Annotated in this window: 51 protein-coding genes (2 of these 51 cut by a window edge); 41 read left to right on the plus strand and 10 right to left on the minus strand. The window is 62.6% G+C overall.

Annotation, left to right across the window (positions count from 1 at the left end; translation table 11 throughout):
* The 4 genes from KW830_RS20395 to KW830_RS20410 form a co-directional block, all read left to right on the plus strand.
* A protein-coding gene (locus KW830_RS20395; protein WP_066540951.1) for a polysaccharide biosynthesis protein crosses the window boundary here: on the plus strand, window positions 1-780 show its 3' portion. It extends 228 nt beyond the left edge of the window; the window shows 780 of its 1008 coding nt (coding positions 229-1008); the start codon falls outside the window, past its left edge; the stop codon is at window positions 778-780.
* A 14-nt stretch (window positions 781-794) separates the two neighbouring features.
* On the plus strand, window positions 795-1943 hold the full coding sequence (locus tag KW830_RS20400; RefSeq protein ID WP_218334212.1) for a glycosyltransferase family 2 protein: 1149 nt from the start codon (window positions 795-797) through the stop codon (window positions 1941-1943).
* 113 nt (window positions 1944-2056) lie between these two features.
* Window positions 2057-3202, plus strand: a complete 1146-nt coding sequence (locus KW830_RS20405; RefSeq protein WP_218334213.1) for a hypothetical protein — start codon at window positions 2057-2059, stop codon at window positions 3200-3202.
* The gene (locus KW830_RS20410; RefSeq protein ID WP_218334214.1) at window positions 3192-4274 is read left to right on the plus strand and encodes a glycosyltransferase; all 1083 of its coding nucleotides are present in this window, start codon (window positions 3192-3194) and stop codon (window positions 4272-4274) included. Before KW830_RS20405 ends, KW830_RS20410 begins: the two co-directional genes overlap by 11 nt.
* Before the next feature lie 969 nt (window positions 4275-5243).
* Here the strand turns inward: KW830_RS20410 and KW830_RS20415 are convergent.
* Both KW830_RS20415 and KW830_RS20420 read right to left on the minus strand, forming a co-directional pair.
* Window positions 5244-6143, minus strand: a complete 900-nt coding sequence (locus KW830_RS20415) for a glycosyltransferase (RefSeq protein ID WP_218334215.1) — start codon at window positions 6141-6143, stop codon at window positions 5244-5246.
* Complete coding sequence (locus tag KW830_RS20420) at window positions 6133-7257, minus strand: glycosyltransferase (RefSeq protein WP_066540946.1); 1125 nt, start codon at window positions 7255-7257, stop codon at window positions 6133-6135. Before KW830_RS20420 ends, KW830_RS20415 begins: the two co-directional genes overlap by 11 nt.
* A 151-nt stretch (window positions 7258-7408) precedes the next feature.
* Between KW830_RS20420 and argB the strand changes: the two genes are divergently transcribed.
* From argB to KW830_RS20490, 14 genes are all read left to right on the plus strand, one after another.
* Window positions 7409-8302, plus strand: coding sequence for an acetylglutamate kinase (argB, locus tag KW830_RS20425; RefSeq protein WP_066540944.1), 894 nt, complete (start codon window positions 7409-7411; stop codon window positions 8300-8302).
* Window positions 8303-8639: 337 nt separating this feature from the next.
* Window positions 8640-9362 carry a response regulator transcription factor gene (locus KW830_RS20430; RefSeq protein ID WP_066541524.1) on the plus strand — a complete coding sequence of 241 codons (723 nt, stop codon included), beginning with the start codon at window positions 8640-8642 and terminating at the stop codon, window positions 9360-9362.
* Between the two features lie 361 nt (window positions 9363-9723).
* Window positions 9724-11157 (plus strand): sensor histidine kinase, encoded by a 1434-nt coding sequence (locus KW830_RS20435; protein ID WP_218334270.1) that lies wholly within the window; start codon window positions 9724-9726, stop codon window positions 11155-11157.
* A 393-nt stretch (window positions 11158-11550) separates the two neighbouring features.
* A complete protein-coding gene (slmA, locus tag KW830_RS20440; RefSeq protein WP_066540943.1) occupies window positions 11551-12231 on the plus strand; it encodes a nucleoid occlusion factor SlmA in 681 nt (226 codons plus the stop codon).
* A gap of 233 nt (window positions 12232-12464) precedes the next feature.
* Window positions 12465-13157, plus strand: coding sequence for a TetR/AcrR family transcriptional regulator (locus tag KW830_RS20445; RefSeq protein WP_218334216.1), 693 nt, complete (start codon window positions 12465-12467; stop codon window positions 13155-13157).
* A 49-nt stretch (window positions 13158-13206) separates the two neighbouring features.
* Window positions 13207-15003, plus strand: coding sequence for an acyl-CoA dehydrogenase C-terminal domain-containing protein (locus tag KW830_RS20450; RefSeq protein ID WP_218334217.1), 1797 nt, complete (start codon window positions 13207-13209; stop codon window positions 15001-15003).
* Window positions 15004-15092: 89 nt separating this feature from the next.
* Complete coding sequence (locus KW830_RS20455) at window positions 15093-15539, plus strand: DUF2147 domain-containing protein (RefSeq protein ID WP_218334218.1); 447 nt, start codon at window positions 15093-15095, stop codon at window positions 15537-15539.
* A gap of 84 nt (window positions 15540-15623) precedes the next feature.
* A complete protein-coding gene (locus tag KW830_RS20460; protein ID WP_218334219.1) occupies window positions 15624-18026 on the plus strand; it encodes a 3-hydroxyacyl-CoA dehydrogenase/enoyl-CoA hydratase family protein in 2403 nt (800 codons plus the stop codon).
* Window positions 18027-18046: 20 nt separating this feature from the next.
* Window positions 18047-19240, plus strand: a complete 1194-nt coding sequence (locus tag KW830_RS20465) for an acetyl-CoA C-acyltransferase (RefSeq protein WP_218334220.1) — start codon at window positions 18047-18049, stop codon at window positions 19238-19240.
* Window positions 19241-19244: 4 nt separating this feature from the next.
* Complete coding sequence (locus tag KW830_RS20470) at window positions 19245-20309, plus strand: serine aminopeptidase domain-containing protein (protein ID WP_218334221.1); 1065 nt, start codon at window positions 19245-19247, stop codon at window positions 20307-20309.
* Window positions 20306-21145 carry a thioesterase family protein gene (locus tag KW830_RS20475; RefSeq protein WP_218334222.1) on the plus strand — a complete coding sequence of 280 codons (840 nt, stop codon included), beginning with the start codon at window positions 20306-20308 and terminating at the stop codon, window positions 21143-21145. Before KW830_RS20470 ends, KW830_RS20475 begins: the two co-directional genes overlap by 4 nt.
* A gap of 66 nt (window positions 21146-21211) precedes the next feature.
* Window positions 21212-21997 carry an enoyl-CoA hydratase gene (locus tag KW830_RS20480; protein ID WP_218334223.1) on the plus strand — a complete coding sequence of 262 codons (786 nt, stop codon included), beginning with the start codon at window positions 21212-21214 and terminating at the stop codon, window positions 21995-21997.
* Window positions 21998-22227: 230 nt separating this feature from the next.
* A complete protein-coding gene (locus KW830_RS20485) occupies window positions 22228-22710 on the plus strand; it encodes a thioesterase family protein (protein WP_066541517.1) in 483 nt (160 codons plus the stop codon).
* Between the two features lie 242 nt (window positions 22711-22952).
* Window positions 22953-23570, plus strand: coding sequence for a polymer-forming cytoskeletal protein (locus tag KW830_RS20490; RefSeq protein WP_218334224.1), 618 nt, complete (start codon window positions 22953-22955; stop codon window positions 23568-23570).
* Window positions 23571-23680: 110 nt separating this feature from the next.
* Here KW830_RS20490 and KW830_RS20495 read toward each other — a convergent pair whose 3' ends face one another.
* Window positions 23681-24103, minus strand: a complete 423-nt coding sequence (locus KW830_RS20495) for an acyl-CoA thioesterase (RefSeq protein ID WP_066540928.1) — start codon at window positions 24101-24103, stop codon at window positions 23681-23683.
* A 44-nt stretch (window positions 24104-24147) separates the two neighbouring features.
* Between KW830_RS20495 and KW830_RS20500 the strand changes: the two genes are divergently transcribed.
* Window positions 24148-26004 (plus strand): ABC transporter ATP-binding protein/permease, encoded by a 1857-nt coding sequence (locus tag KW830_RS20500; protein WP_218334225.1) that lies wholly within the window; start codon window positions 24148-24150, stop codon window positions 26002-26004.
* A 90-nt stretch (window positions 26005-26094) separates the two neighbouring features.
* Complete coding sequence (locus KW830_RS20505; protein ID WP_218334226.1) at window positions 26095-27075, plus strand: 2-hydroxyacid dehydrogenase; 981 nt, start codon at window positions 26095-26097, stop codon at window positions 27073-27075.
* A 71-nt stretch (window positions 27076-27146) separates the two neighbouring features.
* Here KW830_RS20505 and KW830_RS20510 read toward each other — a convergent pair whose 3' ends face one another.
* The gene (locus tag KW830_RS20510; protein WP_218334227.1) at window positions 27147-28259 is read right to left on the minus strand and encodes a malate/lactate/ureidoglycolate dehydrogenase; all 1113 of its coding nucleotides are present in this window, start codon (window positions 28257-28259) and stop codon (window positions 27147-27149) included.
* A 263-nt stretch (window positions 28260-28522) separates the two neighbouring features.
* On the opposite strand from KW830_RS20510, the gene KW830_RS20515 reads away from it, so the two are divergent.
* Window positions 28523-30364 carry a Na/Pi symporter gene (locus tag KW830_RS20515; protein ID WP_218334228.1) on the plus strand — a complete coding sequence of 614 codons (1842 nt, stop codon included), beginning with the start codon at window positions 28523-28525 and terminating at the stop codon, window positions 30362-30364.
* 127 nt (window positions 30365-30491) lie between these two features.
* Here KW830_RS20515 and KW830_RS20520 read toward each other — a convergent pair whose 3' ends face one another.
* From KW830_RS20520 to KW830_RS20535, 4 genes are all read right to left on the minus strand, one after another.
* Window positions 30492-31529 (minus strand): DctP family TRAP transporter solute-binding subunit, encoded by a 1038-nt coding sequence (locus KW830_RS20520; RefSeq protein ID WP_066540912.1) that lies wholly within the window; start codon window positions 31527-31529, stop codon window positions 30492-30494.
* A gap of 44 nt (window positions 31530-31573) precedes the next feature.
* Window positions 31574-32872, minus strand: coding sequence for a TRAP transporter large permease (locus KW830_RS20525; RefSeq protein ID WP_218334229.1), 1299 nt, complete (start codon window positions 32870-32872; stop codon window positions 31574-31576).
* Window positions 32869-33432: a TRAP transporter small permease gene (locus KW830_RS20530; RefSeq protein WP_218334230.1), complete on the minus strand. Its 564-nt coding sequence runs from the start codon at window positions 33430-33432 to the stop codon at window positions 32869-32871. Before KW830_RS20530 ends, KW830_RS20525 begins: the two co-directional genes overlap by 4 nt.
* A 412-nt stretch (window positions 33433-33844) precedes the next feature.
* A complete protein-coding gene (locus tag KW830_RS20535) occupies window positions 33845-34540 on the minus strand; it encodes a hypothetical protein (RefSeq protein WP_218334231.1) in 696 nt (231 codons plus the stop codon).
* Window positions 34541-34824: 284 nt separating this feature from the next.
* Here KW830_RS20535 and KW830_RS20540 point away from each other — a divergent pair, with 284 nt between their 5' ends.
* From KW830_RS20540 to KW830_RS20560, 5 genes are all read left to right on the plus strand, one after another.
* The gene (locus KW830_RS20540) at window positions 34825-35766 is read left to right on the plus strand and encodes a LysR substrate-binding domain-containing protein (RefSeq protein ID WP_172591766.1); all 942 of its coding nucleotides are present in this window, start codon (window positions 34825-34827) and stop codon (window positions 35764-35766) included.
* Between the two features lie 288 nt (window positions 35767-36054).
* Complete coding sequence (locus tag KW830_RS20545) at window positions 36055-36954, plus strand: amino acid ABC transporter substrate-binding protein (protein ID WP_192334791.1); 900 nt, start codon at window positions 36055-36057, stop codon at window positions 36952-36954.
* Between the two features lie 106 nt (window positions 36955-37060).
* Window positions 37061-37816 carry an amino acid ABC transporter permease gene (locus KW830_RS20550; protein ID WP_218334232.1) on the plus strand — a complete coding sequence of 252 codons (756 nt, stop codon included), beginning with the start codon at window positions 37061-37063 and terminating at the stop codon, window positions 37814-37816.
* Between the two features lies 1 nt (window position 37817).
* On the plus strand, window positions 37818-38489 hold the full coding sequence (locus KW830_RS20555) for an amino acid ABC transporter permease (RefSeq protein ID WP_218334233.1): 672 nt from the start codon (window positions 37818-37820) through the stop codon (window positions 38487-38489).
* Window positions 38490-38521: 32 nt separating this feature from the next.
* Window positions 38522-39259, plus strand: coding sequence for an amino acid ABC transporter ATP-binding protein (locus KW830_RS20560; protein ID WP_115594620.1), 738 nt, complete (start codon window positions 38522-38524; stop codon window positions 39257-39259).
* Between the two features lie 85 nt (window positions 39260-39344).
* Here the strand turns inward: KW830_RS20560 and KW830_RS20565 are convergent, their stop codons facing one another.
* Window positions 39345-40181: an IclR family transcriptional regulator C-terminal domain-containing protein gene (locus KW830_RS20565; RefSeq protein ID WP_218334234.1), complete on the minus strand. Its 837-nt coding sequence runs from the start codon at window positions 40179-40181 to the stop codon at window positions 39345-39347.
* Between the two features lie 152 nt (window positions 40182-40333).
* Between KW830_RS20565 and KW830_RS20570 the strand changes: the two genes are divergently transcribed.
* The 7 genes from KW830_RS20570 (at window position 40334) to KW830_RS20600 (ending at window position 46839) form a co-directional block, all read left to right on the plus strand.
* Window positions 40334-41332, plus strand: coding sequence for a tripartite tricarboxylate transporter substrate binding protein (locus KW830_RS20570; RefSeq protein ID WP_218334235.1), 999 nt, complete (start codon window positions 40334-40336; stop codon window positions 41330-41332).
* A gap of 97 nt (window positions 41333-41429) precedes the next feature.
* Window positions 41430-42482, plus strand: a complete 1053-nt coding sequence (gene pyrC / locus KW830_RS20575; protein ID WP_066540902.1) for a dihydroorotase — start codon at window positions 41430-41432, stop codon at window positions 42480-42482.
* Between the two features lie 235 nt (window positions 42483-42717).
* Complete coding sequence (locus KW830_RS20580) at window positions 42718-43722, plus strand: NYN domain-containing protein (protein ID WP_218334236.1); 1005 nt, start codon at window positions 42718-42720, stop codon at window positions 43720-43722.
* Between the two features lie 23 nt (window positions 43723-43745).
* Window positions 43746-44621: a DUF3025 domain-containing protein gene (locus KW830_RS20585; RefSeq protein ID WP_218334237.1), complete on the plus strand. Its 876-nt coding sequence runs from the start codon at window positions 43746-43748 to the stop codon at window positions 44619-44621.
* A 75-nt stretch (window positions 44622-44696) separates the two neighbouring features.
* Window positions 44697-45572, plus strand: coding sequence for a protease HtpX (htpX, locus tag KW830_RS20590; RefSeq protein WP_066540899.1), 876 nt, complete (start codon window positions 44697-44699; stop codon window positions 45570-45572).
* Window positions 45573-45724: 152 nt separating this feature from the next.
* The gene (locus KW830_RS20595) at window positions 45725-46471 is read left to right on the plus strand and encodes a YXWGXW repeat-containing protein (RefSeq protein ID WP_218334238.1); all 747 of its coding nucleotides are present in this window, start codon (window positions 45725-45727) and stop codon (window positions 46469-46471) included.
* A gap of 59 nt (window positions 46472-46530) precedes the next feature.
* Complete coding sequence (locus tag KW830_RS20600; protein ID WP_218334239.1) at window positions 46531-46839, plus strand: YXWGXW repeat-containing protein; 309 nt, start codon at window positions 46531-46533, stop codon at window positions 46837-46839.
* A 72-nt stretch (window positions 46840-46911) separates the two neighbouring features.
* Here the strand turns inward: KW830_RS20600 and KW830_RS20605 are convergent, their stop codons facing one another.
* Window positions 46912-47817, minus strand: coding sequence for a LysR family transcriptional regulator (locus tag KW830_RS20605; RefSeq protein WP_066541511.1), 906 nt, complete (start codon window positions 47815-47817; stop codon window positions 46912-46914).
* A 218-nt stretch (window positions 47818-48035) separates the two neighbouring features.
* Between KW830_RS20605 and KW830_RS20610 the strand changes: the two genes are divergently transcribed.
* The 8 genes from KW830_RS20610 to KW830_RS20645 all read left to right on the plus strand — a co-directional run.
* Window positions 48036-50153, plus strand: a complete 2118-nt coding sequence (locus KW830_RS20610) for a 3-hydroxyacyl-CoA dehydrogenase NAD-binding domain-containing protein (RefSeq protein WP_218334240.1) — start codon at window positions 48036-48038, stop codon at window positions 50151-50153.
* A gap of 257 nt (window positions 50154-50410) precedes the next feature.
* Entirely contained in the window at window positions 50411-51589 is a 1179-nt protein-coding gene (locus KW830_RS20615) for an acetyl-CoA C-acyltransferase (protein WP_066540896.1), read from the plus strand.
* Between the two features lie 23 nt (window positions 51590-51612).
* On the plus strand, window positions 51613-52809 hold the full coding sequence (locus tag KW830_RS20620; protein WP_218334241.1) for an acyl-CoA dehydrogenase family protein: 1197 nt from the start codon (window positions 51613-51615) through the stop codon (window positions 52807-52809).
* A gap of 34 nt (window positions 52810-52843) precedes the next feature.
* Entirely contained in the window at window positions 52844-53980 is a 1137-nt protein-coding gene (locus KW830_RS20625) for an acyl-CoA dehydrogenase family protein (protein ID WP_218334242.1), read from the plus strand.
* A 106-nt stretch (window positions 53981-54086) separates the two neighbouring features.
* Window positions 54087-54887 (plus strand): oxepin-CoA hydrolase, alternative type, encoded by an 801-nt coding sequence (locus KW830_RS20630; protein ID WP_066540887.1) that lies wholly within the window; start codon window positions 54087-54089, stop codon window positions 54885-54887.
* 28 nt (window positions 54888-54915) lie between these two features.
* The gene (locus KW830_RS20635) at window positions 54916-56160 is read left to right on the plus strand and encodes a CaiB/BaiF CoA transferase family protein (protein WP_370626163.1); all 1245 of its coding nucleotides are present in this window, start codon (window positions 54916-54918) and stop codon (window positions 56158-56160) included.
* 111 nt (window positions 56161-56271) lie between these two features.
* Entirely contained in the window at window positions 56272-57273 is a 1002-nt protein-coding gene (locus tag KW830_RS20640) for a tripartite tricarboxylate transporter substrate binding protein (protein ID WP_066540886.1), read from the plus strand.
* 179 nt (window positions 57274-57452) lie between these two features.
* A protein-coding gene (locus KW830_RS20645; protein ID WP_218334243.1) for an electron transfer flavoprotein subunit beta/FixA family protein crosses the window boundary here: on the plus strand, window positions 57453-57671 show its 5' portion. It continues 531 nt past the right edge of the window; the window shows 219 of its 750 coding nt (coding positions 1-219); the start codon lies at window positions 57453-57455; its stop codon lies off the right edge, out of view.

Consider the following 57671-nt stretch of genomic DNA (forward strand, 5'->3'; position numbering starts at 1 on the left):
GTGTTCCATGCCGCCGCATTGAAGCAAGTTCCATCTTGTGAATTTTTCCCCATGGAGGCTGTACATACCAATGTCACAGGAACCGAGAATGTTCTGAATGCAGCCATTGATCGGGGAGTTAAACGTGTTGTTGTGCTGAGCACTGACAAAGCGGTCTATCCTATCAACGCCATGGGGATTTCAAAAGCCATGGCTGAGAAACTTGTGATCGCAAAATCTCGTACGGTCCCGGATGGCGGAACTGTATTTTGTGCAACCCGCTACGGGAACGTTATGGCATCCAGGGGATCGGTCATACCGCTCTTTGTTGAGAAGCTGAAGGCAGGAATGCCGTTGACCATCACAGATCCTGAGATGACCCGCTTCCTGATGTCACTGGAGGACTCTGTGGATCTGGTGTTGCACGCATTTGAGCATGGACGGCAAGGCGACATCTTTGTGCAGAAGGCTCCTGCATCCACTATTGCTGACCTGGCGCAGGCGATTCAAGAGCTTTTTAATTCCTCCGTACCAATTAAAATTATTGGAACTCGCCATGGGGAAAAGCTCTATGAGACTTTGGTTTCCAGAGAGGAAATGGCAAAGTCTGAAGATATGGGGAAATATTACAGAGTCCCTGCGGATAATAGAGATCTGAATTATGACAAATTCATTTTGTTTGGCAAACCTGAAGCCAATGAAGTGGATGACTACACATCTCACAATACAGAGAGATTGACGGTTCATAAAATTAAAGAGCTATTGATGAAGCTTTCTTATATCAATGAAGAATTAAAATAATTGAAATGGCTGTCATGAATCCTTTGCTTTCAGTAATCATCCCGACCAGAAATAGACATGAATATTTGATTCCTGTCGTTAAGACGTTGGTGGAGCAGACTAATGCAGAAATTATTATTTGCGACAACAGCGATAATAAGCTGGCAGATGAGTCCGTAGATGAATTTATCCATGCTGGAAGGGTAATCTATCAGCATACGACAGAGAAGTTGAGTGTTGTCGGTAATTTCAAGATGGCTCTTGATATGTCGTCAGGGGATTATTTGATATTCATTGGGGACGACGATTGTGTTGGCCCTGGTATCGAGGACATTGTGCAATGGGCAAAGAACCACGATGTTGAGGCAGTAATTTCTTATAAACAGAGATTCATTGCCAATTATTTTTGGCCCAAGATAAAGTCGAAATATTTTGGTGATGGGTATGCGGGGAAGCTTTTTCTGCGAAGTTACTCCGGTGGCATCGAAAAAATCAATGGAAAATCTGCAATTGCTTCCGTGCTCAAAAAACCAGGAACCGGGCTCGGTAGCATGGTTCGCGCATACCATGGAGTGATCAGTCGATCCTTGGTACAACGGGTCATAGAAAAATATGGCCATCTGTTTGGTGGTGTAAGCCCGGATATTTTTAGTGCCACCCTGCTGTCTTATGAGGTAAAAAAAGCCTGTGCAGTGGATTATCCTTTTGTCATACCAGGCGCATCTCCCAAAAGCACGGCGGGGGAAGGAGCGGCCCGAGAGGATACGGATGCCTTGCACGAGCGTGACCATATCAAACGCTTCGGTCCCAGCTTGCGATGGGATGAGCGCATACCTGCATTTTATGCCCCGCATACTGTGTGGGCATACTCCCAACTCAAGGCGCTTGAAGAGATAAATGATCCGCTGTATACGTTCGATTTCCCCGGGCTTTATGTGCGCTGTGCCATTCATTATCCAGAGCATTGGGGGCAAATTAAGATTGCATTCCAGAAATGGAAATCTGCCGGTGGTAAAGGAGCGGTTGTCCGTATTTTGAATTCATTGCTTGACGAAATGTCCTCGCAAGTGAAGCGCATTTACTATAGATTTTTCTCTTCTCCACGTGAGCATGCAGATATCACTGATATTGGAGAGGCATATAAAGTACTCTTCAAGATATCTGGGGACTGGAAAAATAAATAAATCCAATGCTTTTAAAATGAGCGCGAAGTGGATTGATTATATAAAGTATATCTGTAGATAACATAATGATACTTCCATTATTTTTTTGTTTATTATTTTTTCCTTCGCTGCTCATGGTTTCGCTGGGGCAAAGCTCTCTGGCATCGGGATTGCTCCTGTCAATTTTGATTGTATATTTCCTTGGTTTTTTTTACATCTCTTCGAATATTTCCTCAAGAAAAAAGATAAATTTTAAAAAGATAATATTTTTCGTTTGTTTTTTTATTTTTTTACTGTTGCATTTCTCTTTGAACAATATTAGAGATGTGCCGCTTGACATCGGTCGATTTATTTGGAGTTATGTTGCGCTGATGTTTTTTGCGATCGGTTGTTTCATTTTTCATTCAGTTATTTCTGAACTGCAAGATGACAAACTGTCAAAAATTATCAGGGCAATCCTTTTCTTTATGCTCATGAATGCCATCTGTGGTGTTCTGGGTATAAAAATGTTCCCGCATATGTCACACAAGCCCGTGGGTGTTTTTTCCGAGCCATCCCACTTCGCTTTGGCATTGGCGCCATTTATTATTTATAGTTGTGTGATCAAGGACCGGTGGTACAAGTTCTTTTTGTTTGTTTTTTTTGTATTTGCAGTACTGGTTCAGAATCTGACCACCATGATAGTCATTATTCTCTCGTTGAGTCTCATCACACGAGTTAGGTTAAAGACATTCGTTCCAATATTTATTGCAATATGTATTGCAGTATTATTTTTCGCAAAAAGCCAGTATTTCACGGATAGATTTTCTATCTCCGCGGAGTCTGATAATATTTCAGTCGTTGTGTTACTGCGGGGTTGGGAGATGGCTCTGCTGGCTTTTCGTGAGTCTGGGTTGTGGGGCGGAGGATTTCAGCAATTTGGCATGCTGGGGTTGGGTGGTGAACTATCGGATAAATTGGCGGCGTTGAAATTAAGTGATCAAAACCTCTATGACGGAGGCAGCAGCGCGGCGAAAATCATAGGTGAGTTGGGTGTTTGGGGATTCGCTGGATTATTTTTTTATTTGCTGCTATGCATGCGGTGTATCGTATTTTTACGACATGGGGATAACCCGAGAAAAGCGATAGATATATTTTTCGCGGCATGCGTCTTGGCGTTGCTGATTGAACTTTTCGTCAGAGGTGTAGGGTACTTTTCAACAGGATTTTTTCTTGCAACAACCGCAGTTATCGGATTAGATTTCCGAAATGCAATCAAGTGCCAAAAAAATGAAGCGTAAACACCTCGTCATTTCTGCTGTCAATCTGGTTGAGGGCGGAACTCTTACGGTATTGAGAGATTGTCTGGCTTCTGCACGTCGAGATTTATCTGCAGACTGGGATATTACCGCTATTGTACATAAGTCAGATTTGATAGGTATTGAAGGTATCAATTATATTGAACGGCCTGAGATAAAAAAATCTTGGTTTCGAAGAATTTTATTTGAATACGTTGAATCAAAGAAAATAGCTGAAGATATAAATCCTGACTATTGGCTTGCCATGCATGACATGTCACCGCGTGTCGGTAATGTGCGGCAATCGGTATATTGCCATAATGCAATGTGCTTTTATTCAATGTCTTGGAAAGAGATGTTTTATGAGCCGAAGCTGATTTTATTTTCTTGGTTGTATGGATTGTTTTACAGAATAAATATTCATTCCAATGAGTGTGTGATTGTTCAGCAAGAATGGGTTCGAAATGAATTTTTTGCAAAATTCAATCTTAATAGAATCGTCGTTGCACATCCCCTGCATGAAAATAAAAGCAATGTACTGCTGAAAAAGAGTGGGGTTAGATTTTTCTATCCATCATTTCCCAGGGCGTTCAAGAATTTTGAGACACTGCTGAGTGCCTGGGAAATCATAGAGAAAACTGATGCTTCGGATTTACATTTGACCGTAACACTGAACGGAAATGAAAATAGATATTCGCGCCATTTGGTAAAAAAATTTCAGCATCTGCAATCAGTAGATTTTGTGGGAATAATTCCCAAGAGCGAGATGCAAGAGAAATATAAAAATGTGGACTGTGTGATATTTCCCTCTTTGCTGGAGACTTGGGGTTTGCCTCTGAGTGAAGCCAAAGAGCATGGCCTTGCCATCATTGCAGCTGATTTACCCTATGCACATGAAGCGATTGGTTCATATGACGCGGCTTCATTTTATTCGGCGAAAAATGCAAATGAACTGGCAGAAAAAATAATCGCATTTTCAAAAGGCGAATTGCATTTCGAAAAGATAATTTCAAAAGATGCCCAACAGCCTTTCAAAAATAATTGGAAAGATTTGCTTTCATATATCGTGAATTAATTTGGATGCGGTGTGCTTGGTAAATCAGCTTGAAGCCATGGTTTACCGAAGCCCAAGCGTGGCGATGCCATCACCGACAGTCTATGCGTCCTGCGCTTGCACCGGAGGAGCACGACTGCCCAAGCCCAGTGTGCAGCCCATGGCCATTGACTTCAGACGTCCTGGGCTCCGCCTACTTGGCTCGTTGCTGGATGCAATGCATGCTGCTGGTGCCCATCGGACAACGCAGCAGGCGGACACCTGTGTCGGTGGTCCACGGCGCAGACATGTGGCGATGCCCGCTTCCGGTTCACAACGGCATTGGTTTTTCGCCGCTGTGCACCCTTCTTGGGTGATTCTGGTCGCGGTGCCATGCACGGCCGTCGGCCACAAGCGCTGTCGCTGTGCCGCTCTGCAGAGGGGGCAGGGAAATATGCCTGTGATGGGGCTATCCCATGGAGACTCGCTGGCGTTGTTGCAGGTGTAATGCAGGCAAGGCCCTTCTGCGTATGCGTGTGCGTGTGGGCAACAATGTGAGTCTGCATTGCACCTGGCAATTCGCATCGGGTTCTTGCGTTCCCAGTTGCCTTTGCTCTGGGGCATCATGCCCATGAAGCCAGACGCTGTGGGGCGGGTAAGCCACCAGTCCCCCCAGGGAGCATGGTCTGCGGAAAGCCGGCGCAGGCCAACGCCGCGAGGCCAGGCGAGCAAGGACCGCATATATCCGGGGGGCCTCGCACAGCCACGCCGAACAGGATTTGGGTGATCCGGCTGAGCTGACAGCCGCTGCATCTGCGTCAACCTGTGCTGGCTGGCCACGGACAGATTGACGCGGTCTTGCCAGACTGGGGCTGCAAACACCGCTCTGTATGCTATCCCACGGATAGGGGTCATAGCGCGCAGGGCTGGGCGTTGCGCGCCGTCCAGGCCTATCTGTAGCCAAACACCGGGCGACAAAACAACGGCTGGCAAGGTCCAGAAATGTATTTTTTAATAGATGCCAATGACTGCACAGAATGCAAGAAAAAAAGCCTCAACAGGTTTTCTTCTAGTCTGATTGAAGTTCTTGAGAAAAAATGCAACATTTCCCCCGCCTGACTCCACAATTCCAGGAGGGGTGGGGAGTTTTTGTCGGTGGATCAGCTTTGATATTTTCAGAACTTCTGCTCTGAAATTCTTGTTCTTAATTCTTTTTATTCTATTGAATTTTTGTTTTATCCCTTTGTTGGCACCCAGCTCGTTGCTGCCGTGCTGGCGATAAAACATGGAAGAATTTTCATCGATCAACCAGGTAAATCCGGATGCTCGATACCAGGCATAGATCAACCAGTCATGGTGTGTGATGGCTGAGATTTCTTGTTGATTTTTTTTATAAAATTCTTTGAATTGGGTGAAATTTTCTGTCCGAAATAGATAAGTGCACCCTGGACCAGCTGCTTCAAAAAAGTGATCCCATTTTTTTTGTGGCTGGGACTTTATGATTTCTTTGGATCTCCCATTTTCCCAGAAGGCCGTCACATTGCTTGAATAAGCATCGGAGTCTGTCTTTTCAATGAGATCTATGCCGCGGGATAATTTGTCCGATTTCCAGCGATCATCTTGATCGGAAAATCCAATAAAGTCGTAATCTGAAAAATCAACATCCTGAATCAATCTGTAAAAATTACGGGCGGCATTTCCATACCGGTTCCCGTAAGGCAAGATGGTGACGTTTTCGCTATTTAAATTATTTAGTATATTCAGCGTTTGATCACTGGACTTGTCCACGCTGATGAATATGTGAACGGATACGCATGTCTGGGCCAATATGCTATCCAGCTGCTCTGCTATATATCTTTCGCCGTTGTAGGCAGCCAATAGAATCGCAACCTTTTTCATTTCACTTTTCATTCTTGTTCTTTGGAATCCAGCGGAAAAAAGCCAATTTGCTGTACATCAGCAGATAGATAATGAGGCTAAATAGCAAGGCCGCGAGTGTGAGCCATTTGTTGGTATGAAAGATAACTGCGGACACGCAGGGCAACAGTGCATAACACCACAAAAAAGGTGAAGTCAGGCCATTTTGGGCAGTTTTGGAAAAGGTCGGGAATATTTTCTTGGCCCATCGTTTGTTGGCCAAGGTGTGCAAGTGAACTGCATCCGGCTGTGTGGCCGATGCATCCTCGCGCAAGAATTTTCTTCGGTAAATGCTGAAGCCGACTTCAATGATGGGATATGAGCAGATAAGCAAACTGGTCCAGGGAGAGATGCTTGAATTGCGTTCCGGTAAGAGCACGGCAATCCAGGCAAGCGTGAACCCCAGAAAATAGGCGCCACCATCTCCTAGAAATAGCTTTCCGCGCGGCCAATTAACAAGGAAGAACCCCATTACAGCGCCGGATATGATCATGCACGTAAAAGCCAATGGAATGTCTCCGACATGGCGAGAGATAATTCCGAATGCGGCCAGCATGATCAATGCGGTTCCGGCCGTCAACCCATTGAATCCATCGATGATATTGATGGAATTTGCTACGCCACCAACGGCAAAAGCAGTGAATATGACGGAAAACACTGTGAAGCCCAGTATGAAATCCAGTCCTGGAATATCTACATGTGTAATGGCAGTGCCTGTAATTCCCCAGCCGAGCACGCCAGATGCCATGGTGGCAAGCAGGCGGGTTTTGACAGATACCTTTTTGGTGACATCTTCGAGCAAGCCAAAAAGAAAAGCGGGCATGCCCGCTAACAAAATGGTGCTGAGGATGGCACGTTTTTCTGCGGCAGCAATACCATGGCTAGAGGCCGCAAAACCTGCAAGAACCCCTACGGCGATGCCTATGCCCCCTATGCGTGGAGTGGGGGAGGTATGCATTTTTTGAATGCCACTGTTGTGGTCCATTGAAAAACTGCCGTGCCAATTTTTGGTAAAAACGAGAAGAAGACTGGTGATAAGAGATGCAACCCCTGCAATGAAAGCATCGTATCTAAACAGTTCTGTAAAAAATAAAGGAGTATTGGGCATGCGTAGGAGTGGATATCTATCCAGTGGACAGTCTTTGTTCTATCTTATGTGTCTCTGAATCTTGCCGGTTACGAAATGCAGTTGGTGCAGTTACGGCACAATGCGAAGATTCATTTCTTGTATTGTCCCACGTGACGCGTAACTGATTGCCATGACCGACTCCATCTCCCACATCGCCCCCCGCGACAAAGCCGAAATCCTTGCCCAGGCGCTGCCCTACATCCGCAAGTTCCATGGCAAGACCATGGTCATCAAGTATGGCGGCAACGCCATGACCGATCCTGCTCTGCAGGCGGACTTTGCGGAAGATGTGGTGTTGCTGAAGTTGGTGGGTATCAATCCGGTGGTGGTGCACGGTGGGGGGCCCCAGATCGAGACCGCGTTGAACCGATTGGGCAAGAAGGGCGAGTTCATCCAGGGCATGCGTGTGACAGACGCAGAGACCATGGAGGTGGTGGAGTGGGTGCTGGCCGGCGAGGTGCAGCAGGACATCGTGGGCCTGATTCACCAGGCTGGTGGCAAGGCCGTGGGTCTGACGGGGCGTGATGGTGGTCTGATCCGCGCCAAGAAGCTGAAGATGGTGGACAACAAGGACCCAAGCGTGGAGTACGACGTGGGCCAAGTGGGCGATATCGTGGCCATCGACCCCAGCGTGGTCAAGGCACTGCAGGACGATGCCTTCATTCCTGTCATCAGCCCCATCGGCTTCGGCGAAGAAAACGAAAGCTACAACATCAACGCCGACGTGGTGGCCAGCAAGCTGGCCACCGTGCTGCAGGCGGAAAAGCTGGTGCTGCTGACCAATACCCCCGGCGTGCTGGACAAGGCCGGCAACCTGCTGACCGACCTGACGGCGCGCGAGATCGACGGCCTGTTTGCCGACGGCACCATCTCCGGCGGCATGCTGCCCAAGATCAGCGGCGCGTTGGATGCCGCCAAGGCCGGGGTGAACGCGGTGCACATCATCGATGGCCGCGTGCCGCACTCGATGCTGCTGGAAATCCTGACCGATCAGGCTTATGGCACCATGATTCGCAGCCATTGAGCGCGGGCTTGCGCTGTGCCGCAAGCTGCCATCTTGGAAACGCCTGCCCGTGCAGTTGAGCTGCGCCGGCAGGCGTTTTTCGTGGAGCATGCGGGCTGCAGTGATCGGAAGGATCAGGAAAGCCGCTCTGCAGATGCAGGGCTGGCCGCGTACACTCGCGCGCTACAGAGTGGGGGGTGGCGCCGTTTCGAACCGGAACGAAGCTGCCGACATGGCGCGTCGTGGTTGCTTGTTTTACATATGGTTGCTCTTTGGGCGGCCATGCCAGCGCTCCAGGATGCAGCCCAAGCGGTTGCATACCCCGTAGATACAGAGCGACGAGTCAGGAGTGCAGAGCATGCGTTTGCTGTTGGTGGAAGACGATGTGATGGTGGCCAGTGGCATCAAGCTGGGTCTGGCCGACGCGGGCTATGCCGTGGACTGGGTCGGCAGCGGTGAACGGGCACTGGAGGTGCTGGCGGCCGAAACCTTTGATGTGGCGGTGATCGACATCGGCCTGCCTGGCATGGATGGCTTGGAGCTGACGCGCCGGCTGCGCCATAAGGACATGGCCAGCAGCGGCATGCCAGTCCTGATTCTGACGGCACGTGATGCTCTGCAGGACCGTGTGCAAGGGTTGGATCTGGGAGCCGACGACTACATGGTCAAGCCTTTCGAGTTGCCTGAACTGCTGGCCCGGCTGCGTGCGCTGCTGCGCCGCTCTCAGGCGGCCACTTCGGCGGTGTTGAGCTTTGGCCCGCTGGAGCTCGACACGGCCGGGCGCAGCGCCGGCGTGCGCAGCAAGGACCCGGTGCTGGGTGAGCAATTGCTGCCCATCGACCTGGGGCCGCGCGAATGGACGGTACTGGAATATCTGCTGATCCACGCGCCCAAGCCCGCCAGCAAAGACAAGCTGTTGCAGGCACTGACCGGCTGGGACAAGGAAATCACCCCCAATGCGGTGGAAGTTTATGTGTCTCGCTTGCGCGGCAAGCTGGAGCCGCACGGTGTGGCGCTGCGCTCGATTCGCGGCTTTGGCTACCGGCTGGAGCTGGCGGCGGTGGATTCTTCTGCCGCCTGAGGTGGGCTGCTTTCTGCAACGTAGTGCTTTCTGCGCCACCGCCGTGGCGGTGCGGAGTGGGGGCGGACGGCGTTCATATTGCGCCATGTGGTGGTCGGCGCTTCGCATGGTGGCCGTCGTGGGCGAATCTGCTCCGGCGATCACCGTGGCGATCGGCAAGCCATCCGAAGGCCACCCATCGGCGGCGGCACCCTGTGCATCAAGGAACTCCATGCGATTCAGGTTTGAGGATGGCGCAGCAGGCGCACACACGGCGTTGACCGCGGTTTTTTTGACACGCTTGGCGGCACATGCTCCGGCGTCGCAGGATGCTGCGATATTGACTGTGGTGCTGGAGCACTGAGCCATGGCCCGCGGCACCATGACCACCACCTTGCGCAACCGGCTGCTGCTGCTGCTGGTGCTGCCGGTGTGCGTGCTGGCCGTGGCGGGCAGCTGGTGGGGCTATCGCTCGGCCGAGACTGCGGCCGGCCAGCATGACCAGCGTCTGTTGCGCCTGTTGCCACAACTGGCCGATTCGGTGATGGCACCGGCCATCGGCAAGGACATGGAGCCGTTGATGGCCTTGTCTCCGAGCATCGACGACTTTGTGCGCAACCGCAGCGGCATCACGGGCTTCGCCGTGGCCGACCTGGACGGCCATGTGCTGGCGGGCGACCCGTGGATCAGTGTGGTCGTGCCCACCACGCCGGCGGCGGAATTTCACAGCCAGGAGTTCGGTGGCATCACCTACCGCGTCGCCGTGCAGCGCTCCATGACGGCGGGTGCCGGTGAAATGGTGGTGGCCCTGGCGGATGGTTCGGACGTGCGCCAGCAGTGGCGCCACCAGTTGCTCACCCATGTGCTGCTGCCCAATATGCTGCTGGTGGTGGTGGCGGCGCTGTTGATCTACTGGTCGGTGCGCAAGGCGTTCAAACCGCTGCTGGACCTGGCCCAGGCGGTGGAAAGCCGTTCACCCCGCGATTTGAGTCCGATTGACGAAACCACCTCGCCCAAGGAAGTCCGGCCGCTGGTGCAGTCGCTCAACCGGCTGTTCGGCCTGGTGCAGGCACAGTCCGAAACCCAGCGCCGCTTTGTGGCCGATGCCGCCCACCAGCTGCGCACACCCCTGGCGGCGCTGCAGGCCCAGGTGGAAGCCTGGGCACTGATGGCCGCCCAGGTGGAACGGCTGGGGCCTGCCTCTGCTGGGGCCGAAGCCGATCAACCGCAGTCCGGCCTGTTTCTGCAGACCGAGCAGATCGAAAAGCTGCGCAACGCCACCCGCCGCACTTCCCAGCTGGCCCACCAGTTGCTGGCCCTGTCGCGCGCCGATGCACGGCATGTGCAGTCCCAGGCACATGAGCGGGTGGATTTGAAGGAGCTGTGCGAAAACCTGCTGGAAGCCTTCTGGGACAGCGCTGCAGCCAAGCAGATCGACCTGGGCTTGGAGGTGGAGGCCGTGTACATCAGCGGTCAGGCCTGGCTGCTGCGTGAGCTGCTCTCCAATTTGGTGGACAACGCCATCAAATACACGCCCTCGGGCGGGCAGGTCACGCTGCGCTGTGGGCGCCGTCGCCTGGGCGGGCGCCAGCCGCAGGCTTTTCTGCAGGTGGAGGACGATGGGCCGGGCGTGCCTTTGGGCGAAACCGGGCGCATTCTGGAGCGGTTTTACCGTTTACCGGGCTCGGTGGGCGAAGGCTCGGGCCTGGGTCTGGCCATTGCACACGAAATTGCCCAGGGCCACCATGCCGCGCTGCGGCTGACGCCGGGGGCCGGCCAGCAGGGGCTGCAAGTCACCCTGGTGTTTCCAGAGTAAGAATTTCAATATTTCCTCATGCCCTCGCGGCATGTACGGGCTGCTACACTTTTTATCTGTCCCCAATGGTTGTTACGAAGGGGGATGGGCGGCTGTGACCGCTGTGCACGGGAATTGCATGTCCGCCGGGGCAGCGTTGGCAGTGCGCAGCTGGTGTCTTTGGACACCTGGTGTCGGCTGGCTGCATGGATTCGGAATGCGGCAGATGGCGTGCTTTTGCAAGCGCTGCCTCTGTGTCGGCAGGCTGGAGTCCATGGTCTCGTGGGGTACCGATGGCTCTGTGCGCAGTGCAAGGAGGCATGGTGCCCTAAACGAAATTGGCGAGTCATGACAAGCGGTTACTTTTGAAAAGTGCTGTGCGAGAATGACTGCGTTGTTACATTTAAATGCCTTATGTCAGTGTCTGAAGTGATTTGCCCGCCCGCCGAAACCGAAGAGCCTGTGGCCGTTGCCGCTGATACCACGCGTACGCGCAAACGTCCCAAGCCAGGCGAGCGCCGCGAGCAGATCCTGCAGGCCTTGGCGGCCATGCTGGAAAAGCCCGGTGCAGACCGCATCACCACCGCCGCGCTGGCTGCCAGCCTGTCGGTGAGCGAAGCGGCGCTCTACCGCCATTTCGCCAGCAAGGCCCAGATGTTTGAAGGCCTGATCGAGTTCATCGAGCAGTCGGTCTTTGCCCTGGTACAACAGATCGTCACCCGCGAAGTGGAAGAGGGCACGGTCACCCCCGAAGACGGTGCCCGCCGTGCTGCCCGCGCCGTGGGGGTTGTGCTGCAGTTTGCCGAACGCAACCCCGGCATGGTGCGCGTGATGGTGGGCGACGCCATCCTGTTCGAGCACGAGCGCCTGCAGACCCGCATGAACCAGTTCTTCGATCGCATCGAATCCACGCTGCGCCAGTGCCTGCGTCCGGCTGCCGACGCCCTGGGCTCTGCCACCCCGACGGTGGATGCCAATGTGGCCGCCAGTGTGCTGACCGCCTTCATGCTGGGCCGCATGCAGCGCTTTGCGCGCACGGGCTTCCGCCGCCTGCCTACCGAACACCTGGACGCCAGCCTGGCCATGCTGATCTAAGGCGCTCCGCCTGCACAAGCGCGGTCTGGAGGCGGCGCCTGGCCTTCGTCCGCGTGCTGGGACGGGGGCTTTTTTCGTAGAGGAGTGGGGCTTTCCTCTGCCCCCAGCTGCCGACTTTCTGTCGGGTAAACGCGACAGTCTGCGGATCCAGGGTTTGAGTGTTTACCCTTGGTCAGCTTTTCGAAAGCCGGAAGTTTGCGCAAAATAGAACGATCGTTCGTTTTATTTGTGCCATGACAGCTTCCGCGCCCGCTCCCACTTCTGTTTCCGATGACCGCCCGCTCGGCGATCAACCGCTGCCGCCGGTCGCTGGTGCCCGCCCACGCGCCGCCCACAAAGGCCAGCAGACCAAGGCCGCCATCATCGACACCGCGCTCGACATGGCCATGCACATCGGCCTGGAAGGCCTGTCCATCGGGGCACTGGCCCAGGCACTGGGCATGAGCAAGTCGGGTGTGTTCGCCCATTTTGGCTCACGTGAAGAGCTGCAGATCTCTGTGGTGGTCGAATACCACCGCCGCTTCGAGCAGGAAGTGTTTTTCACCGCCATCCGCCAGCCGCGCGGTCTGCCGCGCTTGCGCGCGCTGTTTGCCAACTGGATGCAGCGCACCTCCATCGAGCTGGATTCCGGTTGCATCTACATCAGCGGCGCCATTGAATTTGACGAGCGCACCGGCCCGGTGCGCGATGCCCTGGTTGAATCGGTCAGCACCTGGCATGCCGCGCTGCGCCGCGCCATCGTCCAGTGCAAGGAATGCGGCGACCTGCGCGCCGACACCGATGAATCCCAGGTGCTGTTCGAAGTGCATGGCCTGATCCTGGTGCTGCACTACGAAGCGCGCTTCATGCGCCTGCCCGACTCCCTGCCGCGTGCCCAGCGTGGCTTTGACAACATCCTGCAGCGCTACGGCATCACCCAGGCCTGAGCTGCTGCTCCATTCCAGACCCATACCTACATCCCGAGGAGACCGACCCATGCCCAGCTACAACCCGCCCCTGCGCGACATGCAATTCCTGATGCACGAAGTGTTCAAGGTGACTGACGTCTATCAGGCCATGCCCCAGCATGCCGAGGTGGATGCCGACACCATCAATGCGGTGCTGGAAGAAGCGGGCAAGTTCGCTGCCAACGTCACCTTCCCGCTGAACATCAGCGGTGACGAAGAAGGTTGCCACCTGGACAAGACCACGCACGAGGTGACCACGCCCAAGGGCTACAAGGAAGCTTATGCCCAGTTCGTCGAAGGTGGCTGGCCGGCACTGTCGTGCGACACCAAGTACGGGGGCCAAGGCCTGCCCTTTGTGGTGAACTCCGCGCTGTATGAAATGCTCAACAGTGCTAACCAGGCCTGGACCATGTACCCTGGTCTGTCGCACGGCGCCTATGAAGCCTTGCACGCCCACGGTTCTCCCGAACTGCAGGCCAAGTACCTGCCCAAGCTGACCAGCGGTGAATGGACGGGCACCATGTGCCTGACCGAGCCGCATTGCGGCACCGATCTGGGCCTGCTGCGCTCCAAGGCCGAGCCCCAGGCCGACGGCAGCTACAAGATCACCGGCAACAAGATCTTCATCTCCGCCGGCGAGCACGACTTCACCAGCAACATCGTCCACCTGGTGCTGGCCCGCCTGCCCGATGCACCCGCCGGCTCCAAGGGCATCAGCCTGTTCGTGGTGCCCAAATACCTGGTGAACGCCGACGGCTCGCTGGGTGCGCGCAACGGCATCTACTGCGGCGGCCTGGAACACAAGATGGGCATCAAGTCCAATGCCACGGCCCAGATCGTGATGGAAGATGCCGTGGGCGAGCTGGTGGGCCAGCCCAACAAGGGCCTGCAAGCCATGTTCGTGATGATGAACGCCGCCCGCCTGGGCGTGGGCAACCAGTCGCTGGGCCTGACCGAAGTGGCGTTCCAGAACGCGCTGGCCTATGCCAAGGACCGTCTGCAGATGCGCAGCCTGTCCGGCGCCAAGGCCAAGGACAAGCCGGCCGACCCCATCATCGTGCACCCCGATGTGCGCCGCATGCTGCTGACCGCCAAGGCCTATGCAGAAGGCGGCCGTGCGCTGTCCACTTTCTGCGCACTGCTGATCGACCAGGAACTGAACCACCCCGATGAAAAAGTGCGCAGCGACAGCGCCGATCTGGTGGCCCTGCTGACCCCCATCGTCAAAGCCTTCCTGACCGACAACGGCTGGATCGCCACCACGCAAAGCCAGCAGGTGTTTGGCGGCCATGGCTTCATCAAGGAATGGGGCATGGAGCAGTATGTGCGCGACAACCGCATCAACATGATCTACGAAGGCACGAACGGCGTGCAGGCCCTGGACCTGCTGGGCCGCAAGGTGTTGGGCAACCAGGGCGCCTCGCTGAAGAAGTTCGGCAAGCTGATCGCCAAGCTGGTTGAGGAAGAGGGCGTCAACGAAAAGATGAGCGAGTTCATCACCCCCGTGGCCATGCTGGGCGAGCAGATGACCAAGTTCACCACCGAAATCGGCTTCAAGGGCATGCAAAACCCCGACGAAGTGGGCGCTGCCAGCGTGGACTACCTGCGTGTGGCCGGCCACCTGGTGTTCGGCTACCTGTTCGCCCGCATGGCCCAGGTGTCGCTGCGCGCCATCGCCGACGGCAACACCGATCCCTTCTACGTGGCCAAGCTGCAGGTGGCGCGCTTCTACTTCGCCAAACTGTTCCCGGAAACCGCGACGCTGATGCGCACTGCCCGCGCTGGCGGCAAGACTCTGATGGACAGCGACGCTGCATTGGCCTGATGCACTGGGGAGGCCGCTCTGCAACACCCTCAAACAGCGGAGCGGCCTGTGGAGACAAATCCTGAAGTTCGAACAGAAAGGACCTGGATATGAAGACCGTAAAAGTACTGGTAGCTGCCGTAGTGGTGATGGTTGGTGGCATGTCTGCCGCCTGGGCACAGATGACGCCTGTGGGCACCTGGCACAGCGTGGATGACAAGACCGGCGAAGCCAAATCGGAAATCCAGATCAGTGACAACGCGGGCGTGCTCAGCGGCCATGTCACCAAGCTGCTGCGCAAGGGTGCCGACCCTGCCGCGGTCTGCACCGAATGCAAGGACGGCCTCAAGGGTAAGCCCATGGTGGGCCTGCCCATCATCACCGGTGTCAAGAAGGCCGAGGGCAAGACCGTCTGGGAGGACGGCAAGATCCTCGACCCCGAAAGCGGCAAGAGCTACACCCTGCGCCTGACCCCGATCGACGACGGCAAGAAGCTGGAAGTGCGCGGCTCCATCGGCCCGTTTGGCCGCACCCAGACCTGGGTGCGCGTGCAGTAAGCACCGCGCGCCTGCCCGTCTTACTCCCCTATTTCGACGCAGCCCGGCCGCTGGCCGGGGCTGCGTCTTTTCACCCAGAACACCATGTCCCGATTCAACGTCAAGAAAGTCGCCGTGCTCGGCGCCGGCGTGATGGGCGCGCAGATCGCCGCCCATTTGGTCAACGTCAAGGTCCCGGTCATCCTGTTTGACCTGCCCGCCAAGGAAGGCCCTAAGAGCGGCATTGCCGAACGCGCCATCGCCAACCTGAAGAAGCTCAAGCCTTCGCCCATCGGCGTGGCCGAAGATGCCGACATGATCCAGGCTGCCAACTACGAGGAGCACCTGAAGCTGCTCAAGGGCTGTGACCTGGTCATCGAAGCCATTGCCGAGCGCATGGACTGGAAGCTGGACCTCTACACCAAGGTCGCCCCCTTCATCGCCAAGCATGCGCTGGTGGCATCCAACACCTCGGGCCTGTCCATCACCAAGCTGAGCGAGGCGCTGCCCGACGCCATCAAGCCGCGTTTCTGTGGCATCCACTTCTTCAATCCCCCGCGCTACATGCCGCTGGTGGAACTGATCAACACCCCCACCACCCGTCCCGAGGTGCTGGACCAGCTGGAAGCCTTTGTCACCAGCGGTCTGGGCAAGGGCGTGGTGCGTGCGCACGACACACCCAACTTCATCGCCAACCGCATCGGCATTGCCGGCATGCTGTCCACGATGAAGCAGGCCGAGAACTTTGGCCTGACCTTCGATGTGGTCGATGACCTGACCGGCAAGAAGCTGGGCCGCGCCTCCAGCGGCACCTTCCGCACCGCCGACGTGGTGGGCCTGGACACCATGGCCCATGTGATCAAGACGCTGCAGGACAATCTGAGCCCGGAGACCGACCCCTTCTACGGCAACTTCGGCACGCCCGCCGTGCTGCAGAAACTGCTGGACCTGGGCCACCTGGGCCAGAAGGCGAAAAAAGGCTTCTACCAGAAGGTGGGCCGCGAGGTGCTGCAGTTCGAGCTGGACAGCGAGGACTACGTGCCCGGCGGCCAGAAGGCCGACGAGGTCTACGGCCGCATGCTGAAGAAGCCCGCAGCCGAACGCCTGCCGCTGCTGCGCAATGCCGAAGGCGCGCCCGGCCAATTCCTGTGGGCCATTCTGCGCGACAGCTTCCACTACGCGGCCATCCACCTGGAGACCATTGCTGAGTCCGCACGCGATGTGGACCATGCCATGCGCTGGGGTTTCGGCATGAAGCAAGGCCCGTTCGAGCTCTGGCAGGAAGCCGGCTGGCTGCAGGTGGCCACGATGATCCAGGAGGACATCGATGCCGGCAAGGCGCTGTCCACGGCGCCACTGCCCCGCTGGGTGTTCGAAGGCCCGGTGGCGCAAGCCGGCGGCGTGCACACGGCCCAAGGCTCCTGGAGCCCGGCGCAGAAGAAGTTTGTCGCCCGCCGCGTGCTGCCCGTCTATGAACGCCAGATCTTCCCCGAGAAGCTGCTGGGCGAAGACAGCCTGCCGGACTGGAAGACGGCCGGCACCACCATTGCTGAGACCAAGGCGCTGCGCACCTGGACGCTGGACGGTCAGGTGCTGATCGCCAGCATCAAGAACAAGATGCACGCCATCAGCCCCGAGGTGATGGAAGGCCTGGTGGAAGCCGTGGAAACCGCCGAGAGCGATTTCGAGGCCATGGTGATCTGGTCCGGTGACGCGCCCTTCAGCGTGGGTGCCGATCTGGAAGCCACCATGCCCGCCTTTGTGATCGGTGGCGCCGACGCCATCGAAAGCATCGAAGCCGAGCTGCAGAACATGATGCTGCGCATCCGCTACGCGCAGGTGCCGGTGGTGGCGGCCATCCACGGCATGGCCCTGGGCGGCGGCTGCGAGCTGGCCGTCTACAGCGCCCGCCGCGTGGCCCACATGGAAAGCTATATCGGCCTGGTGGAAGTGGGCGTGGGCCTGATCCCCGGTGCCGGCGGCCTGACCTATATCGCCCGCCGTGCGGCCGAGAACATGGCCCAGTCCACCAGCAAGGATGTGCTGCCCTTCCTGACCGAGGGTTTCACCGCCGCGGCCATGGCCAAGGTGGGCACCAGCGCCATCGAATCGCGCAAGCTGGGCTATCTGCTGGATTCCGACCTGATCGTGCCGCACAAGGATGAGGTGCTGTTCACCGCCATCAACGAAGCGCGCTCCATGGCCGCCGGTGGCTGGCGCGCGCCGCTCAAGCGCCTGTTCCCGGTGGCGGGCCGCAGCGGCATGGCCACCATCAAGGCCCAGCTGGTGAACATGCGCGATGGCGGTTTCATCAGCGCCTATGACTTCAAGATCGCTTCGATGATTGCCGAGATCGTCTGCGGCGGCGACGTGGATGCCGGCTCGCTGGTGACCGAGGAATACCTGCTGGCGCTGGAACGCAAGGCCTTCTGCCACCTGATCGGCCAACCCAAGACCCATGAACGCATCTTGGGCATGTTGAACACCGGCAAGCCGGTTCGCAACTGATTGGCAAGGAGACAAGAACCATGAAACAAGTACAAGACGCCTACATCGTTGCCGCCACGCGCACGCCCATCGGCCGCTCGGGCCGGGGCTATTTCAAGAACACCCGTCCGGACGACCTGCTGGTGGCCACGCTGAAGTCCGCCATGGCCCAGGTGCCCACGCTGGACCCCAAGGCGATCGAGGATGCCATCATCGGCTGCTCCTTCCCCGAAGGCGAGCAGGGCATGAACATGGCGCGCATTGCCGTGGGCCTGGCGTTCGACCACCCCATCGGCGGCGTGACGGTGAACCGCTTCTGTGCCTCGGGCGTGACGGCCATCCAGATGGCGGCCGACCGCATCCGTGTCGGCGAAGCCGATGTGCTGATCGCGGGCGGTGCCGAGTCCATGAGCATGGTGCCCATGGGCGGCAACAAACCTTCGTTCAATCCCGAGATCTTTGCGCGGGACGAAAACGTGGGCATTGCCTACGGCATGGGCCTGACCGCCGAGAAAGTGGCCCAGCAGTGGAAGGTGACGCGCGAGATGCAGGACGCCTTCGCGCTGGAATCCCACCTGCGTGCCGTGCGCGCCCAGCAGGCGGGTGAATTCGCCGATGAGATCACCCCCATCGACATCATCGACCGCAGCCCCGATCTGGCCACCGGCGAAGTCATCACCAGGGCCCGCACCGTCAGCCTGGACGAAGGTCCACGCCCCGACACCACGCTGGAAGCGCTGGGCAAGCTGCGCCCGGTGTTCGCCGCACGTGGCAGCGTGACGGCAGGCAACAGCTCGCAGACCAGCGATGGCGCCGGTGCGCTGATCCTGGCCAGCGAGAAGGCCGTCAAGCAGTTCGGCCTGACGCCGCTGGCCCGCTTCGTCAGCTTTGCCGCCCGCGGCGTGCCCCCTGAAATCATGGGCATCGGCCCCATCGAGGCCATTCCTGCCGCGTTGCGCTATGCCGGCATCAACCACCAGGACATCGGCTGGTTCGAGCTGAACGAAGCCTTTGCCGCCCAATCGCTGGCGGTCATCAACAGCCTGGGTCTGGACCCGGCCAAGGTCAACCCCATGGGTGGTGCCATTGCCCTGGGCCACCCCCTGGGGGCGACCGGTGCCATCCGTGCGGCCACCGTGGTCCACGCGCTGCGCCGCCACAAGCTGAAGTACGGCATGGTGACCATGTGTGTGGGCACCGGCCAGGGCGCCGCTGGCATCTTTGAGAGCGTCTGAGGCCATGACCACCCTTCTGCAACCAGTCGGGTGGACCGAAGCCCAGCTGGCCGTGCCGGGCAGCGATGCCCGGCTGGCGCTGCGCCACTGCCAGCCCACCGACGCGCCCGTGCGCGGCCGGGTGGTGCTGGCGCCGGCCGTAGGCGTGCCACAAACCTTTTATGCGGCGTTTGCCGAATGGCTGGCCGCACGCGGTCTGGCCGTGACCACTTTTGACTACCGGGGCCATGCGGCCTCGCTGCAGGGCCCGCTGCGCCAGGCCAAGGCCGACCTGCTGGACTGGGCCCAGGACTGCCTGGCCGTGGCCCAGCACCTGCGCGCGCTGGACGCCGTTGAGGGCCTGCAGCGTCCGGTGCTGTGGGTGGGCCACAGCGTGGGGGCCCAGCTACCGGGCCTGTGCCGGCCGGCGCTGCCGGTGGACGGCATGCTGACCGTTGCCAGCGGCAGCGGCTACTGGCGTGACAACGCTCCGCCGACCAAGCGCAAGGCGCTGCTGTGGTGGTGGTGCATACAGCCAGTGATTACGGCGTTGTGCGGCTGTCTGCCGGGCAAGCGCCTGGGGCTGATTGGCGATCTGCCGGCGGGCGTGGTCTGGCAGTGGCGGCGCTGGTGCATGCACCCCAGCTACAGCCTGGGCGTGGAAGGCGAGCGTGCACGCCAAAGCTATGCCGCGGTGCGCTATCCGCTGCATGCGCTGTCGATGACCGACGACGAGATGATGTCCTGGAACAGCACGCGTTCGCTGCTGAGCTGGTACCGCAACGCCCCCCAGGTGCTCGAACGGGTGCGGCCTGCCGATGCCGGTCAGCCGCGCATCGGGCATTTCGGGTTTTTCCGCCGAGACATGGCCGATACGCTGTGGCCGCGTGCGGCGGCCGTGCTGGAGCAGTGGCTGGGCCCGGCGGGGGACATGGAGGGGCTGCCGCGGCGACCGCATGGCGGTTCGGCGGTGGCGCCTGCGAGTCAGGCGACGCTGGCGGAACCCGCTACAGTGGTGGCCAAGCATTGCCCCCCTGCTGCGCCCTCGATGGCGGCGGGGCAGGGTGATCGGTTCACGGAGGCAACATGACAGATTCGAGCACCCCCCCAGGCCATGCGCTGGACGCCATGCTGGCGCTGCAGCCGCGCGAGCCCGGGGTTTACGAAGGCCATACCCACGCCGGTTACTGGAACATGGTGGGCCCCTACGGTGGCGCCACTGCTGCGCTGATGCTGCACAGCATCCTGCAGCACCCGGACTGCCTGGGCGACCCGGTGGCACTGACGGTGAACTTTGCCGGCCCGGTGGCGGCAGGTCCCTACCGCATCGAAGCCACTCCGGTGCGTACCAACCGCTCCACCCAGCACTGGACGGTGGTGCTGTTGCAGGATGACGAGAACGGCGATCAGCAGGTCACCACCACGGCGACGGCCGTGACGGCAGTGCGGCGCGACACCTTCAGCATCGAAGACGGCCGTCCGCCCCACATGCCCGACCCTGCCACCTGCGAGCGTTTCGACACCACCGGCGCCATGGAGTGGCTGCAGCGCTACGACATGCGCGTGGTGACCGGTGCCATTCCCAAAGTGTGGGACGACAGCGCGCATGAGCCCGTGAGCCAGCTGTGGGTGCGCGACAATCCGCCGCGTGCGCTGGACTTCCCTGCGCTGGCGGCGCTGTGCGACGTGTTCTTCCCCCGCGTGTGGCTGCGCCGTGCGCGGCGGGTGCCGGCGGGCACGGTGTCGATCACCACCTACTTCCATGCCGACCGTGCGCAGCTCGCTGCGCAGGGCGACCAGCATGTGCTGGGCCAGGCCGATGCCCAGGCTTTCCGCAACGGCTTTTTCGACCAGAGCGCCCAGGTCTGGGATGCGAAAGGCCAGTTGCTGGCCACATCGCACCAGACCGTGTACTACAAAGAGTGAAGCATCGCTGTGTGCAGCCAGGCTGCACAGCGTGCCGATTTTTCCTTCTCCCCAGGAAGCCTATCCATGAGCGAAACCACCACCGATATCCTGGTCCACACCGAAGCCGGTGTGCGCACCATCACCTTCAACCGCGTCGACAAGAAGAACTCCATCACGCAGCTGATGTACGGCACCATGGCCGATGCCCTGGCCAGCGCCGCCACCGATGACGCGGTGCGCGTGGTGGTGATCCAGGGGGATGCCACCATCTTCAGTGCCGGCAATGACATCGGCGACTTCCTGAACCGCCAGGACGGCCAGGGCCTGCCGCAGGAAAGCCCCACCTTCCGCTTCCTGCACGGCATCGCCAGCTTCCCCAAACCCCTGCTGGCGGCCGTGGCCGGCCCGGCCGTGGGCATCGGCACCACCTTGCTGCTGCACTGCGACCTGGTCTACGCCGGTGACAACGCCGCGTTCTCCATGCCTTTCGTGAACCTGGGCCTGTGCCCGGAAGCGGCCTCCAGCCTGCTGCTGCCGCAGATGCTGGGCTACCACCGTGCCGCCGAAGCCCTGCTGCTGGGCGAGCCCTTCATGGCCGAAGCCGCGCTGGAAGTGGGTCTGGTCAACCGCGTGCTGCCGCCCACCGAAGTCAATGCCTATGCCCAGGCCCAGGCCAAGAAGCTGGCGGCCAAGCCCGTGAGCGCGCTGATCGAGACCAAGCGCCTGATGAAGGGCGGCCAGCAGGCCGCCGTGAAGGCACAGATGGCCGAAGAAGGCGCCAGCTTCGGCCGCATGCTGACGGCTCCTGCGGCCAAGGAAGCCTTCACCGCGTTCATGCAAAAGCGCAAGCCCGATTTCAGCCACTGCTGAGACCGGCAGGCCGGGGGCTCCGGCCGCTTCCCGCAGCGCCATCCGGTGACGCGGTGCCCGATCCCCCGTGCCACGGCCCACAGCTTCAGCTGCGGGCCTTTTTCGTGGGACTTTTGCACACTAAAAATAGGAGCGTCCTGTGTTCCGGCGGTGGCGGATTCCGAAGCGCAAGGTCCGGAATCTGCGGCCGCATAGCCACAGGCTGTTCCTGGATTGGACAGGACATGGACATGCCCCAGACCCCCGCGGTTCCCACGGCGTTCGAGCCGGAATTCATTGCCGCCATGCGCCAGCTGACGGAAGAGCTGATCAGCTTCCATAAGGTGCTGGGCCTGCAGCTGGTCTCCGTCACCCCGCAGGAGGCCCAGGCCCGCATGGTGATGAAGCCTGAGCTGGTGGGCCACTTTGGCTACAACCGCCTCCACGGCGGTGCCATCAGCGCTGCACTGGATGCCATGGGGGGCGTGGCGGTGATGGCCGCCATTGCTGCCAAGCACATGGACGAGCCGGTGGTGCAGCGCATGCAGCGTTTTGCGCGCCTGGGCACCATCGACCTGCGGGTGGATTTTCTGCGCCAGGGGATTGGCGAGGTGTTCAGTGTCCAGGCGCGTGTGCTGCGCCTGGGCTCGCGCGTGGCATCCACGCGCATGGAATTCCTGGGTGAGGACGGTACCTTGCTGACCGCCGGTGCGGCGGCCTACATCGTCTCGTAACCACGGCTGACACAAAGCCGGCCGGGCGCGGCACTGCCGTACGCACCTTGCGGTTTCATGATGTGCAAAGCCCAAGTGCTGGCGAAGCGCGCTGCGCCAGCGTCACATGCTCTCAAAATACTTGCAAACGAAAGAACTGCAAGTGCATGTTGCATGTGCGATTTTTGCTTACAACTCTTGCGATCTTGCTGTCTTCGTTGCACAACATCCTTTCTAGGATGCAGCTTTTCGCAGGAGGACCCATGGCAGTGCAGAACCCCTTTTTCGGCAAGCGCGACAACGACACTTTTTCCACCCGTACCTCGACCAGCGGCAGCGCGCTGGGCACAGGCAGTTCCAGCAGCTACGGCAGCACATCCAGTACATCCAGCACCAGCATGTCTTCCACTAGCCCCCGCTCCAGCACCTCTTCGGCATCCAGTGACAGCAGCGGCAGCAAGCTCACCGTCGGCCCCAACATCAAGCTCAAAGGGGTGGAGATCACCGACTGCGACACCCTGGTGGTGGAAGGCACGGTCGAGGCAACCATGAATTCCCGCGTGATCCAGATTGCCGAGCAGGGCGCGTTCCGTGGCTCCGCCGAGATCGACATTGCCGAAATCCACGGTGAATTCAATGGCAACCTGACCGTGCGCCAGAAGCTGGTGATCTTCAGCACCGGCAAGGTGAGCGGCTCCATCCGCTACGGCAAGATCGTGATCGAAGAAGGCGGCCAGCTCAGCGGCGACATCCAGGTGGGGGCAGGTACCGCCTCCAGCTCCAGCAGCGCATTCTCCAGCGGCACGTCCAGCAGCACCGGCCTGCAACTGGCCGACGAGACCTCGTCCTCGTCGTCCTCGTCGTCCTCGCTGGCCGTGTAAGCCGGCCACGCCCTCCTGTGCTGCGGGAGGGCGGCCACTGCGGAAGGCCGGGATCTTTCTCCCGCAGTGCTGCAGGCCGGTGTGCCGCCGCCTCAGGCTGCACAGGCGTCTCAGTTGCCGCTGACTTCGGGCGGAATGGCGCGGGGACGGCCGGCTTCGTCGATGGCCACATAGGTCAGCGTGGCCTCGGTCACCTTGATGTAGCGGCCCTGGCGCTGGATGCGCTCGGCATAGACCTCCACCTCCACCGTCACCGAGGTGCGGCCCACATGCGACAGGTGGGCATAGAACGACAGCAGATCCCCCACGCGCACCGGCTGCTTGAAGATGAATTCCTTCACTGCCACCGTGGCCATGCGGCCCTGCACGCGGCGCGCCGGCAGCACGGAGCCGGCCAGGTCGACCTGCGACATCACCCAGCCGCCAAAGATATCGCCATTGGCATTGCAGTCGCCGGGCATGGGAATGACCTTGAGCACCAGCTCCTTGTCTGTGGGCAAGGTGACATGGGCGGGGGAGTTGGGGGTGGACATGGGCACAATCTCGCAAAACAACAAAACTGCGAAATTGTCACCGCATGCGCCACCACGCCGCTCCCCCCGATCCCATTTCCACGACCACGCCCCAGGCTTCTGGCCGTGACGCCGCCACGCTGCGCCGTTTGCTGCCCTATCTGTGGGAATACAAATGGCGGGTGATCGCCGCCCTGCTGTTCATGGTGGGGGCCAAGCTGGCCAATGTGGGCGTGCCGGTGCTGCTGAAGAACCTGGTGGATGCGCTGACGCTGAAGCCTGGCGACCCGCTTGCCATCCTGGTGGTGCCGGTGGGCCTGCTGCTGGCCTATGGGCTGCTGCGGCTGTGCACCTCGCTGTTCTCGGAGCTGCGGGAGCTGGTGTTTGCCAAGGCCACCCACGGCGCGGCACGCAGCATCGCGTTGGCGACCTTTCTCCATCTGCATGCCTTGAGCATGCGTTTCCACCTGGAGCGCCAGACCGGCGGCATGACCCGCGACATCGAGCGCGGGGTGAAGGGCGTGGAGTCGCTGATCTCGTACTCGCTCTACAGCATCGTGCCCACGCTGATCGAGGTGGCGCTGGTGCTGGGCATCATGGCCGTGCAGTTCGACCCCTGGTTCGCCGCCATCACCTTGGCGGCGCTGGTGGTCTACATCACCTTTACCGTCAAGGTGACGGAGTGGCGCACCCAGTTTCGCCGTGCGGCCAACCAGCATGACTCGGCCGCCCACACCCAGGCGATCGATTCGCTGATCAATTACGAAACCGTCAAGTACTTCAACAACGAAGCCTTCGAAGCGGCGCGCTACGACGAGAACCTGGAGCGCCTGCGCAAGGTGCGCCTCAAGAGCCAGAGCACCCTGACGCTGCTCAACAGCGGCCAGCAACTGGTCATTGCCGTGGCATTGGTGGCCATTCTGTGGCGCGCCACCCAGGGCGTGGTGGCGGGCACGCTGACGCTGGGCGATCTGGTGATGATCAATGCCTTCATGATCCAGCTGTACATCCCGCTGAACTTTCTGGGCGTGCTCTACCGGGAGATCAAGCAAAGCCTGGTGGACCTGGACCGCATGTTCACCTTGATGGACAAGGAACGCGAAGTGGCCGATGCGCCGGATGCTGCGCCGCTGCAGCTGGCGGGAGAGCCTGCCGTGCGCTTTGAACAGGTGCGCTTTGCCTACGACCCGGCGCGGCCCATTCTGCAGGATGTGAGCTTCGAGATTCCTGCCGGCAAGACCGTGGCCGTGGTGGGGCCCTCCGGCTCGGGCAAGAGCACGCTGGCACGGCTGCTGTTCCGTTTCTATGACCTGCAGGGCGGGCGCATCACCATCGCCGGCCAGGACATCCGCCATGTCACGCAGGACAGCCTGCGGTGCGCGATCGGCATCGTGCCGCAGGACACGGTGCTGTTCAACGACACGGTGGAATACAACATCGCCTATGGCCGGCCCGGTGCCCGCCACGACGAGGTGGTGGCCGTGGCCCAGGCGGCCCGCATCCATGACTTCATTGCGGCCACGCCCCAGGGCTATGCCACACGCGTGGGGGAACGGGGGCTGAAGCTGTCCGGTGGTGAAAAGCAGCGCGTGGCCATTGCCCGCACGCTGCTGAAGAACCCGCCGGTGCTGATTTTTGACGAGGCCACCTCGGCGCTGGACAGCGCCAACGAGCGGGCCATCCAGGCGGAGCTGGCCCAGGTGGCGCGCAACAAGACCACCTTGCTGATCGCCCACCGGCTGTCCACGGTGGTGGATGCACACGAAATTCTGGTGATGGAGGCCGGTCGTATCCTGGAGCGTGGCCGCCACAGCGAGCTGCTGGCGCTGAACGGGCGCTATGCCCAGATGTGGGCCTTGCAGCAAAGCGGTGAGGCGGATGGCAGCGAAGGTGGCACGGAAGCTGCACCGCTGAAGGCATAGCCTGTCCTCATGTTTTCCATCAGCACGGCCACACGCTGGGAATGCGGTACGGTCGGGGCTGTGTTTCCTGCGTTCCCCTGAAAGACTCTCATGACTTCCGCTACCGCTACCGCTCCCATCGCCGCCGCCTCCCGTCCCATCTTGCTGATCAACACCGTCGTTGCCGACGAGGATCTGCAGCAGATTGCCCAGCGTCTGCCCAGTCTGGAACTGGTCTACGTGCCCGAACCCGCCGCTGCCGAGGCGGCGCTGCAGCAGCACGCTGCGCGCGTGCAGGTGGTGCTGACCATCGGTTCCGTGGGCCTGAGTGCAGTGCAGATGGACCAGCTGCCGGCGCTGCAACTGGTCTGCGCGCTGGGGGCCGGCTACGAGAAAGTGGACGTGGCCCATGCCCGTACGCGTGGCATTGCCACCGGCAACGGTGCGGGCACCAATGACAGCTGCGTGGCCGATCACACCCTGGCCCTGGTGCTGGCCAGCGTGCGCCAGCTGGACTACTACGGTGCACAGCTGCGTGCCGGTGTGTGGCGCACCACGCTGCCGCTGCCCGCCGGCATCACCGGCAAGCGCCTGGGCGTGCTGGGTCTGGGCACCATCGGCCGCAAGATCGCGCTGCGTGCCCAGGCGTTCGAGATGGAGGTGGGCTACCACAACCGCTCGCCCAAGGCCGATGCACCGTGGACCTACTTCGACAGCCTGCTGGCGCTGGCGGAATGGGCCGATGTGCTGGTCGTGGCCACGCCCGGCGGCGCCGGGACCCTGCACCTGGTGGATGCCACCGTGATGCGCGCCCTGGGCCCGCAGGGCCACCTGGTCAACATCGCCCGCGGCAGCGTGGTGGATACCCAGGCCCTGGCCGCTGCGCTGCGCAGCGGCGAGCTGGGTTTTGCCGCGCTGGACGTGTACGAGAGCGAGCCACTCGCTCCCCAGGATCTGCTGGATCTGCCCAATGTGCTGCTGACGCCGCACGTGGCCGGTTGGTCGCCCGAATCGGTGCAGGCCACGGTGGACCGCTTTGTGGCCAATGTGCAGGCCCATCTGGCCGGCCGCCCGCTGGTCTCGCCGGTCTGAGCGGTCTCTGCCGGCAGCATGGCGCCGGCATGCAAGGCCGCAGGGTCAAGGAGTGAGCAACTGCGGCTTGCTCAGGAGCCAGTCTGCACCAGCGCGGACAGCGGCCCCGGCCCACTGCCGCGTGCGGCCTGCACCTGGGCCGCTGCACGGTCCAGCTCGGCCAGCGTGGCGGCATCCAGGGGAATGGCCTGGGCGCGGGCACGGCGCATGGCCTGCTCGGGCTCGCCGGGCACGGCAATGCCTGGCACGCCGGGTTGGCATTCGGCGGAGCGCACCCAGTCGATGAAGGCCTGCACCTCGTGGCCCAGCGTGGCGCTGCTGCCCAGGCGGGCCGGGTCGAACACAATGGCCAGCATGTTGTTCCACACGCCGGCGTTGCGCTGCAGTGTGGCGGGGCGGATGGTCTGGCCACCGGCCACGGCCGCACCCAGCAATTCGCACATGAAAGCCAGCGCATAGCCTTTGTGCCCAGCCACCGGGCCGCCGAAGGTCTGCAGCGCACCCATGCCGTCACCGGTGGCCGGGTACATGGCCTGCGGGTCGGTGGTGGGGGCACCGTCGGCATCCAGCAGGCAGCCGGCCGGCACGGCGTGGCCCTGGTTCAGCGCCACGCGCACCTTGCCCATGGCGATGGCGCTGGTGGCGAAGTCCAGCAGCAGCGGTGGCGCGCCGTCGACCGGCACGCCGATGGTGAAGGGGTTGGTGCCAAAGCGGGCCTGGCGCCCGCCCCAGGGCGCGACCAAGGCACTGGAGAGCACGTTCACGAAATGGATGGCAATCAGTCCGGCGCTGCAGGCCTGCTCGGCCCAGTGGCCCACGCGGCCGATGTGGTGGCTGTGGTGCAGGCCCAGGATGCACACCCCGTGCTGCTGTGCGCGGGTGATGGCCAGGGCCATGGCTTCCTCGGCCACGGCCTGGCCCATGCCGCACTGGCCGTCCAGGTTCAGCAGGCTGCCGCCGTCGTGCACCACGCGCACCGACTGGTTGAGCTGCAGCGCATCGGCCTGCCAGGACAGCACATAGCGCGGCACCATGCCCACGCCGTGGGAGTCGTGGCCGCTGAGGTTGGCCTGTACCAGGTGGTCGGCGGTCAGGCCCGCTTCGCGGGCGTTGGAGCCGGCGGCGGTCCACAGGTCCTGCACCCAGCGGTGCAGCGTGGCGGGAGCAATCAGGGCGTGGGACATGGTGGCAAGGGGGAAGCGGAGGTGCTGCCAGCTTGCAAAGCGCGCAGCGCAGCGGCAACCCGGGAAACCATGAGGTGCCGTCGCCCAGGCGTCGCATTGCGCGGTGCCGGCGGGCGTGCTGCAATGGCGTCGCAAGAGGCGGTTGATGCAGGTCAAGTGCGGGCAGGCCCTGAGATGGACCGCTTCCGCTAAGCTCAGCCGCTTTTCCATATGCCCGCCATATGCCTTCCATATGACCGCCGTATGACAAGGGGAGATCCTCCGTGCTGGCCGCTGCGTATTCCACGTATTCCAAACATTCGCTGATTGCGCTGGCCGCCGGGGCGCTGGCCTGGTCGTTCTGGTTCAGCCCGGGCTGGCTCACGCTGTGCGCCGGCCTGGCGCTGTTCCTGTTCGGCATGCAGCAACTGGAACAGGGGCTCAAAAGCCTGGCCGGGGGGCGGCTGCAGGCGCTGCTGGCTGCCAGCACGGCCACCCCGGGCAAAGGTCTGCTATTCGGCTGTGTGGCCACCTTCTTGCTGCAGTCCAGCACCTTGGTGTCGCTGCTGACGATTGCGTTTCTGAGCACCGGCCTGATCACCCTGGCGGGCAGCCTGGCCGTGCTGTTTGGCGCCAACCTGGGAGCCACCAGCGGCATCTGGCTGCTGGCCATGGCCGGCCAGAACCTGAGCATGGCGCCACTGGCCATGCCGCTGCTGGTGTTCGGGGTGCTGCTGGGCTTTTCCGGTGCCCGCGGCGCGGCCATCGGGCGGTTGTTGCTGGGCATTGGCCTGATCTTTCTGGGCATTGACGAGATCAAGCAGGGCTTCACCAGCTTTGGCGACATGGACCTGCAGCGTTACAGCGCCGACGGTCTGCAGGGCGCGTTGCTGTTTGTGGCCGTCGGGGCGCTGATCACCGTGGTGGTGCAGTCCAGCCATGCCACCCTGATGCTGACGCTGGCGGCCCTGGGCAGCGGCCAGCTGGAGCTGCAGCAATCGCTGTGCATCGCGATCGGCTCCAATGTGGGCTCCAGCGTGTCCACGGCCGTGATGGGTATGATCGGCAGCAGCCGCAGCGGCCAGCGCCTGGCGATTGCCCATGTGGTGTTCAACTGCAGCACGGCCGTGGTCAGCTTTGCGCTGCTGTCACCGCTGAGCTGGCTGGTGGTGCAGGCCACGGGGTGGTTTGGCGCGGGCAGCAATCTGCTGATCCAGCTGGCGCTGTTCCATACCCTGTTCAATGTGCTGGGGGTGCTGCTGTTCTGGCCCTGGCAGCCGCAGCTGGCGGCGGCGCTCACCCGCTGGCTGCCGGACAAGGCCGAGCCTGCCGTGCTGATTGCCACCCAGACCGAGCAGGCCGCCGAAGCCACGCAGGCCCGCTACCTGCAGACCAGTGCGCTGCAGACCACCGAAAGCGCGGCACGTGCCGTGGCCCAGGAGCTGCAGCACATGGGGCGGCTGAGTCTGGAAGTGATCTGCCATGCGCTGTACTGTCCCTTGGCCATGCTGGAAGACCCGCCGCGCGACGATGCCCAGTTGCGCGCCCGGGTGGAGCTGCAGCGTGTGGATGCCGACCGGCTCTACCAATTGCACATCAAGGGCGTCTACGCCCAGCTGCTGGCCTTCATGGGCAAGGTGGACCTGCCGGCCGACCCGGCCCAGCAACAGTTCTGGCACGACAGCCAGGTGGCCGCCTTCCAGATGGTGGATGCCGTCAAGAACGCCCACCGCCTGCAGCGCAATATGCACCGCTACCTGCCGGAGCCCACCGAGAGTGCGGCGCGGCGCAGCTATATCGAGCTGCGCCACCATGTGCTGCTGGCACTGCGCGATGTGCGCGCACTGGGCCGCTCCGATGCGCCAGACACCGAATGGGCGGCCCAGCTGCAGGCACTGGACGACCGCAACCAGAACTTTGCCGACCAGTTTCGCCAGCACCTGTTCGCCGGCATCCGCAGCGGTGCCTTGCCCGGCCTGGTGGCGAGCTCGCTGATGAACGATCTGGGGTTTGCGCAGCGCATGCTGGCCAGTCTGCGCCAGGTGCTGCTGCTGGGCGAGGGCCACGCCGTGGCGCGCCAGATGGAAGTGCTGATGGGGGAGGCGCCGCTGATCGAAGGGTTGTGAGTGCGGCGCACTGCGGGTGCCCGGCTGGGAGCGCCGGGAGCGGCGGCAGACGCGGGGCAGGGCAGCAGCGCCCCGCGCAGCCGGGGCACGCCGCTGCCATGCGGCAGCGATGTGCCCGTGGCGCTGTTTACTTGCGGCTGCCGGCGATGGCCTTCTCGGCCATGTCCACCAGGTTGGTGCCGATCTGGGGCTTCCACTTGGTGTAGACGCTCTTGGTGGCGTCGGCAAACACCTTGCGCTGTGCCGCATTCAGGTCGACCACCGTCACGCCCAGGCCTTCCAGGTCCTTGACCAGGGGCTTGCCGGGCTCCACCAGACCCTTGCGTGCGATGGCGATCTGTTCCTTGGCCGCGTCCAGTGCGGCCTGCTTGACGATGGCCTGGTCGGCCGGCGTCCAGCTGGCCCAGACGTCCTTGTTCACGACAAACACCAGCGGGTCGTTCATGTAGCCCCACAGCGTCATGTGCTTCTGGCCCACGGACTGCAGCTTGGCGGCCATGTACACGGCAATCGGGTTCTCCTGGCCGTCCACGGCGCTGCTGGCCATGGCGGGCTGGGCATCGGCCCAGCTCATCTGCGTGGGGTTGGCGCCCAGGGCGGTGAAGGTGTCCAGGAACAGCGGTGAACCGACCACGCGGATCTTCAGACCCTTGAGGTCTTCGGGCTTGGTGATGGCCTTCTTGGAGTTGGAGATCTCGCGGTAGCCGTTCTCGCCCCAGGCCAGCGGCAGCACGCCGGCCTTGTCGATGGTCTTGAAGATTTCCTTGCCGGTGTCGCCCTGCACCACGGCATCCACGGCCGCGTAGTCGGGGAACAGGAAGGGCAGCGAGAACAGGTTCAGCGCCTTGACCTGGGGCGACCAGTTGATGGTGGAGCCCACGGCCATGTCGATCACGCCCTGGCGGATGGCGCTGAACTCACGCGTCTGGTCGCCTTGCACCAGCGAGGTGCCGGGGTAGAGCTTGATGTTGATGCGGCCCTGGGTGCGCTCACGCACCTTGTCGGCCCAGATCTCGCCGCCCTTGCCCCAGGGGAAGGCGGTGCCCAGCACCAGGGACATGCGGTATTCGCTCTTGTACTTGGTCTCGGCCATGGCGGAAGGCAGGGCAAAGGCCAGGGTGGCGGCGGCCGCCACGGCGGTGGTCAGGAAAGTGCGCAGTTGCATGGTTTTGTCTCCTTATAGGTTGGGAATCGGAACCGGGGGAACACTCAATAGCCCAGCTTCGCCGGGAGCCACAGCGCCAGCTGCGGGAAGGCAATGACCAGCACCATCACCAGGAACATGGCCAGCAGCATCCAGCCCACCCAGCGCACGGTGGACTCCATGCGCACACCGGCGATACGGCAGGACACCATCAGGTTGACGGCCAGCGGCGGGGTGAACTGGCCCAGCGCCACCTTGAGCGTGAGGATCACGCCGAACCACACGGGGTCCCAGTGGTAGTGGTTCATGATGGGCAGCAGCAGCGGCACAAAGATCAGGAAGATGGAGATGCCGTCCAGGAACATGCCCACGGTGATGAGCAGCAGGATCAGCAGCGCCATCACGCCGTATTCGCCCAGGCCGGAGTTCACGATGGCGGCGGCCACCGGGTCGATCACGCCCAGGGTGGACAGGGAGAAGGCAAAGATGCCGGCCAGCGAGACCACGATCAGGATCACGGCGGACAGCTCGCCCGCTTCGCGCAGGATGGGGTAGAGGTCGCGCACGCGGATGGTGCGGTGGATGACCATGCCCACGAACAGGCCGTAGAACACGGCCACCACGGCGGCTTCGGTGGGGGTGAACCAGCCGGCGCGCATGCCGCCCAGGATGAGCACCGGCGCGGCCAGGCCCCAGGAGGCTTCCTTCAGGCTCTTCCAGAAAGCCGGGCGGGGCAGGGTGGCTTCCAGTGCCCCCATCTTGTGCCGGCGTGCCATCCACACGGCCGGCACGATCAGGGCAATCCCCGCCAGCACGCCGGGCACCATGCCGGCGGCAAACAGGGCCGGCACCGAGGCGCCGGGCACCAGCACCGAGTAGATGATGAAGGCCACGGATGGCGGAATCAGGATGTCGGTCGCTGCGGCAGCGCCCACCACGCTGGCCGAGAAGCTCTTGGGGTAGCCGGCGCGGCTCATGGCGGCAATCATCACGCCGCCCACGGCGGCGGCATTGGCCGGGCCGGAGCCCGAGATGCCACCCAGGAACATGGCCACGCAGATGGCCACCAGCGGCAGCATGCCGGGGCCGCGGCCCACGATGGCGATGGCGAAGTTGACCAGGCGCAAGGCCACGCCCGAGCGGTCAAAGATGGAGCCCACCAGAACGAACATGGGGATCGCCAGCAGCGGGTACTTGCCCAGGCCGGCATAGAAGTTCTGCGGCACGGCCAGCAGGCCGAACCACTGGGTATCGGCATTGGCCAGCGCAATCGCGGCCGCACCGGCCAGACCCAGGGCGGCGCCAATGGGCACGCCGACGAACATCAGGCCCAGAAAGGCCAGAAACAGCAGGGTGGCGATCATGGGGCCTCCTTGCCGGAGGCTTCGATGGTCTCGTCTTCGGTGAAGGCGCCGGGCTTGCCCTGGCGCACAAACAGGCCCAGGGCGCGCAGCGTGATCAGGGCCGACACCAGGGGCAGCCAGATCGAATACCACCACTGCGGCACGCCGATGCCGGGCGAGGTCTCTTCAAAGCGGTAATCGTCCCAGACCACACGCACGCTGAGCACGGCGATCACCGCAAACAGCAGGGCCACCATCAGCGTGCCGAAGCGCGCCAGTGCACGGCGGCGGGCCACGGAGCCCCGGTCGGCAAAGAACTCGATGCGGATGTGCTGGTTGCGCGCCACCGCACCGGAGCCGGCCACCAGGGCCAGCAGGATCATCAGGAACACCGAGATTTCTTCGGTCCAGGCGAAGGAGGAGTCGGTGAAGTAGCGCACCAGCACATTGGCAAAGGTGATCAGGGCCAGTGCGGCCATGATGGCCACCGTCAGCCAGTCTTCTATGCGCAGGGAGCGAGGCTCATCCGGGCGCGCGCCGGCATCGGCCGCACCTTCGGTCTCGGGAGGAATGGAGGACATGAACGCGGGAAGTCAGAAAAACACACATGGTTGAAATGCAGTCCCTCTACCGCCGCGGCGTTGTGCACCGTGAGGTGTGGAGTGGAGAACGCACCGGTGGGTGCGCTGGGGCATTATCGAGGAACAACGCGGCACGGCCTGTCGCCAAACAATAGGCATTTCCCTTGGTTTGGAGCATCCGCGCAACGAATGTGCAAGGCCTGTCAGAGGCCGGCCGCGATCGCCGGCTGCCTGCGGCGGTCGGCGGGCACGGCAGCGGCTTCACCCCCTGAACGGCAACCGGCCCTCACAAGGGCCTGTGTGCAGAGGGGCCGGGCGGCGCTGCGTTCGCGGTTGCCACGCCGGGCCCCATGGGCATGGGCAGGGGCGCGCGCCGCGTGGCAGCGCCGGGTGCCACATCACCGGCAGGGCGTCACGCCGCGGCCTTTTTACCTGCCTTGGGGCTGCTGCGCCTGGCGGGGGCGCTCGCTGCGGCAGATTTCTTGGCTGCGGTGGCGCGCACTGCCTTGGCCGGGGTTTTGGCGGGTGCGGCGACTGCCTTGGTGCGGCCCGTCTTGGCGGCGGAGGTGGTGGCGGTTTGGGTTGCCGCAGAGGGTGTTGCGCGTTTTTTGGCGGCAGGCTTGGGGGTGGCGGCGCGCGACTGCACGACCTCCTGCGCCAAATCGGTTGCCGCGCGTTGGGTGCGCGCCAGCTGCCTGGGGGTGGTGCCTTTCACCCCGCGCATGGCGATGTCGGCCTTGCCTGTGGCCTTGCCTGGCGCCCGCTTGGCAGCAGGTGCTTTCTTGCTGGCCTGGCCGGGGGGGCTTTGCACCTTCTCGAATTGGGCCTCGAAACGGCCCAGCACTTCCTGCATCACATCGGCTTTGACGTCGGTGCGTAGATTGGCCGTGCCCGTCACCTTGCGCGGGGTGGCCGGGGCGGTCGCGGTGCGCACGGTCTGGCGCTGGTAGAGGTCGCGGTACTTGTCGCGCAGCGCACGTGCACGGGAAATCTTGCCCACCAGCTGCCGTGCATTGAAGGCCTTGATGGCGCCGATGCGGCTGGCCTGGAACAGTTCCAGCTCCGGCTTGGTCAACAGATTCTGGACTTGGCGGGTGGTGTAGCTCACGGCTGCTCCTGGTTGGGAGATGTGCCGTGCCAGACCGACATGGCGCATCATGCTGCTATCACTTCGATAGTCATCGGAAGTTTCTCGAGATGTCGTAGGACAGGGGCAGGCATTCGCTTCAGGCAGTGCCTACAGCACCATGCCGGTGCGTGGCGATGTGGAAGCGGGAGTTGTGCGTGCGAGGGCCGCTGGATACAACGGTTTTACGCACTTCTCTGGCGCGCGGGAGGGCGTTGCATGCCAACTATGCATTCCATGCATAGCGCTCGCGGATAATGGCGGGCATGGAAACCAAATGGCTCGAAGACTTTGTCAGCCTGGCTGAAACCCGCAGTTTCAGCCGGTCCGCGCAACTGCGTCATGTCACCCAACCGGCGTTCTCGCGGCGCATCCAGGCGCTGGAAGCCTGGGCAGGCACCGATCTGGTGGATCGCAGCTCCTATCCCACGCGGCTGACGCCCGCGGGCAAGACCATGTACGACCAGGCGCTGGAGATGCTGCAGTCACTGCAAAGCACGCGCACCATGCTGCGCTCGCACGTCAGCGCGGGCAAGGGCATGGTCGGTTTTGCGGTCCCGCACACGCTGGCGTTCACCTTTTTCCCGGCCTGGGTGTCGGCCTTGCACGAGCAGTTCGGCCCCTTCAAGAGCCGCCTGATCGCGCTGAATGTGCATGACGCGGTGATGCGCCTGGTGGAAGGCGGCTGTGACCTGCTGATCGCCTACCACCACTCTTCCCAGCCGCTGCAGCTGGACGCCAACAAATACGAGATGGTCAGCCTGGGCCAGGAACTGCTGGCCCCGTACTCCAAACCCGACGCACAGGGGCGCCCGCTGTACGCGCTGCCCGGCACGGCGGGGCAGCCGCTGCCTTTCCTGGGCTATGCGCCCGGCGCCTACCTGGGCCGGGTGACCGAGCTGATCCTGAAGGATGCGGGCATCCCCATCCACCTGGACCGGGTGTACGAAACGGATATGGCCGAAGGCCTGAAAGCCATGGCACTGGAAGGCCATGGGATTGCCTTCCTGCCCTTCAGTGCGGTACGCAAGGAACTGGAGAGCGGGCGCCTGGTGCAGGCGGCTCCGGCCGAGCTGACCCAGTTCCAAATGCCTATGGATGTCAGGGCTTATAGGGAAAAACCTGTCGGCAAGGATGGGGGCAACAGCGTTGCCCATGCACTGTGGACGTTTCTGCAGGAGCAGGGTGCAGGCACACTGCCCACCTGATGCAGGCTGCGCATACTTTCCAAACAACGCGGCATTGGCGGAGAGTGCCTACTTGCATATGATGCGGCAACCCGGCGCCCGGGCAGAACCTGGCATGAAAATTTCTTACCTAGAGATTTACACGCATACAGGTCAAATCCTGACGACACGGTCACGTGGTGGACACATACTGCGATCCAGCGCAAGCTTGGTTGCACAATGTGCTCCCAGGATGTGAGCATGGCAGGCATCGCCGGTGGTGCGGCCTGCCGTCCTGCGTTGGACCCTATCTATTGAGGAGATACAGATATGAAGAAGCATTTGCTGGCCGTTGCTGTGGCCGCTCTGGCTGCAGGCAGCGCGATGGCGCAAGCCAATGACACCCTGGCCAAGGTCAAGTCCTCCGGCAGCATCACGCTGGGCGTGCGCGAGTCCTCGGGCGCCCTGGCCTATACGCTGGGTGACGGCAAGTACGTGGGCTTCCACACCGAGATGGCCGAGAACATCGTCAAGGACATCCAGAAGCAACTGGGCGTGGCCAAGGTCGACGTCAAGTACCAGCCTGTGACTTCGCAGAACCGTATCCCCCTGGTGGTGAACGGCACGGTGGACCTGGAGTGCGGCTCCACCACCAATGACCTGAACCGCCAGAAGGACGTGGACTTCGCCAACACCACCTACATGGAGCAGGTGCGCATTGCGGTGAAGGCCAATTCCGGCATCAACGACATCAAGGACCTGAACGGCAAGACCGTGGCCACCACCACGGGCACCACTTCGGTGCAGCTGCTGCGCCAGAACAAGCGTGCCGAAGGCATCGACTTCAAGAACATCATGGGCAAGGACCACGCCGACAGCTTCCTGCTGCTGGAAACCGGTCGCGCCGATGCGTTCGTGATGGACGGCTCCATCCTGATGGGCAACATCTCCAAGTCCAAGGCTCCCAAGGACTTCAAGCTGGTGGGTGAACCCCTGTCGACCGAACCCATCGCCTGCATGGTGCGCAAGAGCGATCCTGCCTTCCTGAAGGCCGTGAACGACTCCATCGCCCGCCAGGTCAAGGACGGCTCGCTGGAGAAGCTGTACGACAAGTGGTTCATGCAACCCATCCCGCCGGCCAACCAGAAGGTGGGTCTGCCGCTGTCGGAGTCGACCAAGAACGCCTGGCTGCACCCCAACAACAAGCCCAAGGAAGATTTCAACAAGTAAATCGGCCCGGTGACGCCCCTGCGGTGCCTGGCATCGCCAGGGGCGTTTTTTGTTGGGCGGGCGCCGTGGGCCGCGCCCGTAGTTGAAATTTTGTGAAGGAAATCCTATGGCATGGGATTGGCAGATGTTCTGCGAAGACACCCTGGAGCGCACGCAGGTGCAAGGGTGTTTCGGCAAGAACGGTGACATCACCTACCTGGACTGGATGTTGTCGGCCTGGGGCTGGACCATCTCGGTTTCGTTGCTGGCGCTGCTGCTGGCATTGGCGGCGGGTATCGTGATCGGCACATTGCGCACTTTGCCCGACCACCCGTGGGTCGTGCGCTTTGGCAATGCATGGGTGGAGTTTTTCCGCAACATCCCCCTGCTGGTGCAAATTTTTCTCTGGTACCACGTGGTGCCTTCGCTGTTCCCGGCGATGAAGTCGGTTTCCGGCTTTGTGCTGGTGGTGCTGGCTCTGGGCTTTTTCACCTCGGCGCGTATTGCAGAGCAGGTGCGCTCCGGCATCCAGGCGCTGCCGCGTGGTCAGCGTTATGCCGGCATGGCCGTGGGTTTCACGACCTGGCAGACCTACCGCTATGTGCTGCTGCCCAATGCGTTCCGCATCATCATTCCGCCGCTGACCAGCGAGACGATGAACATCTTCAAGAACTCGTCCGTGGCGTTTGCCGTGTCGGTGACCGAGCTGACCATGTTCGCCATGCAGGCCCAGGAAGAAACCGGCCGGGGCATCGAGGTCTACATGGCGGTGACAGGTCTGTATGTCATCTCGGCCTTTGCGATCAACCGCATCATGGCTTTCATCGAGAAGCGCTCCCGCGTGCCGGGCATGATCAGCGCATCGGGTGCGGGAGGACACTGATATGAACTTGGCACTCGACTTCTCGTTCTACAACTGGGACCTGGTCCAGAACTTCATCCTCAAGGGGCTGATGTTCAGTGTCACCCTGACGGTGGTGGCCACGCTGGGCGGCATCTTCTTCGGTACCCTGCTGGCGCTGATGCGCCTGTCGGGCAGGCAATGGCTGATCGTGCCGGCCACGATCTACGTCAACGGCATGCGCTCCATCCCGCTGGTGATGGTGATCCTGTGGTTCTTCCTGCTGGTGCCGCTGGTCATCGGCCGCCCGATCGGTGCGGAACTGTCGGCCGTCATCACCTTCGTGGCATTCGAGGCAGCGTATTTCTCGGAAATCATGCGGGCCGGCATCCAGTCCATCCCGCGTGGCCAGGTGTTTGCCGGCCAGGCGCTGGGCATGACCTATGGCCAGAACATGCGTCTGGTGGTGCTGCCACAGGCTTTCCGCAACATGCTGCCGGTGCTGCTGACGCAGACCATCATCCTGTTCCAGGACACCTCGCTGGTCTACGCCATTGGTGCCTACGACATGCTCAAGGGCTTTGAAGTGGCGGGCAAGAACTATGGCCGCCCGATGGAGGCCTATATCGCTGCCGCCGTCATCTACTTCATCATCTGCTTCGCTCTGTCGTGGCTGGTGAAGCGTCTGCACAAGAAGATCGCCATCATTCGCTGAGCGGCGTATCACCCAGACTCTGAGGAATACTCATGATCGAACTCAAAAACGTTTCCAAGTGGTACGGCAGCTTCCAGGTGCTCAACGACTGCTCCACCAGCATCAACAAAGGTGAGGTGGTGGTGGTGTGCGGCCCGTCGGGCTCCGGCAAGTCCACGCTGATCAAGACCATCAACGCGCTGGAGCCGGTGCAAAAAGGCGAGATCTATGTGAACGGCACCGCCGTGCACGATCCCAAGACCGATCTGCCCAAGCTGCGCTCCAAGGTGGGCATGGTGTTCCAGCATTTCGAGCTGTTCCCCCACCTGACGGTGACCGAGAACCTGACCATCGCCCAGATCAAGGTGCTGGGTCGCTCGGCTGACGATGCCAAGGTGCGCGGCCTGAAGATGCTGGACCGCGTGGGCCTGACCGCCCACAAGGACAAGTTCCCTGGCCAGCTCTCCGGTGGTCAGCAGCAGCGCGTGGCGATTGCCCGTGCGCTGTCCATGGACCCCATCGTGATGCTGTTTGACGAACCCACTTCCGCGCTGGACCCCGAAATGGTGGGGGAAGTGCTGGATGTGATGGTGGGCCTGGCCAACGAAGGCATGACCATGATGTGCGTGACGCACGAAATGGGCTTTGCCAAGAAGGTGGCCAGCCGCGTGATCTTCATGGACGTGGGCGGCAAGATTCTGGAAGACTGCACCAAGGAAGATTTCTTTGGCAAGCCCGACGAACGCCAGCCGCGTACCAAGGACTTCCTCAGCAAGATCCTGCAGCACTGACCGGGCCGCATGTCCCGCACAAAAGGAGCACCCCGGGTGCTCCTTTTTTTGTCATGGCGCCAGAAAAAGGCGGCGTGGACCGCTTTCAGAAGGTGAAGCCATGAAAGCGCTCTCGCCCTGCGATCAGGGCTTCCAGCTGCTGGGCTGCGGCTTGCAAGGGCGGGAGAAAGCGTGACTGGATGTCGTGCGCGCTGTGGCGTCCCTGCACCATGGTGATGCTCAAGGCCGCCAGGGTCTTTCCCGAGGCGCCGTGGATGGGGACGGAGATGCCGCAAAAGCCTTCGGCCAGCTCGCCCGTGAGCAGGCACCAGCCTTGCTGGCCGACCTGGTGAAAGATCTGCAGCAGCTGGGCCGTGTCCGTGACCGTCTCCCTGGTGAACGCCCGGGGAGGGTGGGCACGCAAGTGGGCCTGCTGTGCCGCGACGGGTTGCGCGGCCAGCAGCACCCGGCCCATCGAGTGGGCCGATGCCGGGAGCCGGCGGCCGATGTCGACGTTGACGCGCAGCATGCGTGCCGGTTCGTGCCGCGCCACGATCACCACATGCCCCTCATCCCACACCCCCAGCGAACAGGCTTCCGTGACCTGTTCACCCAAAGCCTGCAAGGTGCCATGGGCGAGTTGCGGCAGGCTCATGGCGGCGTAGTAGGCAAAGCCCAGGTCCATGACTTTGGGAGTGACCCGGTATTCGGTGCCTTCGTTGCACAGATAGCCCTCCAGCTGCAGCGTGATCAGCAGGCGCCGGGCGGCCGCACGCGTCAGGCCCAGCCGCAGTGCGGCTTCCTGGGCGGTCAGCGTCGGTGTGCCCTCCGCAAAGACACGCAGCACGGCCAGGCCGTTGGCCAGTGACTCCAGGCGTTCGCTGTGCAAGGCAGAGGTGGACGATGTGTCCGCGGCGGCAGAGGATGGGGGGCGTGAAGGCATGGTGCGGGCGGTTGGCAACTGTCACCTGCTGGACGCAGGAATGGAAGGAAGTCCGATAGCATTATTTCCGAACAAATGTTCGCAATCTAATGCTGCTTGGCAGATACGCGACACCTCAGAAATTGCGTACGCCATTTTTCGGAGACTTTCCCATGTCCATCACTTCCTCTCTTATGGCCCGTCGTTCGGCCTGCATGGCAGCCGTCGCGCTGCTGGCAGGCGCCTGGAGCGCGCCGGCGCTGGCGTCCAATGCCGGGGCCTATCCCAACCAGCCCATCAAGCTGATCGTACCGTTCCCGCCAGGAGGGCCGACGGATACGGCCGCGCGCATTCTGGGCCAGCACATGGGTGAGACCCTGGGCAAGCCCATGGTGGTGGAGAACCGCGCCGGTGCTTCGGGCCTGGTGGGGACCGAGACCGCCGCCAAGAGCCCCGCGGACGGCTATACGCTGGTGATGCTGGCCTCTCCCACCGTGCTGGGAGACAAGCTGTATGGACAGAAACGCTACGACCTGCTGAAGGATTTCGCCCACATCGGGGTGGCCTACGACCTGCCCATCGTGATGGTGGTGAATCCCAAAGTCCTGGATGTGCAGGACATTTCCCAGTTGATTGCGGCCTCCAAGAAGCAGGTGCTCAACTACAACAGCGCCGGCTCCGGCAGTTTCGGGCACCTGTCGACCGAGTTGCTGAAGAGCCAGGGCAAATTCGAGATGCTGCACATCTCCTACAAGGGCAGCGCCCCGGCCATGACCGACCTGCTCGGCGGCCAGGTGCCCATGATGTTTTCGGACATGATTGCCGCGCTGCCGCACATCAAGTCGGGCAAGCTGCGCCCGATCGCGGTGGGCTCGCCCCAGCGCGTGGTGTTCACTCCGGATGTGAAGACCGTGGCCGAACAAGGCTTCCCGGGCTTTGACGCGGTGGCATGGGGCGGTCTGATGGCGCCCCGCGGCACGCCGCAACCCGTCATGGACCAGTTGACCGCCGCCCTGAAGAAGGCGTTGGACGACAAGAGCGTGCAGGAGAAGCTGCAGCAGGTGGGTACCACGGCGGCCTTTGCCCCCGGTGCCGCCATGCACAAACGCATTGCCAGCGACCTCGGCAAGTGGGGCAAGGTGATTGCGGACAACCACATCACCAACAACTGATGCGCGGGCGGGGCATTGCCCCGCTGCCGTCAATGGACATACAAAGCGCTGGCGCTGCCCACCGCAGAGTGGGGCGGTAATGGGACAATAGGGCCCCATGACCGCCCCACTCGACACCCTCACCATCACCCGTCCCGACGACTGGCACCTGCATGTGCGCGACGGGGAAGCCATGCGCGCCGTGGTGCCGCACAGCGCCGCCCAGATGGGTCGCGCCATCATCATGCCCAACCTGAAGCCGCCGGTGACCACGGCGCAGATGGCGGCCGATTACCGCGAGCGCATCCTGTCCGTCCTGCCCGCCGGCAGCGCTTTCCAGCCGCTGATGACGCTGTACCTGACCGACAAGCTCTCGCCCGCCGACATCGTGGCCGCGAAGGCCGCCGGCGTGGTGGCCTGCAAGCTGTACCCGGCAGGTGCGACGACCAACAGCGACCATGGCGTGACCGATATCCGCAAGATCTATCCCACGCTGCAGGCCATGCAGCGCGAAGGCCTGATCCTGCTGGTGCACGGCGAGGTGACCGATCCCGCGATCGACCTGTTCGACCGCGAAGCCGCCTTCATCGACCAGCAACTGATTCCGCTGCGCCGTGATTTCCCTGAGCTGAAGATCGTCATGGAGCATGTCACCACGCTGGAAGCCGCCGAGTATGTGGCGGCTTCCGACCGGTTCCTGGCCGCCACCATCACTCCCCAGCATCTGCTGTTCAACCGCAATGCCATCTTCATGGGCGGCATCCGCCCGCACTACTACTGCCTGCCGGTGCTGAAGCGCGAAACCCACCGCCTGGCCCTGGTCAAGGCGGCCACCAGCGGCAGCCCCAAGTTCTTCCTGGGCACGGACAGCGCGCCGCACGCGGCCCACCTGAAAGAGCACGCCACCGGCTGCGCGGGTTGCTACAGCGCACATGCGGCCGTCGAGATGTATGCAGAGGCGTTTGACAACGCCGGCGCGCTGGACAAGCTGGAAGGCTTTGCCAGCTTCCATGGCGCCGACTTCTACGGTCTGCCGCGCAACACCGGCACGCTGACGCTGCGCCGCGAAAGCTGGACCCCGCCGGACAGCTTTGCCTACGGTGAGGCGCAGCTCAAGCCGCTGCGTGCCGGCGACGCACTGCCGTGGCGCGTGGTGTCGACGCAAGACTGAGCGGCATGGCGCCGCCTGCTGCCGGGCTGGATCCGGCGGTGGGGGCGAATGGCTGGGGGCTGGTGCACGGGCGGCAAAGGCCTGACGGCCAGCACCCTCACACCCAGTGGCCGGCCCCGCTTGCGAAGGTGTCCGTGGTGCCTGCTAGGCTGCACGGCCCTGGGCTGGCTGGGTTTCGCCGAGACGGGGGCTCGTGTAGGCTGTGGGCAGATTCCTGAAGGAGAGCCATGCAGCCATGGCAGAAACCCAGTTGCGCATCGCCCTGTTGATCGACGCCGACAACGCGCCGGCCGAGATGATCGACGAGATCCTGAACGAGCTGTCCACCCTGGGGGTGATCAACATCCGCCGTGCCTACGGCAACTGGACCAAGGCCGGGCTCAAGAGCTGGGAATCCAAGCTGCTGGAATTTGCGCTGCGTCCCATGCAGCAGTACGACTATTCCAAGCGCAAGAACGCCACCGACATGGCCATGACGGTGGATGCCATGGAGCTGCTGTACACCGAGAAGCCGGATGCGTTCGGCATCGTCTCCTCGGACGCCGACTTCACCCCGCTGGTTATGCACCTGCGTGCCAAGGGGGCGGCCGTCTATGGCTTTGGCATGGCCCAGACACCCAAGCCCTTCGTCAACGCCTGCTCGCGCTTTCTGTACCTGGAGGCGCTGGGCAGCCTGTCGGGCAAGGATGCGGAAACCCAGATCGAAGGCGAGGGTGGGACCGGCAGCAGCACGGTGGAGCCGCGGCCCGCGCCGCCACGCACCGAGGCGGCGGCAGCTGGCGGGAAGCCGGCGGAGCGGGCGATCTCTGTGCCTGCTCCGGCGCCGCCACCGGCCCCGGCGGCCCATGCCGGTCCCCCGGTGGCGGTGGTGGCCCCTGCCAGGCTGCCCCAGCAAGGGCTGCGTGTGCCGGGCGGTGAACTGCGCCAGGACCACCGACTGATGCACCTGCTGCGCGATGCCGTGCAGGCCATGCAGGACGAAGAGGGCTGGGCCTCGGTGGGTGCACTGGGCACGCAGATTGCCAACAAGGCCTCGTTCGATGCCCGCAACTATGGCTATGCCACCTTGTCCAAGCTGCTGGCTGCCACCCAGGCCTTCGAGATGCGCGACGAAGGCACCTCGCGCGTGGCGGTGCGCGGCAAATGGGCGCACAAGGCGAATGCTGGCAACGGCAACGGCAACGGCAACGGCAACGGCAACGGCAACGGCAACGGCAACCACCGCACCGTCGGCAACTGAGCCGTGGCCTGACAATCGGGGCCATGTCTGCCGCTTTTTCCGCCTGCCCACCCGGCCCGTCGCTTGTCTTGCACCCGGACTGGTGCGCCATCGACTGGTCCCGCCCCTGGCTGGAGAGCCTGCGTGCCGTGGGCGCGCCTTTGGCGCAGCAACTGGGCCAAGGGCTGCCGGTGCATGCCGTGCTCAACAGCGCGGTGCCTCCTGCGCTGCAGGCCATCGGCCTGCGCTTTGTGCCCCAGGCCGATCTGCCCGCGGGCATGGCCTATGAAGCCTTCATCCATGCGCAGCGCTGCGTGCCCACGCGGGACAACCTGCACGATTTTTTCAACGGACTGGTGTGGCTGCACTGGCCCCAGCTCAAGCTGCAGATGAACCGGCTGCAGGCGGCTGAAATTGCCAGCGCGGGCGTGGGAGCGCGGCGTGGGCCTTTGCGCGATGCACTCACGGTACTGGACGAGAACGGTGCCGTCTGGTGGGCGCCGCAGCCGCTGATCGATGCGCTGCATGCCCGCGACTGGCAGCGCCTGATGGTGGCGCTGCGCCCGTTGTGGGTGCACAGTCGCCTGCTGCCTGTGGGCCATGCACTGCTGGAGAAGCTGGTGGCACCGCGCAAGCCCATCACCGCCCACCTGCTGTGCCTGCCGACAGACGGTACGCAGGCGCTGCCCGGCTGCGCCGACATGCCTGCTCTGTGCGATGCTGCGCTGGCCCGCCAGCCCCTGCTGCAGGCCGCCGCCTTGGCGGCCAAGCCATTTGCCCCGCTGCCGGTGCTGGGGGTGCCGGGGTGGTGGCCGGAAAATACGAACTTTTCCTTCTATGATGACTCCCTCGTATTTCGCGGCCAGCGTCCCAGCAATACCACGATAACTTTGGGGCCTGCAGAGGTGACAACCGCTTGAAATTGCAGGGTCCGGCCCCATTTCACCTGCTGTAGGGCTTTGTCCTGTTTTCCCCCGCGTGGAGCAACAACCCCCATGAAACGTATTGCACTTTTTCTTCTGACCAACATCGCCGTCGTGGCGGTGCTCGGCATCACGGCCAGCCTGCTGGGCGTGAACCGCTTTCTGACCGCCAATGGCCTGAACCTGGGCGCCCTGCTGGGCTTTGCCTTCATCATGGGTTTTGGCGGCGCCATCATCTCGCTGCTGATCTCCAAGCCCGTGGCCAAGTGGAGCTCGGGCGTGCACGTGATCGACCAGCCCCGCAACGCCGATGAAGCCTGGATCGTGCAGACGGTGCAGAACTTTGCACAGAAGGCCGGCATCGGCATGCCCGAAGTCGGCATCTACGAAGGCGAGCCCAATGCCTTCGCCACCGGTGCCTTCAAGAACAACGCGCTGGTGGCGGTGTCCACCGGTCTGCTGCAAGGCATGACGCGCGAAGAGGTGGAGGCCGTGATCGGCCACGAAGTGGCCCACATTGCCAACGGCGACATGGTGACCATGACGCTGATCCAGGGGGTGATGAACACCTTTGTGGTCTTCCTCTCGCGCGTGATCGGCTATGGCGTGGACAGCTTCCTGCGCAAGGGCGAATCGAGCAGCTCCGGGCCCGGCATCGGCTACTACGTGACCACCATCGTGATGGACATCCTGCTGGGCTTTGTGGCGGCCATCATCGTGGCCTGGTTCTCGCGCCAGCGTGAATTCCGTGCCGACGCCGGTGCCGCCCAGCTGATGGGCCGCAAGCAGCCCATGGTCAACGCCCTGGCCCGCCTGGGCGGCATGGTGCCCGGCGAGCTGCCCAAGAGCATCCAGGCCATGGGGATCACCGGCAATATCGGCAAGCTGTTCTCCAGCCACCCGCCGATTGAAGAGCGCATTGCTGCGCTGCAAAACAGCGCCCAGTAAGCCGCTCGCTGCTTGCGGGCGGGCGCCGCCTGAACAGGCGGGCAGCAACAATTCGAGCGAGGTCTTTACCCTCGCTTTACGCCCCAGATGACAACCCCGGTCAGCATATGACCGGGGTTGTTCGTTATAGGTGTATCTACTGGAGCCACTGTATGACTCAGACCGTTGTTTCCTCTGCTGCTGGCCCTGCCCGCCATGCGGCACGGCCCGCTGGCCGGGTGCTGGCGGTTTTGGTGGCTGCGTTCGGCGCTGCCGCACTGACTGGCTGTGTGGTACCGCCGGTGGACAGTGGGTACAGCAGCGCGGGCTATTACGACTCCAGCACCGTGGTCTACACCCAGTATGGTTCGCCCCCGCCACCCCGCGTGGAATACCGCACGGTATCGCCGTACCCGGACTATGTCTGGGTGGGCGGGGACTGGTTCTGGGGAGGCAGCCGCTACGACTGGCGCCCGGGGCGCTGGGAGCCGCCGCACCGCGCACCGCTGTGGCGGGAGCCGGCACGGCCGGGCTGGGGCGTTCCACCCCCACCGCGCCCGAGTTTCCAACCGCCTCCACCGCCTCCGCGGCCTCAGCCGGAACGACCGGGATGGGGCGTGCCGTCGCCATCGCGGCCGGGCTTTCAGCCGCCGCCGCGTCCCCAGCCTCCGCCGGAGCGGCCGCAGATTCAACCGCCTCGTCCGGGGCCTGGAGCGAGCCCGGCTCCGGGGCCGCGACCGGAATGGCGAGGGCGCCCCGATCGCCCGCGTCCAGAACAACCGGCTCCGCCCCCAGGTGCGCGCCCACAGCCGCCCCAGGCGGTGTCACCTGCACCAGGACCCCGGCCGGGACCGGGCGGGCGCACGGACAGGGAGCGTTCTGAAAATCGCCGCCATGGACCGGACCGCGACCGGGATTGAGTCCCGCTGCCGAGAGTTTCCGCCTGCAGCCCTGCAGGCACTGTATGGAAGGAGTGGCCATGACCACCTTGTTGAATCACAACCTGCGCCGTTCGCTGGGAGCGGCATTGCTGGGCAGCGCCGCGTTGCTGGGCGGCTGCGTTGTGGCGCCGGTGGATGCCGGTTACGGCTACACCACCTATGGCTCGCCGCCACCGGCACGCTATGAGGTGGTGCCGGTGGCACCCAGTGCCGCCTATGTCTGGACGCCGGGGATCTGGCTGTGGGGCGGATCGCGCTATGACTGGCGGCCCGGTTACTGGGGCCCTCGCGGTCATGGCTGGGGGCCGGGGCCGCGTGGCTACGGCCGTGGCTACGGTCGCCATTGACCCTCACCCTCCTTCTGCGGAGGCCAAAAAGGAGTGCCGAAGGCGCTCCTTTTTTTCATGCTGTTTGGTGCTTCAGCTGGCGCTGGTGTCGCCCCGGCTGCGGGCCTTTTCCAGCAGGAAATCGATGCAGGTGCGCACCGCCCGGGTCTGGTGGCGGTTGGGCAGGTACAGCAGATACAGGTGAGTGCCGAAGATGCTCAGCCGGTATTCCTGCAGCGTGGTCAACACCTCGCCGCTGGCCACGGCATCCTGCACCACATAGTCCGGCACCAGGCCCACGCCCAGTCCGGCCAGAATGCCCTGGCGCAGAAACGGGAAGTGCTCGGAAATCAGGGTGGGCTCCAGCACCACTTCCTGGCGTTCCAGACCCTGGTAGGCGGACAGGCGCAGCTGGCGGCCCATCACCCCGGCGGTGATCAGTGGCGCATTGCGCAACTCCAGCAAGGTCTGTGGCAGGCCGTGCTGGGCGGCATAGTCCAGCGACGCACAGGCCACATAGCGCACATTGCCCAGGCTGCGTGCCACCACCGACAGCGGGGGATCCTGGATCACGCGGATGGCGATGTCCACCTCATCGCGCAGGTTGTCGGCCCGGTTTTCGAACAGCACGTCCAGCACGATGCCGGGATACAGGCGCTTGAATTCGATCAGCCAGTCGCTCATGACGATCTGCCCGTAGCCGCTGGGCACGCTGATGCCCACGCGCCCCTGCAGTTCCTCGCCCAGGCTGGTGATGGTTTCCTGGGCCGCGGCCAGTTCGTTGCGGATGTTGCGGCCATGCTCGTACAGGCGCAGACCCACTTCGGTGGGCTCCACCCGCCGCGTGGTGCGTTTGACCAGCTGCACGCCCAGGCCTTTTTCCAGCTGGGTCAGGTGGTAGCTGACGTTGGCGCGGGTCATCTTCAGCTTGCGGGCAGCCTGGCTCAGGTTGCCGCTGTCGATGATCTCCACCAGCAGGGTCAGGGCATTGAGGTCCATGGAGGTGTGGTGTGCGGTCGGGGCTATGCGTTGCGGGGCATCCCCGGCTGTGCCCAGGTATACGCAGGTCTGGCCCGCGCCGGCGCAGGACGGCATCGCTCAAGGATGATTGTCAAATAACTTTTGACGGTCTGTCAATAATTCAGGGGATTGTAAAGAAGCTTTGTCGCGGAAAGAATGCCGGCTCCTGTTATCGAAAAATATTGGAGACCTGTGCCATGAACGCTGAAGTCCTCATCCCCGCCGTCCAGACCCGCCGTGAAGGTGCGGTGCTGGTGGTCAGCATCCACAATCCTCCTGTCAATGCCCTGGGCCAGGCCGTGCGCGCCGGTTTGCTGGCGGCAGTGGAACAGGCGGATGCCGATGCCGCCGTGCAGGCGGTGCTGATCGTGGGTGAAGGCAAGGCCTTCATCGCCGGCGCGGATATCCGTGAATTCGGCAAGCCGCCCGTGCCGCCGTCGCTGCCCGAGGTGTGCAACCGCATCGAAGCCTCGAACAAGATCGTGGTCGCGGCCATCCATGGCGCAGCCCTGGGCGGCGGCCTGGAAGTGGCCATGTCGGCCCACTATCGCGTGGCACTGCCCGCCGCCAAACTGGGGCTGCCTGAAGTCAGCCTGGGCCTGCTGCCCGGCGCTGGCGGCACCCAGCGCGCTCCGCGCCTGATGGGCGTGAAGGCCGCCACCGAGCTGATGCTCAGCAGCAAGCACCTGTCGGCCAAGGCCGGTCTGGCGGCCGGTCTGGTGGACAAGCTGGTCGAGGGCGAAGACCCCCAGGCGGCCGGTCTGGCGTATGCCAACAAGCTGCTGGCCGCCAAGGCGGCCGTGCGCCGCACCCGCGACATCGAAATCACCGACAAGGCCATGGCCCTGGCCGACCTGCAGATGCTGGCGCTGGACACCGCCAAGAAGGCGCGTGGCCTGTTCTCGCCGCTGAAGATCATCGAATGCGTGCAGGCCGCCGTGAACCTGCCGTTTGACGAAGGTCTGGCCAGGGAACGCGCCCTGTTCACCGAATGCCTGAACAGCCCGCAGCGTGCCGGTCTGGTGCACGCTTTCTTTGCCGAGCGTGAAACCGCCAAGATCCCCGAAGCCAAGGCCGCTGCACCGCGCCACTTTGCCAAGATCGCCATCATCGGCGGCGGCACCATGGGCGCCGGCATCACCGTGTCCGCGCTGGACGCCGGTCTCACCGTGACCATGATCGAGCGCGATGCCGACTCCATCGCCCGTGGCCAGGCCAATGTGGAAAAGGTCTACAACGGCCTGATCGCCAAGGGCCGCATGACCGAAGAGGCCAAGGCCGCCATCATGGCGCGCTACACCCCTTCGACCAGCTACGACGAGATTGCCGACGTGGACCTGGTGATCGAAGCCGTGTTCGAGGACCTGGAAGTCAAGAAGGCCGTGTTCAAGGAGCTGGACCGCGTCTGCAAGCCCGGCGCCGTGCTGGCCACCAACACCTCTTACCTGGACATCGATGCCATTGCTGACGCCACCAGCCGTCCGCAAGACGTGATCGGCCTGCACTTCTTCAGCCCGGCCAACATCATGAAGCTGCTGGAGATCGTGGTGCCCGCCAAGGTGGCCCCCGATGTGGTGACCACGGCTTTCGAGCTGGCCAAGAAGATGAAGAAGGTGCCGGTGCGCGCCGGTGTCTGCGATGGCTTCATCGGCAACCGCATCCTGGCCGTGTACAAGCAGGCGGCCGACTACATCATGGAAGACGGCGCTTCGCCGTACGAGATCGACGAAGCCGTGCGCGGCTTTGGCTACCCCATGGGTCCTTTCCAGGTGACCGACCTGGCCGGTGGCGACATCGGCTGGGCCACGCGCAAGCGCCGTGCTGCCACGCGTGACCCCAAGGCCCGCTACGTGGAAGTGGCAGACCGCATCTGTGAAAACGGCTGGTTCGGTCAGAAGACCGGCCGCGGCTTCTACCTGTACCCGCAAGGCGCCCGCGTGGGCCAGGCCGATCCCGAAGTGCTGGCCATTGTGGACAAGGAACGCGCCAAGAAGGGCGTGACGCCGCGCCAGTTCAGCGCCGACGAAATCATGCGCCGCTACATGGCTGCCATGGTCAATGAAGGCGCCAAGGTGGTGGAAGAGGGCATTGCCCTGCGCCCCCTGGACGTGGACGTGACCTTCCTGTCCGGCTACGGCTTCCCGCGCTTCCGCGGTGGCCCGATGAAGTACGCCGACATGGTGGGCCTGGACAAGGTGCTGGCCGACATCAACGAGTTTGCCAAGGAAGACGCGCTGTTCTGGAAGCCCGCCGCGCTGCTGCAAAAGCTGGTGGCCGAAGGCAAGAACTTCGACAGCCTGAACAAGGCCGTCTGAGCGTTTCCGGGCCTGCGGCCGTGCACGCTGTCGCCAGCCCCTCGGTTTCTCCCCCCTCCAGCGGTTCGCAGAGCCGCTGGCAGTCTCCCACCGGCTGCTGCCTTGGCAGAGCCGGTGTGGAGGGCTGCGACTCCAATCTGCAAAAAACGGAGCTGCCTGGCCTTTGAAGGCAAGGATTTCAGAACAAAAGATCCGAAATTCGGGCCCCAGAGACACAGGCAGCGATTCAAACCTATAAGCACAGAGAGACAAACACCATGCGCGAAGCCGTCATCGTTTCCACCGCCCGCACTCCGTTGGCCAAGTCCCACCGTGGTGAGTTCAACGTCACCCCGGCGCCCCAGCTGGCCGCCTACTCGGTCAAGGCCGCCGTGGAGCGTGCCGGCATCGATCCCGCCATGATCGAGGACCTGATCCTGGGCTGCGGCAATCCCGAAGGCATGCAGGGCAAGAACCTGGGCCGCCAGACCGTGCTGCGCGCGGAACTGCCGCTGTCCATCGGTGGCACCACGGTCACGCGTTTCTGTGCTTCGGGCCTGCAGTCCATCGCCATTGCGGCCGGCCGCATCGTGGCCGAAGGGGTGGATGCCATGATCGCCGGCGGTGTGGAAAGCATCTCGGGTGCCCGCGCCCTGGGGACACCTGCCGACCTGGACCCCTGGCTGGTGGAGCGCAAGCCCGAGCTGTTCATGGCCATGATCGACACCGCCGATGTGGTGGCCAAGCGCTATGGCATCAGCCGCGAAGACCAGGACGCCTTCTCGCTGCTGAGCCAGCAGCGCACGGCGGCCGCGCAGGAAAAAGGCCTGTTCGCCAATGAAATCATCGCTTGCGCCGCGCGCATGGCCGAGAAGAACAAGGACACGGGCGAAGTCACCTACCGCGATGTGGTGGCGACCAAGGACAACTGCAACCGCCCCGGCACCACGCTCGAAGGCCTGGCCAAGCTGGAACCCGTGAAGGGCGCAGGCAACTTTGTGACCGCAGGCAATGCCTCGCAGCTGTCGGATGGCTCCAGCGCCTGCGTGCTCATGGAAGCCAAGCAGGCCGAGCGCCTGGGCCTGCAACCCCTGGGCGCTTTCCGCGGCATGGCCGTGGCCGGCTGCGAGCCCGATGAAATGGGCATCGGCCCGGTGTTTGCCGTGCCCAAGCTGCTGCAGCGCCATGGGCTGAAGGTGGAAGACATCGACCTGTGGGAGCTGAACGAAGCCTTTGCATCGCAGGCCCTGTATTGCCAACGCCAGCTGGGCATTCCGCTGGAACGCCTGAACGTCAATGGCGGCGCCATCTCCATCGGCCACCCGTTCGGCATGACCGGTGCCCGTCTGGCCGGCCACATCCTGCTGGAAGGCCAGCGTCGCAAGGCCAAGTACGGCGTGGTGACCATGTGCATCGCCGGCGGCATGGGCGCGGCCGGTCTTTTCGAAATTTTCTGATCTAGTTTTGCCGAGGAATCGAGATGGATCTCCAATTCACCCCCCAAGAAGAGGCGTTCCGCGCCGAAGTGCAGACCTTTCTGAAGGAAAAGCTGCCTGCCAACATCGCCAAGAAGGTCAAGGCCGGTCAACGCCTGACCAAGGAAGACCAGGCGCAATGGCATGCCATCCTGAATGAGCGCGGCTGGTATGCCAACCACTGGCCCAAGGAGCATGGCGGTCCGGGTTGGGGTGCGGTGGAAAAATTCATCTTCGATACCGAGTGCGCCCTGGCTGGCGGCCCCCGCATCGTGCCGTTCGGCGTGAACATGCTGGGGCCGGTGCTGATCAAGTACGGCAGCGAAGCGCACAAGAACTACTGGCTGCCCCGCATCCTGAGCGGGGAAGACTGGTGGTGCCAGGGCTATTCCGAACCCGGTGCGGGTTCGGACCTGGCGTCGGTCAAGACCACGGCCGTGCGCAACGGTGACCACTACATCGTCAATGGCCAGAAGACCTGGACCACCCAGGGTCAGCACGCCAACATGATCTTCTGCCTGGTGCGCACCAACCGCGAAGTGAAGGCGCAGGCCGGCATCAGCTTCCTGTTGATCGACATGAACTCGCCAGGCGTGGAACTGCGCCCCATCCGCACGCTGGATGGCGACCACGAGGTCAATGAAGTCTTCTTCACCGATGTGAAGGTGCCGGTGGAAAACCTGGTGGGCGAAGAAAACAAGGGCTGGACCTACGCCAAGTACCTGCTGACCTATGAGCGCACCGGCATTGCCGGCGTGGGCTTCTGCATCTCGGCCCTGGCCAAGCTGCAGGTGATTGCCGCCAAGGTGTACAAGAACGGCAAGCCGCTGAACCTGGATCCGCTGTTCGCAGCCCGCATGGCCAAGGTCGAGATCGACCTGGAAAACATGAAGACCACCAACCTGCGCGTGATCGCTGCGGTGGCCGGTGGTGGCGTGCCGGGTGCGGAAAGCTCGATGCTGAAGATCCGTGGCACGGAAATCCGCCAGGAAATCCTGTCGCTGATCCGCCGTGCCATGGGTCCGTACGCTGTGCCCTATATCGACGCAGCCCAGTACGAAGGCTATGCCGAGGCCCCGATCGGCCCGGACGAAGCCGCCACGGCCGCTGCCAACTACTTCAACTACCGCAAGCTGTCGATCTTTGGCGGCTCCAACGAAATCCAGAAGAACATCATCTCCAAGATGATTCTGGGTCTCTGATTGCAGACAGAGAAATCAGAGAAGGAATACGGACATGAACTTCGCACACACCGAAGACCGCCGCATGCTGGCGGACACCCTGAACCGCTTTGTCTCCGAGCAGTACGGCATCGAGCACCGCAACCAGCTGGCCTATGGTGACGAAGGCCACAGCCCTGCGCTGTATGCGCAATTCGCCGAACTGGGCGCCATTGGTGCACTGTTCCCCGAGAGCGAAGGCGGCTTTGGCGGCGCTGGCTTTGACATCAGCGTGGTGTTTGAAGCCCTGGGCCGCGGCCTGGTGGCCGAGCCCCTGCTGGGCGCGCTGCTGGTCGGCCAGGCCCTGATCGCTGCCGGTACGCAGGCGCAAAAGGCCAAGCTGGAAGACATCGTTGCCGGCGGCCTGATCGCCACCCTGGCACACGAAGAGCCGGGCAGCCACTACGAGCTGAGCAATGTGGCGGCCACCGCCGCCAAGTCGGCCACGGGCTGGACGCTGAACGGCGCCAAGGCCGTGGTGGCGTTCGGCGAAAAGGCCGATCTTCTGCTGGTGTCGGCCCGCACAGCCGGCGGCCAGTTCGACACGGCTGGCATCAGCCTGTTCCTGGTCGACGGCAATGCCGCCGGCATCGCCAAGCGTGGCTACAGCCGCTTTGAAGGCGGCCGTGCGGCCGAGCTGACGTTCACCAACGTGCAGCTGGATGCCGACGCGCTGCTGGGCGCCGAAGGCCAGGGCCATGCCGTGCTGGAACGCATTCAAGGCTATGCGCTGCTGGCGCTGGCGGCCGAAGCGCTGGGCGCCATGGACGTGGCCAAGCAAAGCACGCGGGAATACCTGCAGACCCGCAAGCAGTTCGGCGTGGCGATTGGCACCTTCCAGGCACTGCAGCACCGCATGGCCGATCTGCTGCTGGAAGTGGAACAGATGCGCTCAGCAGTCATCAATGCTGCGGATGCCATCGACAACGCCGAAGGCGTGGCCCGTGAGAAAGTGCTGGCGGCAGCCAAGTACACCGCCGGCTATGTGGGCGCGCTGGTGGCCGAGGAAAGCATCCAGATGCATGGCGGCATCGGTATGACCTGGGAACTGCCGCTGGCCCACTATGCCAAGCGCCTGGTGCTGCTGGACCACCAGTTCGGCGACGAAGACCACCATCTGGAGCGCTTCATGGCGCTGAGCCAGCAGGCCTGAGGCCTGCGCTTATAAGCCGGCTTTTCCGCGCCACAGCCCTGCCGTGCACCCCCCGGTGTGCAGGCCGGGCGGTGCGCCTGCTTTCATTGCACACGGAGACAAGAACATGAGTGAACCGCTGCTGACCCGCCGTGAGGGCGAGGTACTGATCCTCTCCAACAACAACGTGGCGGCGCGCAATGCGCTGTCGCCGGAGTTTTATGCCGCAGTGGCCACCGCGCTGACGGCTGCAGCCACCGATCCCACCGTGGGTGCCGTGGTGCTGACGGGCGAGGGCGGTCATTTCTGTGCCGGCGGCGATTTGCGCCAACTGGCCAAGCGCCGTGAGCTGCCAATGGAGGAACGCCGTGCCAAGCTGGAAGGCCTGCACGACCTGATCCGCGCCGTGCGTGACTGCCCCAAGCCGGTGATCGCGGCCGTGGAAGGCGCGGCAGCCGGTGCCGGACTGTCGCTGGCGCTGGCCTGCGACATGCTGGTGGCGGCCCGCAACAGCGTGTTTTCCGTGGCCTATGTGAAGGTGGGGCTGACACCGGATGGCGGCGCCACAGCGTTCCTGGCCGAGTTCGTCTCGCGCCAGGTGCTGACCGAGCTGTGCCTGACGGGCGAGCGCATCAGCGGTGAACGCCTGGCCCAGCTGGGCCCGGTGAACCGCCTGACCGAGCCGGGTGCGGCACTGGAGCAGGCCGTGCAACTGGCCCAGCAGATTGCCTCCGGCCCCGACCAGGCCATGGCCCGCATCAAGGACCTGTGTCGCCAGGCTCCCCGGAACACGCTGGAGCAGCAGCTGGAGCTGGAAGCCCAGTACATGGTGCGCGCCCAGGAGACCGACGAATCCCGCGAAGGCATTGGCGCTTTCCTGGAAAAACGCAGCCCCGATTTTGTGAAGCTGCGCCGCCAGCAGCACTGAGCGCGCGCAGATCCAAGGAGACAGAGCAATGACAGAAAAGATGGCGCAGGCCCAGGACCAAGAGATGGATTTCCCGCTGGAAGGCGTGCGCGTGCTGGACCTTTCGCGTGTGTTTGCCGGCCCGTTGTGCGGACAGGTGCTGGCCGACTTCGGCGCGGAAGTGATCAAGGTGGAACACCCCGGCCGCGGTGACGATACGCGCGACTGGGGCATGCGCATCGGCAAGACCGAGACCACCTACTACAACAGCATGAACCGCAACAAGCGGTCCATCACCCTGGATCTGCAGACCCCGGAAGGTGTGCAACTGGTCCATGACCTGCTGCCGCAGTTTGACGTGGTGATCCACAACTTCAAGCACGGCGGCGCCGAAAAACTGGGTATCGGTTACGAACAGCTCAAGGCCATCAAGCCCGATCTGATCTACTGCAGCGTGGCCGGCTACAACAGCAGCACCCCCGAAGCCAAGCGCCCGGGCTACGACCTGGTGATCCAGGCCGAAGCCGGCCTGATGGCCATCAACGGCGAAGCGGGCACGCCGCCGCTGAAGTTCGGGGTGGCCGTGGTCGATCTGATGACCGGCATGTACGCCGCGCAGGCGGTGCTGGCAGCCCTGTTCCGCCGTGAACGCACAGGCCGTGGCCGCCAGGTGGAGCTGTCGCTCTACGACTGCGGCCTGGGTATCAACGGCTACTACGCCCTGGATGCCATGCTGCTGGGCCACGACACCCAGCGCTACGGCAATGCCCATCCGTCCATCGTGCCCTATGGCATGTTCGAGGCCGCGGACGGCCCGCTGATCATTGCGGTGGGCAACAACAGCCAGTTCGACAAGTTCTGCCGCCAGGTGGTGATGCGCCCCGACATTGTCGAGAACCCGCGCTTTGCCACCAATGTGGAGCGTGCCAAGAACCGCCTGGAACTGCTGCCCATCATGATGGCCATCATTGCCGGGTTCGAGCGCGAGGTGCTGCTGGAGCGCATGGCCGCCTGCGGCATCCCCAGCGGCCGCGTGGCCGGTCTGTACGACGCCCTGACCAGCGAACGCACGAAGCAAGCCGGAGTCTTCCAGCAAATGCCCCACCCCGTGGCGGGCCAGACCTGGGTGTTTGCGCCCCCGTACCGTCTGGACGGCCAGCGCCTGCCCATTCGCAATGCGCCCCCCACGCTGGGCGAAGGCACGCGGGAAGTGCTGCAGCAACTGCTGCAGCTGCCCGAAGCAGAACTGCAGGCCCTGCAAGCCAAGGGCGTGCTGACCCTGCCACAGACCTGAATGAAGGCCGCCCCACGGCGGCCAGGACCGCGATTCCCGCAAGGGCCACAGCTCGATGGCCCGGGAAGCGCTTTCACTTCCCCCATACCGACTGCCGAAGGAGACAACGACATGGGTACCCCGAATTTCAACCGCCGCACCGCCTTGCAAGGCATGGCCGCCCTGGCAGGCAGCAGCTTGTTGCCCCACGCAGCCTGGGCCAAGACCGCCTATCCGAGCAAGCCTGTGCGCTTCATCGTGCCTTTCAACCCCGGTGGTGCGACCGACATCGTGGCCCGCGTGCTGGGGGAGTCCATGTCCAAGCGCATGGGCCAGCCTATCCTGGTCGAGAACAAGGGCGGCGCAGCCGGCATGCTGGGCACGGACCAGGTGGCCAAGGCGGCAGCGGACGGCTACACGCTGGCCTTGTCGCTGAGCACCTCGCTGATGATCAACCAGTTTCTCTACACCAAGATGGCCTACAACCCGCAGAAGGACCTGCTGATGCTGTCGCAGATCGCGTCGGCGCCGGTCACGCTGGTGGTGCACCCTTCGGTGCCGGCCAACAACATGAAGGAGCTGCTGGCCTGGGTCAAGGCCAACAAGGGCAAGGTGTCCTATGGTTCCTGGGGCGTGGGTTCGTACGCCCACCTGGGTGGTGCCTACATGAGCAAGACCACCGGTGCCGAGATGACGCATGTGGCCTACAAGGGCGAAGCGCCGATGATCCAGGAGCTGATTGGCGGCCAGCTCCAGCTGTGCTTCTCCAGCGCGCAGAACACCAAGGCCTTCATCGATTCCGGCCGCCTCAAGGCCATCGGCGTGACGGGCCGCCAGCGCATGACCGTGCTGCCCAACCTGCCCACGATCCACGAGCAGGGCGTGACCGATGAGGCCTACGCCATTGCTGGCTGGGTGGCCATGGCGGCACCGGCAGGCACGCCCAAGGACATCGTGGACCAGATTTATGCCCAGGTGCGGGAGTCCGCCAAGGACCCGAAGGTGCAGGAACGCATTGCCGGAGCAGGCTTTTTGCCCATGTTCAGCAGCCCGGAGGAGTTTGCCAAGGCCTATGCCCGCGAAATGCCGGTGTGGAAAAACCTGATCGAGCTGGCGGAAGCCCGCCTCGACTGAGTGGAAAAGGGCTTCGGCAACTTGTCACCGTGCATGCATGCTGCAGTTGCAGCTTTTCAAAAGCGGAATTCGTACATCTGGAAGACAGATTTCTGAATTCCTGAATTCATAGCTGCCAGTGCTTGCTGTATAAGTGCTGGCATCCATTTCAATCACTTATTTGTGGAAAGAGCAAAGCCATGAAGGTACTGGTCCCAGTCAAGCGGGTGGTGGACTACAACGTGAAGGTCCGCGTGAAGTCGGACGGCACGGGCGTGGATATCGCCAACGTCAAGATGAGCATGAACCCGTTTGACGAGATTGCGGTGGAAGAAGCCGTGCGCCTGAAGGAAAAAGGCGTGGTCACGGAAGTGATCGCGGTCTCGTGCGGCGTGGCCCAGTGCCAGGAGACGCTGCGC

Origin of the sequence: Comamonas sp. CMM03, from assembly GCF_019218715.1 — a bacterium.
GTDB lineage: Bacteria > Pseudomonadota > Gammaproteobacteria > Burkholderiales > Burkholderiaceae_C > Comamonas > Comamonas terrigena.

Coding starts and splice junctions, on each gene's coding strand:
- KW830_RS20400 (WP_218334212.1), top strand. CDS start 795: ATGAATCCTTTGCTTTCAGTAATCATCCCGACCAGAAATAGACATGAA.
- KW830_RS20405 (WP_218334213.1), top strand. CDS start 2,057: ATGGTTTCGCTGGGGCAAAGCTCTCTGGCATCGGGATTGCTCCTGTCA.
- KW830_RS20410 (WP_218334214.1), top strand. CDS start 3,192: ATGAAGCGTAAACACCTCGTCATTTCTGCTGTCAATCTGGTTGAGGGC.
- KW830_RS20415 (WP_218334215.1), bottom strand. CDS start 6,143: ATGAAAAGTGAAATGAAAAAGGTTGCGATTCTATTGGCTGCCTACAAC.
- KW830_RS20420 (WP_066540946.1), bottom strand. CDS start 7,257: ATGCCCAATACTCCTTTATTTTTTACAGAACTGTTTAGATACGATGCT.
- argB (WP_066540944.1), top strand. CDS start 7,409: ATGACCGACTCCATCTCCCACATCGCCCCCCGCGACAAAGCCGAAATC.
- KW830_RS20430 (WP_066541524.1), top strand. CDS start 8,640: ATGCGTTTGCTGTTGGTGGAAGACGATGTGATGGTGGCCAGTGGCATC.
- KW830_RS20435 (WP_218334270.1), top strand. CDS start 9,724: ATGACCACCACCTTGCGCAACCGGCTGCTGCTGCTGCTGGTGCTGCCG.
- slmA (WP_066540943.1), top strand. CDS start 11,551: ATGTCAGTGTCTGAAGTGATTTGCCCGCCCGCCGAAACCGAAGAGCCT.
- KW830_RS20445 (WP_218334216.1), top strand. CDS start 12,465: ATGACAGCTTCCGCGCCCGCTCCCACTTCTGTTTCCGATGACCGCCCG.
- KW830_RS20450 (WP_218334217.1), top strand. CDS start 13,207: ATGCCCAGCTACAACCCGCCCCTGCGCGACATGCAATTCCTGATGCAC.
- KW830_RS20455 (WP_218334218.1), top strand. CDS start 15,093: ATGAAGACCGTAAAAGTACTGGTAGCTGCCGTAGTGGTGATGGTTGGT.
- KW830_RS20460 (WP_218334219.1), top strand. CDS start 15,624: ATGTCCCGATTCAACGTCAAGAAAGTCGCCGTGCTCGGCGCCGGCGTG.
- KW830_RS20465 (WP_218334220.1), top strand. CDS start 18,047: ATGAAACAAGTACAAGACGCCTACATCGTTGCCGCCACGCGCACGCCC.
- KW830_RS20470 (WP_218334221.1), top strand. CDS start 19,245: ATGACCACCCTTCTGCAACCAGTCGGGTGGACCGAAGCCCAGCTGGCC.
- KW830_RS20475 (WP_218334222.1), top strand. CDS start 20,306: ATGACAGATTCGAGCACCCCCCCAGGCCATGCGCTGGACGCCATGCTG.
- KW830_RS20480 (WP_218334223.1), top strand. CDS start 21,212: ATGAGCGAAACCACCACCGATATCCTGGTCCACACCGAAGCCGGTGTG.
- KW830_RS20485 (WP_066541517.1), top strand. CDS start 22,228: ATGCCCCAGACCCCCGCGGTTCCCACGGCGTTCGAGCCGGAATTCATT.
- KW830_RS20490 (WP_218334224.1), top strand. CDS start 22,953: ATGGCAGTGCAGAACCCCTTTTTCGGCAAGCGCGACAACGACACTTTT.
- KW830_RS20495 (WP_066540928.1), bottom strand. CDS start 24,103: ATGTCCACCCCCAACTCCCCCGCCCATGTCACCTTGCCCACAGACAAG.
- KW830_RS20500 (WP_218334225.1), top strand. CDS start 24,148: ATGCGCCACCACGCCGCTCCCCCCGATCCCATTTCCACGACCACGCCC.
- KW830_RS20505 (WP_218334226.1), top strand. CDS start 26,095: ATGACTTCCGCTACCGCTACCGCTCCCATCGCCGCCGCCTCCCGTCCC.
- KW830_RS20510 (WP_218334227.1), bottom strand. CDS start 28,259: ATGTCCCACGCCCTGATTGCTCCCGCCACGCTGCACCGCTGGGTGCAG.
- KW830_RS20520 (WP_066540912.1), bottom strand. CDS start 31,529: ATGCAACTGCGCACTTTCCTGACCACCGCCGTGGCGGCCGCCGCCACC.
- KW830_RS20525 (WP_218334229.1), bottom strand. CDS start 32,872: ATGATCGCCACCCTGCTGTTTCTGGCCTTTCTGGGCCTGATGTTCGTC.
- KW830_RS20530 (WP_218334230.1), bottom strand. CDS start 33,432: ATGTCCTCCATTCCTCCCGAGACCGAAGGTGCGGCCGATGCCGGCGCG.
- KW830_RS20540 (WP_172591766.1), top strand. CDS start 34,825: ATGGAAACCAAATGGCTCGAAGACTTTGTCAGCCTGGCTGAAACCCGC.
- KW830_RS20545 (WP_192334791.1), top strand. CDS start 36,055: ATGAAGAAGCATTTGCTGGCCGTTGCTGTGGCCGCTCTGGCTGCAGGC.
- KW830_RS20550 (WP_218334232.1), top strand. CDS start 37,061: ATGGCATGGGATTGGCAGATGTTCTGCGAAGACACCCTGGAGCGCACG.
- KW830_RS20555 (WP_218334233.1), top strand. CDS start 37,818: ATGAACTTGGCACTCGACTTCTCGTTCTACAACTGGGACCTGGTCCAG.
- KW830_RS20560 (WP_115594620.1), top strand. CDS start 38,522: ATGATCGAACTCAAAAACGTTTCCAAGTGGTACGGCAGCTTCCAGGTG.
- KW830_RS20565 (WP_218334234.1), bottom strand. CDS start 40,181: ATGCCTTCACGCCCCCCATCCTCTGCCGCCGCGGACACATCGTCCACC.
- KW830_RS20570 (WP_218334235.1), top strand. CDS start 40,334: ATGTCCATCACTTCCTCTCTTATGGCCCGTCGTTCGGCCTGCATGGCA.
- pyrC (WP_066540902.1), top strand. CDS start 41,430: ATGACCGCCCCACTCGACACCCTCACCATCACCCGTCCCGACGACTGG.
- KW830_RS20580 (WP_218334236.1), top strand. CDS start 42,718: ATGGCAGAAACCCAGTTGCGCATCGCCCTGTTGATCGACGCCGACAAC.
- KW830_RS20585 (WP_218334237.1), top strand. CDS start 43,746: ATGTCTGCCGCTTTTTCCGCCTGCCCACCCGGCCCGTCGCTTGTCTTG.
- htpX (WP_066540899.1), top strand. CDS start 44,697: ATGAAACGTATTGCACTTTTTCTTCTGACCAACATCGCCGTCGTGGCG.
- KW830_RS20595 (WP_218334238.1), top strand. CDS start 45,725: ATGACTCAGACCGTTGTTTCCTCTGCTGCTGGCCCTGCCCGCCATGCG.
- KW830_RS20600 (WP_218334239.1), top strand. CDS start 46,531: ATGACCACCTTGTTGAATCACAACCTGCGCCGTTCGCTGGGAGCGGCA.
- KW830_RS20605 (WP_066541511.1), bottom strand. CDS start 47,817: ATGGACCTCAATGCCCTGACCCTGCTGGTGGAGATCATCGACAGCGGC.
- KW830_RS20610 (WP_218334240.1), top strand. CDS start 48,036: ATGAACGCTGAAGTCCTCATCCCCGCCGTCCAGACCCGCCGTGAAGGT.
- KW830_RS20615 (WP_066540896.1), top strand. CDS start 50,411: ATGCGCGAAGCCGTCATCGTTTCCACCGCCCGCACTCCGTTGGCCAAG.
- KW830_RS20620 (WP_218334241.1), top strand. CDS start 51,613: ATGGATCTCCAATTCACCCCCCAAGAAGAGGCGTTCCGCGCCGAAGTG.
- KW830_RS20625 (WP_218334242.1), top strand. CDS start 52,844: ATGAACTTCGCACACACCGAAGACCGCCGCATGCTGGCGGACACCCTG.
- KW830_RS20630 (WP_066540887.1), top strand. CDS start 54,087: ATGAGTGAACCGCTGCTGACCCGCCGTGAGGGCGAGGTACTGATCCTC.
- KW830_RS20635 (WP_370626163.1), top strand. CDS start 54,916: ATGACAGAAAAGATGGCGCAGGCCCAGGACCAAGAGATGGATTTCCCG.
- KW830_RS20640 (WP_066540886.1), top strand. CDS start 56,272: ATGGGTACCCCGAATTTCAACCGCCGCACCGCCTTGCAAGGCATGGCC.